We start from the raw sequence: 57344 nt of genomic DNA, 5'->3' as shown, positions 1-57344 counted from the left end.
CGATCACCCTGTCGGTCGTCGCGATCGAGGTGGGCCGCCGGGCCGGGGTGCCGCTGGAGGGCGTCGGCATGCCCGGGCACTTCCTGGTGCGGGTGCCCGGCACCCAGCGCCTCGTCGACGCCTTCGACGGCGGCAGGCGGCTCGACCCGGCGGGCTGCGAGGAGCTCTTCCGCGCGACGACGGGCGCCGGCCCGGAGGTGCCCTTCGACCCGGGCATGCTGCCGCGGACCTCGACCCGCCAGATCCTCGCCCGGATGCTGGAGAACCTGCGTGCGACCTACGGCCGCTCCCGCGACCACGACGGCCTGGAGTGGGTGCTCCGGATGCGGCTGGGCCTGCGCCACCAGGGCCCGGAGCTCATCCGCGAGCTCGGCGAGGTGCTCGCCGCGCAGGCCCGCTGGGACGAGGCGGCCCGGCTGATGGAGTCCTGGGTGGACGGTCCGGGGCGCGGATCGCGCTCGGGCGCCGATGTGCTGGACCAGGTGCGCACCGAGGCGATGAAGCACCGGGCCCACCTCAACTAGGACGCCGGTCAGGTGTGCGGGGCCCGGGTCGGTGCGCCGGAGTCCTCGCCGAAGCGCCACGGCTGCCCGGTCGACTCCAGCACGGCCATCCACAGGTCGCCGTGCGGGTCGACCTGGTTGCGACGGCTGACGGCCAGGCTCATCGGGATGTGCACGAACCGGCGCCGCACCCGTCCGACCACCATCGCGGTGCGCCCGGACATGGCGGCGTGCACCGCGGCCTGGGACAGCCGGACGGTGTAGACGCTGTCGTAGGGGTTCGCAGGGACGCTGCGGATGATGTAGCTCGGGTCGACGTAGCGGACGGTGGTCTCCATCCCGGCGTCGGCGAAGGAGTCGGCGATGCGCTCCTTGAGCCAGGGGCCGACGTCGGAGAGCTTCGCGTTGCCGGAGGCGTCGGTGCGCCCGACCGGCGGCAGCATCTCCTGCCCCGCCCCCTCCGCGACGACGACGACCGCGTGCCCGCGCTGGGACACCCGTCGTCGCAGGTGGTTCAGCAGACCGGTCTCGCCGTCCAGCTCGAAGGGCACCTCGGGGATCAGGACGGCGTCGGCGTCGGACCGCACGAGCGAGGCGTAGCAGGCGATGAAGCCGGAGTGCCGGCCCATCAGCTTGACCAGGCCGACGCCGCCGGGGGTGGACTTGGCCTCCACCGTGACCGACCGGATGGCCTCGCTGGCCTGGGAGAACGCCGTCTGGAAGCCGAAGGACTGGTCGATGAACGGGATGTCGTTGTCGATCGTCTTCGGGATCCCGACGACGGCGATCCGCAGCCCCCGCTCCCCCACCACCCTGGCGATCTCCATCGCGCCGCGCATGGTGCCGTCGCCGCCGATCACGAACAGCACGTTGAGGTGCATCTGCTCGAGGCAGTCGACGATCTCCTCGGGGTCCTGCGGACCGCGCGAGGTGCCGAGGAAGGTGCCGCCGTCGACCGGGATGTCGCGCACCGACTCCGGGCTCAGCTCGACGACGTCGTGGCCGTAGGAGGAGACGAAGCCGCGGTAGCCGTTGCGGAACCCGACGACCCGGCGCACGCCGTAGTGGTAGGTCAGGGTGCGGACCAGGCCGGAGATGACGTCGTTGAGCCCCGGGCACAGTCCGCCGCAGGTGACGATCCCGGCGCGGGTCTTCGACGGGTCGAAGTAGATCTGCCGGCGCGGCCCGCACGGCTCCAGGCCCGGCAGCTCCTCCGGTTCGACGCCGCGGGCGCGGATCCCGGCGGCGGTGTCGTCGAGCAGGACCCGGTCACCGGCGTCGACGTAGTGCTCGGTGGTGCGGCGGGCGTCGAGCAGCGGCGCCAGCGGCGAGGTGATGCGGGCCGGGCCGAGCGTGTCGATGGCCAGGTCCCCGGGCGTGATGCTGCTGTACTCCGAGGTGGTCACGCGCACACTCCGTCTGGATCGATTCGCCCGGGGGCCGGGCGATCATCGTGACGCACACCGGGCGAATCGTCGATCCGACCCCCCGGAGACGACGCCGCGGGACCACCCGCGGGTGCGCCGGGTCCCGCCGATCGGACCATCGTCGTCGCCGGTGCGTCACCGGCCGGCCGGCGGACCGCCCCGCGTCCCCGCGGTGTGCATCGCCGGGCGTCACCGATTTCGCCCACCCTGTCGCACACGCGCTGTGAACGAAACGAGCACCCGGGGTGAACACCGCAGGTCGCGTAGGGCAATATTCGTCCATGCGGAGCATCGACCCCCGTCACACCTGGTCCACCGGATTCGCCCGCACCATCGCCGAGGAGTTGCGCCACGGCGTCGCGACCGGCGCGGTCACCTGGAGCGAGGCCGACGAGCTGCTCAACCGTCTGCGTACGGTGATCGACCAGGCGCTGGACGTGCATCCGCAGCCGCTGTGACCGCGTCCTCGACGGGGACGCCGCGGTAGGCCCGTCCGACCCACACCAGGGGTCGGCCGCGACGGCGCAGCCCGAGCAGCTCGACGACCTCGGCCGCGATCAGCAGCGACGCGCCGACCTCGGTGACCGACAGGACCCGGCAGCGCAGCGCGGTGCCCACGTCGACCAGCCACGGCTCCCCGGTCGGCAGGGCCATCCACCGGACACCGGCTCCGAACCGTTCCGCGCCCGGGACCGCGAACGCCGTTGCGAGACCGGTGTCGGTGTCGTCGAGCAGGTGCACGACGACCGTCCCGCCCCCGGCGAGCGCACCGGCCAGCCGCGAGTCACGGGCGGTCGAGAACGACACCGCGGGCGGGTCCACCCCGACCGAGGCGACCGACGACGCCGTCATCCCGACCGGCCCGTCGGGCCCGGTCGCGGTGAGCACGGCGACCCCGGCGGGGTGCCCGCGGAACGCCGTCCGCAGGCCCCCGGCCGGATCGGCGACCGTCACGCCCGCGCCCGGGCGAACCGCTCGGCGGCGTCGGCCCAGTTGACGACGTTCCACCAGGCCTTGACGTAGTCGGGCTTGACGTTCTTGTACTGCAGGTAGAAGGCGTGCTCCCACATGTCGAGCATGACGATGGGGGTCTGGCCGGCGGGGAGCTGGGACTGCTGGTCGTAGAGCTGGTGGATGAGCAGGCGGTCGCCGAGCCGGTCGTGGCCGAGGACGGCCCAGCCGGAGCCCTGGATGGTGGTGGCGGCGGCGGTGAAGTGGGCCCGGAACGCGTCGAAGGACCCGAAGTCCTTCTCGATCGCGGCGGCCAGGTCGCCGGTGGGCTTGTCGCCGCCGTCGGGGGAGAGGTTGTTCCAGAAGGCGGAGTGGTTGACGTGGCCGCCGAGGTTGAAGGCGAGGGTCTTCTCCAGGCCGACGATCGCGCCGAAGTCGTCGCGGTCGCGGGCGTCGGCGAGCTTGTCGAGGGTGGTGTTGAGGCCCTGGACGTAGGTGTTGTGGTGCTGGGAGTGGTGCAGCTCCATGATCTCGGGCGCGATGTGCGGGGCGAGCGCGGAGTAGTCGTAGGGCAGATCCGGAAGCGTGTACTCGGCCATGCCCGCAGCCTGATAGCTGAACCGGACTTCAGGTCAAGTGTGACGGCGGCCGCACGGCCGACCTCAGTGGTCGTCGCGCCCGGTGAGCGCGTGCTCCAGCTCGTCGGCGAGGTGGACGACCTGGCGGAACGGGAACTCGAACCCGTCCAGCGCGGCCGGCCCGAGCGGGATCGAGTGCCGGAACACCACGACGCCCTCCTCCGCGGCCAGCCCACCGACCACCGACGGCCCCGCGAGCTCCAGGGCGCGGCCGAGGTCGACCTCGCCGAGCCGCGCGACCGGGGACTCGATCTGCACCCACTCCTGGTCCGGGTCGGCGACCGCGGCCGCCGCGTCGGTGACCTCGACGCCGGGGCGGCCCGCACCCTCCCGCACCCGCTTCACGACGACGAGCTGGTCCCGGTCCTCGGTCGTCGGCAGCCGGAACCGCAGCTCGTCCGCACCCTGGCGGACGATCTCGTACCGGACCACGACGTAGGCCTTCAGGTCCTCCCAGGTCGCCACGCCCGTCTCCCCCTCGATCGTCCGACGGGGCCCACCGGACCCCGTCACCGACCCTAGCGTGGTCCGGACCCCGCGCGGCCGGGCCTCGCCTCCCGGTGCGCCCGCCTCCCGCGAGGCAACGTCCCGGGCCGTCCGCGCCCGGACCGGAGTCGCCGAGATGCAGCTCAGCGGGCGCCGGAGATCCACAATTCCCGCTGAGCTGCATCTCGGCGCAGCGGGCCGCCGGGCGGGACGGGTCAGGACGGGGCGCGGAGGGGGCGGCGCCCTACCCCGTCAGACCGGTGGTGATCAGCTGGTCCACCGGGGCGCGGTCGTCGGTCAGGACCGGGGTCCCCGCGGTGAACGCGGCGGTGCGGGCCGGGTCGAGGACCGTGCCGGCCGGCTCGGAACGGGCGACGGCGGCACCGAGGGCGGCCGGGTCGAGCGGCCGGTCCGAGGCGACGACCACGACGTTCCCGCCCCCGCCGGGGGCGAACTCGTCGGGGAGGGCGAGGAGCATCGTCGTCGCGAACCGGGACTCGACGGTCGCGGTGGCGGCCTTCACCAGGTCGAGCGGGTACCGGTCGATCACGTTGAGGACGTAGAGCCCGCCCGGGCGCAGCACCCGCGCCACCTCGTCGAGGAACTCCGCGGTGGACAGGTGCCAGGGTACCGAGCGGGCACCGAAGGCGTCGCCGACGACCAGGTCGGCGGAGTCGTCGGGCAGCGCGGCGAGGTTCACCCGGGCGTCGCCGGTGCGCACGGTGGTGCCGGGGATCCCGCCCGCGTCCAGGGAGCGGACGCCGAGGTCGATCACGCCCTGGTCCAGCTCCAGCACGGTCGAGGTGCTGCCGGGGCGGGTCGCGGCGAGCCAGCGCGGCATGGTCAGCGCGCCGCCACCGACGTGCACCGCGTCGACCGGGCGCCCCTGCCCGAACGCGGTGTCGACGGCCGCGGCGAACCGCGTGGTGTAGGCGAACTCCAGGTGCGCGGGGTCGCCGAGGCGGACGTAGGAGTGGCGCAGGTCGTCGAGCACCAGATAACGACCGGCCGGGTCCGCGGGGTCGGTCCGGACGGCGGCGCAGTAGTAGGTGGTGTCGGCGTCGCAACGCCCCGGCAGCGCGACGAGCGCGACGGCCAGCAGCAGTGCCGCGGCACCACCCTTCGCGATGTCCGAGCGCCGGCGCCGGGGCGCCAGGACGAGCCCGAGCACGAGGCAGGCGGCCGCGGTGACCAGCAGGATCGCGCTCACCGGCAGCAGCGCGACCAGCACGAACCCGGTGAGGAAGGTCCCGGCGAGCGACCCGAGGGTGCCTGCCGCGGACAGCCCGCCGACGACCTCGCCGGAGCGGTCCAGCCCGGTCAGCCGGGCCTTGGTGACGGCCGGGGTGACCGCGGCGAGCGCCGTCACCGAGACCAGGGTGGACGCGGCGACGAGCACCACGGCGGCGTACGGCCCGGCCCCGAGCAGCGGCCCGAGCAGCCGGACCACCGGCCGCACGGCCAGCGTGCCCAGCCCGCCGACGACCATCATCAGCGCGGCGACCGCCACCGGGTCGCGCTCGTCGGCCCACCGCCCACCCAGCGAGGCGCCCGCCGCGATCCCGGCGAGGGCCACCCCGATCACGGCGGTGGTCGACTCGAGCGTCAGTCCGACGTAGGGCGCGACGAGCCGGGTCGCGAGGGTCTCGACGACGAGGATCGCCGCCCCCGAGACGACGACGGCGGTCCGGGCCATGGCGAGGCGCACCCCGCCATGGTGCCCTCCGGGGTCAGGCCCGGTTCAGCCGGAGCACGAGCTTGCCGGTGTTCTCGCCGCGGAAGAGCTTGAGGAAGACCTCCGGGAAGTCCGCGACGGTGCCGTCGACGACGTCCTCACGGCTGCGCAGGCGGCCCTCGGCGAGCCAGCCGGCGAGCTCCGTGCCCGCCTCGCCCCAGCGGGGGAGGTAGTCGCCGACCAGGAAACCCTCCATGCGGGCCCGGTTGACCAGCAGGTTCATGTAGTTCTTCGGGCCGGTCATGCCGCCCTCGGCGTTGTACTGGCTGATCGCACCGCAGATGACGACGCGGGCGTGCATCGCGAGCCTGCCGAGCACGGCGTCGAGGATGTCCCCGCCGACGTTGTCGAAGTACACGTCCACGCCCTCGGGGGCGAGCTCCTTCAGGCGCTGCGACACGTTCTCGGACCGGTAGTCGATCGCGGCGTCGAACCCGAGCTCGCCGGTGATCCACGCGCACTTCTCGGGGCCGCCCGCGATGCCGACGACCCGGGCGCCCCTGACCTTCGCGAGCTGCCCGACCACCGACCCGACGGCCCCGGCCGCACCGGAGACGACGACCGTGTCGCCCTCCTTCAGCGCACCGACGTCGAACAGCCCGAAGTAGGCGGTCATGCCGGTCATGCCGAGCAGCGCGAGGTAGCGCTCCGGCGGCACGTCCGCGGTCGGGGAGACCTTCTGCAGGCCGCGGCCGTCGCTCTCCACGTACTCCTGCACGCCGAGCACACCGGTGACGGTGTCGCCGACGGCGAAGTCCGTGTTCCTGGAGGCGACGACCTCACCGAGGCCGAGCGCGCGCATCACCTCGCCGATCCCGACCGGGGGCGCGTACGAACGCCCCTCGTTCATCCAGCCGCGCATCGCCGGGTCCAGCGAGATGTGGCTGACCCGGACGACGATGCGGCCCTCGCCGGGCTCGGGCACCGGCTCGGTGGTGTGCTCCCACACCTCCGGGCCGGGGGTGCCCTGCGGGCGTGCGGCGAGCCGTACCTGGTGGTTGACCTCGTTGCTCATGACACCGGTCTACCCCCGTCACGCGCGCGGCACCGCATCACGGTCGTCACGCGCGTGACGGGAATGTCGTTCGGGGACCGAACGGATCGTCGCTACAGGCCCAGGTGCCGCGCGATCAGCATCTTCTGCACCTCGGAGGTGCCCTCGCCGACCTCGAGGATCTTGGCGTCGCGGTAGAACCGCCCGACCGGGTACTCGTTCATGAAGCCGTAGCCGCCGAAGATCTGGGTGGCGTCGCGCGCGTTGTCCATCGCGGCGTTCGACGAGACGAGCTTGGCGATCGCCGCCTCCTTCTTGAACGGCTCCCCCGCGACGAGCAGCCGCGCGGCGTGCTGCCAGGCCAGCCGCGCGGTGTGCGCGCGGGCCTCCATGTCGGCGATCTTGAACTGGATCGCCTGGTAGCTGCCGATGGTGTTCCCGAACGCCTCACGCTCACCGGCGTAGCGGACGGACTCGTCGACGCAGCCCTGGGCCAGCCCGGTCGCCAGCGCCGCGATCGCGACCCGGCCCTCGTCCAGGATGGACAGGAACTGGGCGTAGCCGCGGCCGCGCTCGCCGAGCAGGTTCGCCTCGGGGACGCGGACGTCGTCGAAGAAGAGCTCGCGGGTGTCGGAGCAGTTCCAGCCGACCTTGGAGTACTTCTCGCTCACCGTGAACCCGGGCGTGCCCGCCGGGACGAGGATCGCCGAGATCTCCTTGCGACCGTCGGGCTTCTCGCCCGTCACGGCGGTGACGGTGACGACCGAGGTGATGTCGGTGCCGGAGTTGGTGATGAAGCACTTCGACCCGTTGATCACCCACTCGTCGCCGTCGAGCCGGGCGGTGGTGCGGGTGGCGCCGGCGTCGGAGCCACCGCCGGGCTCGGTGAGGCCGAACGCGCCGAGCGTGCGGCCCGCGGCCAGGTCGGGCAGCCAGCGCGCCTTCTGCTCGTCGGTGCCGAAGCGCAGGATCGGCATGGCACCCAGCCCGACGCCGGCCTCCACGGTGATCGCGACCGAGGAGTCGACCCGGGCGAGCTCCTCCAGGGCCAGGCAGAGGGCGTGGTAGTCGCCGCCCATGCCGCCGTAGGACTCGGGGACGGGCAGGCCGAACAACCCCATCTCGCCCATCTTGGCGGTGATGTCGTAGGGGAACTCCTCGCGGATGTAGAGGTCGCCGATGACGGGCGCGACCTCCTTGCGCGCGAACTCCTCGACCGAGGCGCGCAGCGCCTCGTACTCCTCGGCGGTGGTGACGTCCTGGGCGGTGGTCATGCCTGCTCCTCCTGCGTGGCGGGCTCGACCACGAGCAGCACCGCGTCCTTCGCGACGGTGGCTCCGGCCCGGGCCCTCAGCTCGCGCACCGTCCCGTCGACGGGGGCGGTGAGCACGTGTTCCATCTTCATGGCCTCGACGACGACCAGCTTCTGACCTGCGACGACGGCGTCCCCGTCGGCGACCTCGACGACCGTCACCGTCCCCGGCATCGGCGAGACGACCGGCCCGCCCGCACCGCCGGCGGCCGCGGCGGCCTCCGTCGGCGCCTGCTCGCGCACGCCCCAGGCCTGCCCGTCACGGCCGATCCAGACGACCCCGTCGGCACCCTCGGCGACGGCGAACCGGCGGGTGCGGCCGTCCTGGGTGTGCTCCACGACCCCCGGCGCGACGGCGGCGGTGCGGCACCGGACGACGGCCGCGGCGGGTGTCGCCGACGCCGGGACGGCGGTGTCCCCCGCGTCCCCGTCCGCCGCTCCACCGGCGGCGGGCAGCGCCAGGTCGAACCCGGCCGCCCGGCCGCGGGCCCGAACCTCCACGGCGCCGTCGGCGCCACCGGTGACCAGGCGGCTCACCGCCCAGGCGGGCTCGCCGACCCGCCAGCCACCGGGGACGTCGAAGGGGTCCACCACGGGCCCGGCCGGCTCCCGGCGCAGCAGCCCGAGACCCGCGACCGCACCGAGGACGTCGGCGGGCACCGCGTCGTCGACGAGCGCGGCACCGCGCCGGGCGATCAGCCCGGTGTCGAGATCACCGGCGCGGACGTCGTCGTCGGCGAGCAGGGCCCGGAGGAACCCGATGTTGGAGTCGAGCCCGAGCAGCACCGTGTCGCGCAGCGCGGCGTCGAGCCGGCGCAGCGCCTCGTCGCGGGTCGCGCCGTGGGCGATGACCTTGGCCAGCATCGGGTCGTAGTCGGACCCGACGACGGTGCCGGTCTCGATCCCGGCGTCGACCCGCACTCCGGGCGGCGGCGTCCAGTCCAGCACCGGCCCGCCGGAGGGGAGGAAGGTGAGCGCGTCGCCGGACACCGCGGTGGCCTCGGCGTACACGCGGGCCTCCATCGCGTGCCCGGTGAGCACCACGTCGTCCTGGGTGAGCGGCAGCGGCTCCCCCGCGGCGACGCGCAGCTGCAGCTCGACCAGGTCCAGGCCGGTGACCTCCTCGGTGACCGGGTGCTCGACCTGCAGGCGGGTGTTCATCTCGAGGAAGAAGAACTCGTCGGGACGGTCCGAGCTCACGATGAACTCGACGGTCCCGGCGCCGGTGTAACCGACGCTGCGGGCGGCCTCGCAGGCGGCACGGCCCATCTCGTCGCGCTGCGCGGGGGTGAGCAGAGCCGACGGCGCCTCCTCGATGATCTTCTGGTGGCGGCGCTGCAACGAGCACTCGCGCTCGCCGAGGTGCACGACGGCGCCGTGCGCGTCGGCCATCACCTGGATCTCGATGTGCCGCGGCGTGGTGACCAGCCGCTCGACGAGCAGGGTGTCGTCGCCGAAGGAGCCGCGGGCCTCGCGGCGCGCACCGGCGATCGCGTCGGCCAGCTGCTCCGGGGAGTGCACCTCGCGCATGCCCTTGCCCCCGCCGCCCGCGGACGGCTTGAGCAGCACCGGGTAGCCGATGTCGGCGACGACGGAGGCCAGGTCGTCGTCGGTGAGGCCGGAGCCGTCGGAGCCGGGCACGACCGGGACCCCGGCCTTGGCGACGGTCTGCTTGGCGCGGATCTTGTCGCCCATCGCCTCGATCGCCGACGACGGCGGCCCGACGAAGGCGATCCCCGCCTGTTCGCAGGCGGCGGCGAACGCGGTGTTCTCGGACAGGAAGCCGTAGCCGGGGTGGATCGCCTGCGCACCGGTCGCCCGGGCGGCGGCGATCACGTTCTCCACCGACAGGTAGGACTCGCCGGCGGCCGCCGGGCCGATCCGGACGGCCTCGTCGGCGGCGCGGACGTGCGGGGCCGCGGCGTCGGCGTCGGAGTACACGGCGACCGACCGGACGCCCAGCGAGCGCAGGGTGCGGATGACGCGGACCGCGATCTCGCCGCGGTTCGCGACCAGGACGGTGTCGAACAGTGCCGATCCCATGGGGGCCCTCACATCCGGAAGACGCCGAAGGCCGGGTCGGCCAGGGGCGCGTTGGCGGCGACGGACAGGGACAGCCCGAGGACGGTGCGGGTGTCGGCGGGGTCGATGACGCCGTCGTCCCACAGCCGGGCGGTGGAGTAGAGGGGGTGTCCCTGCTCCTCGTACTGGGCGCGGATCGCGTCCGGGTCGGCGTTGCCGACGGTGCCGAGCACGGTGGCCGCCTGCTCGCCGCCCATGACCGAGATGCGGGCATTGGGCCACATGAACAGGAACCGGGGCGAGTACGCCCGCCCGCACATGGCGTAGTTGCCGGCGCCGAAGGAGCCGCCGATGACGACGGTCAGCTTCGGTACCCGGGTGGAGGCGACGGCGGTGACCATCTTCGCGCCGTTGCGGGCGATGCCGCCCGCCTCGTACTCGCGGCCGACCATGAACCCGGAGATGTTCTGCAGGAACACCAGCGGGATGCCGCGCTGGTCGCACAGCTCGACGAAGTGCGCGCCCTTGGTCGCGGACTCGGAGAACAGGATCCCGTTGTTGGCGACGATCCCGACCGGGTGGCCGTGGATCCGGGCGAACCCGGTGACCAGGGTGGTGCCGTACTCGGACTTGAACTCGGCGAACCGCGAGCCGTCGACGACGCGGGCGATGACCTCACGCACGTCGTAGGGGGTGCGGGTGTCGGTGGGCACCGCGGCGTAGAGCCCGGCGGGGTCGACGGCGGGCTCCTCGGTGGGGCGCACCTCCCACGGCCGCGGGGCACGCGGGCCGAGCGTCGCGACGATCGCGCGGACCCGGGCGAGCGCGTCCGCGTCGTCGACGGCGAGGTGGTCGGTGACGCCGGAGACCTTCGCGTGCAGGTCCCCGCCGCCCAGTTCCTCGGCGGTGACGACCTCGCCGGTCGCGGCCTTCACCAGCGGCGGGCCGCCCAGGAAGATCGTGCCCTGGTTGCGGACGATGACGGCCTCGTCGCTCATCGCGGGGACGTAGGCGCCACCCGCGGTGCAGGAGCCGAGGACGGCGGCGATCTGCGGGATGCCCTGCCCGGACATCTGCGCCTGGTTGTAGAAGATCCGGCCGAAGTGCTCGCGGTCGGGGAACACGTCGTCCTGCTCGGGCAGGTACGCACCCCCGGAGTCCACCAGGTACACGCACGGCAGCCGGTTGTGCAGCGCCACCTCCTGCGCGCGCAGGTGCTTCTTGACCGTCATCGGGTAGTAGGTGCCGCCCTTGACGGTCGCGTCGTTGGCCACGACCACGACCTCCCGGCCGGCGACCCGCCCGACCCCGGTGATCATCCCGGCGCCGGGGGCCTGGTCGTCGTACATGCCGTTCGCGGCCAGCGGGGACAGCTCCAGGAACGGCGACGACGGGTCCACCAGCGCATCCACCCGGTCGCGCGGCAGCAGCTTCCCGCGCTCGACGTGCCGGGCCCGCGAACGCTCCGGCCCGCCGAGCCGGGTCCGCTCCAGCCGGTCGCGCAGGTCGGCGACCAGGGCGCGGTGCGCGGCGTCGTTCTCCGCGGCGCGCGGGTCGGCCGGATCCACCGCCGTGCCGAGCCGCGGGGCCTCCGGGGCCGGCGCGGGTGGGGCCTGCGGTGCCGTCATCGGACCTCCCGGGTAACGCTGTCTGTTAATGACCGTTAACAGGTTAGCGGTTGTTAACACGTGGCGTCCAGAGCGGGCATCCCGCGGACTACGCTGGGGTGCGTGCGCCTGCTACTGGTCGAGGACGAGAAGCCGCTCGCCGAGCTGGTCCGCCGCGGCCTCGCCGGGGAGGGGCACGAGGTGGAGATCGCACACGACGGACCCACCGGGCTGCAGCTCGCGCTGACCGGCCGGCACGACGTGGTCATCCTCGACATCATGCTGCCGGGCCTGTCGGGCTACCGGATCCTGCAGCACCTGCGCGACCGCGGCGTGTGGACGCCGGTGCTCATGCTGACCGCCAAGGACGGCGAGTACGACGAGGCCGACGCCTTCGACCTCGGCGCGGACGACTACCTGACCAAGCCGTTCTCGTTCGTCGTGCTGCAGGCGCGGCTGCGTGCGCTGCTGCGCCGGGCCGGGGAGGCCGCACCGACCGTGCTGCGGGTCGGGGACCTCAGCCTCGACCCGGGCACGCACCGGGTGCACCGCGGCGAGACCGAGATCCCGCTGACCCCGCGCGAGTTCGGCGTGCTCGAGCACCTGATGCAGAACACCGGGCAGGTCGTGACCAAGACCGACATCCTGCGCTCGGTCTGGGACGCCCACTACGACGGCGAGGTCAACGTCGTCGAGGTCTACGTCGGCTACCTGCGCCGCAAGATCGACGCGCCGTTCGGGACGCACAGCATCGAGACGCTGCGCGGCGTCGGCTACCGGATGTCCGAGCCCGCGCCCGCGCCGCCCCGCTGACCTGCGGGGACCCGCTCAGCGACGACGGTCGAACGGCCGCCGCGGCGACGGCGCCCCGACCGGCTCCCGCTCGGCCCGGACGGGCTCGCGCCCGGTGTCCCGGGTGTCGCGGGACGTCTCCCGGCTGGCGACGGCGGTGCCGCCACGTCCCCGCTGCCCACGCGGCGTGACGACCGGCAACGGCCGGGTGGCGTTCTCGTCGAACGGGCTGCCGACGGTGTTCGGCCGGATCGGCAGCGGGCCGGTCGGCGGGTCGAGGCGACTGTGGGCGGGTGGTGCGGACACGTCGTCCTCCGGGTCGGGCGGGGTCGTCACCGGACCGCTGTCCGGGGTCCGACCGTCCGTGCCCGCGCCGTGGGTGACGGCCGGGTCACCGGGCGTGCGCATCATGCCATCCGGAGCGGCGGTCCCGCGCGCCGACGCGCCCGCCCCCACGGGGCCCGCGGGCACCGGGCGGGCCGGGGCCTCGGGAGGGACCGCGGAGCCCATGACCGGGCGGACCGGAGCGGTGCCGCCCGACGCCGTGCCGTTCTGCGCCGTGCCGTTCTGCGCCGTGCCGTTCTGCGCCGTGCCGTTCTGCGGTGTCCCGTGGTCGGCGCCGCCCTGCCCCAGCCATGCGTCCGGGCCGAAGTCGGCGGGCTCCTCGGCCCGTGCCCACGGCGACCGCGTGGTCACCCGCGGGATCGGGCCGGAGGGCCGGTCGTCGCACAGCTCCGCGGCCGGCTCGCCGTCGAGCCCGGCCCCGGCGTGGTCGGCGTCCACCGGTCCGGAGCCCTCCTCCTCGGGCAGCGGCGCCGTCACGGCGGGCACGGTGACCCGGAACCGGGCCCCGCCCAGCGCGGGCGACGAGGCCGCCTCCACGGTCCCGCCGTGCGCCGCGACCAGCTCGGCGACGATCGCCAGGCCGAGCCCGGAGCCGCCGTCGCCGCGGGAACGGGCCTCGTCGAGCCGCACGAAGCGCTCGAAGACCCGGGCGCGGTCGGCCTCGGGGACACCGTTGCCGTCGTCGTCGACCTCGATCACCGCGAGGTCGCCCTCGGCCCGGACCGACACCGCGACCGTCGACGACGCGTGCCGCTTGGCGTTGTCGACCAGGTTGCGCAGCACCCGGACGAGCTGGCCGCGGTCGCCGACCACCCGGACGGGCTCACTGGTCACCCGGACCGCGACGGCGGTCTCGGCCGACGGCCGCTCCCGCTCGGCGTCGGCGATCTCGTCGAGGTCGACCTCCTCGCGGCGCGGCGCGATGCCGCGCTCGTCGGCACGGGCGAGGAACAGCAGGTTCTCGACCAGCCCGGTCAGCCGGGAGGCCTCCCCGCGCAGGACGTCGACGGTGGCCCGGTCCGCGGACGCCTCCGGCATGCCCGCGCCGAGCAGCTCCAGACCGGTCGACACGGTCGCGAGCGGGCTGCGCAGCTCGTGGCTGGCGTCGGCGACGAAGCGGCGCTGGGTCGCCTGGGAGGACTCGATCCGCCCGAGCATCTGGTTCATGGTGCGAGCGAGACGGCCGACCTCGTCGCGGGCGACCGGCTCGTCGACGCGCTGGGAGAGGTCCTTGTCCCCCATCCCGGCGACCCGGGACCGCATGTCCTCCACCGGGCGCAGCGCGCGGCCGGCGAACAGGTAGGTGAAGCCGCCCGCGACCAGCACCAGCAGCGGGACCCCGCCCGCGACGAGCCAGGTGACGAGGTCGACGGCGCTGTGCATCTGGTCCGTCGGCTGGGCGGAGTAGATCGTGATCGGCCGGTCGAAGGCCCGCACGCCGAGCCCGACGACCATCATGTTCTCGGTCTCGAGCGGGCCGGGCTCCGGCTCCGGGCCGCCCGCGTCGTGGAAGGTGACCGGCACGTCCATCTGGGAGCGCGTCTCGTGCGGGGCGAGGACCCAGTCCACCAGCTTCGGCTGCCCGTCCAGCGGCTCGGACGAGGCGAACACCTCGATGTTGCGGCCCTCGCCGTTCGACCCGACCCGGTCGTCCGGCGCTCCGGTCCGGTCGCTCCAGGCCGTGACGACCTGCACCAGGTCGGTGCGGCGGGCTGTGGTCACCACCGCGTTCTCCTTGGCCGGGTCGCCGGGGCGGTAGTCGGCGAAGTTGGCCTGGATGCGCTCGGCCACCTGCTGGGCGTTGGCCAGGAGCGCCTCCTCGGTGTTGCGCTTCAGCTGGCTCTCCAGGACCAGCACCAGCGACACACCGGCGACGACGAGCACCATCGCGACCGCCGTCGCCGCCGCGAGGGCGGACGCGGCGCGCACGCCGAGACGCTCGCGCATCCGGCGCAGGGTCCTCATCACGCCCACGAGGGTATCGCCGCCGACCTGTGCGGAGCCTGAGACGGACCGCACGGCGCGTTAACAACCGTTAACCGACGACGCTACGATCGTCCGATGGTCGCAGCAGGCCCCTCCCCCGCGGACGGCGCGGGCGCGCGCACGGAGGCCCCGTCGCGGCGCGAGCAGATCCTCACCGAGGCGGCCCGGCTGTTCGCCCGGCACGGCTTCCACGGGGTGAGCATCGCCGACCTGGGCGCCGCGGTCGGCGTCAGCGGCCCCGCCCTCTACCGGCACTTCCCCGGCAAGGAGGCGCTGCTCGCCGAGCTGCTCATCGACATCTCCGAGCGCCTGCTCGACGGCGGCCGCGCCCGCGTCCACCACGACGACCCCCGTGCCGCGCTGGCCGACCTCGTCGACTTCCACGTCGCGTTCGCGACCCGCGAGCCGGAGCTGATCGTCGTGCAGGACCGGGACCTGGCGAACCTGCCCGAGGAGCCGCGCCGCACCGTGCGGCGGCTGCAGCGCACCTACGTCGAGCTGTGGGTGGACACGCTGCGCCGGGCGCACCCCGACGTCGCCCCGGCCGAGGCCCGCACCGTCGCCCACGGGGTGTTCGGCCTGCTCAACTCCACGCCGTACGCACCGCGGGCCGAGCAGCCGTCCCCGCGCGGGGCGGACGCCCGGGCCGCGGTGCTGCGCCGGATGGCGCTGGCCGCGCTGGCGGTCGCCCCGGCCTGAGCAGCACCGGCCGGAGCACCCGTCAGGCCCCGACGCGCTCCCGTTCGGGATCCACGGCGACCGGCGCGACGGCGGCCCGGGCCCGCCGGTCCTCCCGGCGCGCGACGACGAGCAGCCGCAGCCCGTTCAGGCACACCAGCACCGTGGACAGCTCGTGCCCGGCGACGCCGACGACCAGCGGCAACGTCCCGATCAGGTCCCACCCGACCAGGACCACGATCACCGTGGCGGCGAAGGCCAGGTTCGCCCGCGCGATCCGCCGAGCCCGCCGGGCCAGCACGACCAGCGGGGCCAGCGAGCCGAGCGGGTCACGGGTGAGCACGCCGTCGGCGGCCTCCAGGGACAGCGCCCCCGCCCCCTCGGAGACCACGAGGCCGACGTCGGCCGACGCGAGCAGCGGCGCGTCGTTGATGCCGTCGCCCGCGGCGAGCACCCGGCGGCCCCGGGCCTGCTCGGCGCGGACGACCTCGACCTTGCCGTCGGGCAGCAGCCCGGCCCGCACCCGGGTCAGGCCGAGCCGGTCGGCGAGCACCCGGGCCGGGCGCTCGGCGTCGCCGGTGAGGACCTGCGGGTCGCCGCCGACCTCGCGGCGCAGCGCGGCGAGCGCGGTCGCGGCACCCGGACGCGGCTCGTCGGACAGCCCGACCACCCCGGCGGGCTCGCCGTCCACCAGCACGACGACGGCGGTCCGCCCCGCCTCCTGCAGCGCGGCGACCCCGGGGACCTCCACGTCACCGGCGAGCTCCGGGCGCCCGACGGCGACGGTCCGCCCGCCGACGACCGCCCGCACACCCTCGCCCGGGACCGCGGTGAACCCCTCGGCGTGGGGCAGGTGCAGGCCGCGCTCCAGGGCGTGCGCGCGCACCGCCCGGCCCAGTACGTGCTCGCTGCCGGCCTCGGCGGCCCCGGCCAGGGCGAGCAGCTCGTCGGCGCGACGGGACCCGAGCGGGGTCACCGACACCACCTGCGGCCGGCCGGAGGTCAGCGTGCCGGTCTTGTCGAGCACCACGGTGTCGACCTCGGCGAGCGCCTCCAGCACGGTGACGTCCTTGACCAGCGTCCCGCGCCGGCCGGACACCGCGACCGCGGCGAGCAGCGGCGGCATCGTCGCGAGCACGATCGCGCACGGCGAGGCCACGATCATGAAGACGATCGCGCGCAGCAGCGTCTCGGTGAACGGGGCACCGAGCAGCAGCGGTACCGCGAGCAGCAGCACCGTCCCCGCGACGACCAGCACCGAGTAGCGCTGCTCGACGCGCTCGATGAACAGCTGGCGGCCCGCCTTGGTCTCGGCGGCCCGCTCGACCTGCGCGGCGACCCCCGCGACGACGGTGTCCGCGGCGTCGCGCGAGACCCGGACCCGCAGCACCCCGGTGCCGTTGACGGTGCCCGCGAGGACCGGGTCGCCCGGCCCGGTACGGGCCGGGACCGGCTCGCCGGTCAGCGCGGAGGTGTCGACCTCCGAGACCCCGCCGAGCACGGTGCCGTCGCCGGGGACCCGCTCGCCCGGACGCACCAGCACCGCCTGTCCCGCGACGAGCCCGGCGGCGGGGACGACACGCTCGGTGCCGTCCTCGTCGACGACGGTGGCGGTCTCCGGGGCGAGGTCCAGCAGGGCGTCGATGCTGGCCCGGGTGCGGGCGGTCATGACCGATTCCAACGCCCCGGAGGTCGCGAAGATGACGATGAGCAGGCCGCCGTCGAACCACTGCCCGATCGCGGCCGCGGCCACCGCGGCGACGATCATCAGCAGGTCGACGTCGAGCCGCTTCTCCCCGAGCGCACGCAGGCCCTCGAGCGCGGGCTCCCAGCCGCCGAGGACGTAGCAGGCCAGGTACAGGCCGACGACCACCGCGGACGGCGCGCCGAGCAGGTCGGCCCCGAGCGCCGCCAGGAAGGCCAGCAGGGAGGCCCCGGCCCAGCGGACCTCGGGCAGGGTCAGAGCGGATCGCATGCGTGGAACCGTACCTGCGCATTCACGAAGATACGCAGTCAGCCATCCACATGGTGAGACGGTGGACCATCCGCGCAGTCACGCAGGTATCCTCGGCGTCGTGCACGAGTCCATCCACGGCTTCGCGATGCCGCCCGAGGACGAGGTCCGCCGGGTGGCGGACGCGATGCGCATGCTCTCCGACCCGACCCGGGTCAAGATCCTCTGGGCACTGCTGCAGGGCGAGTCCTCGGTGGCGTGCCTCGCCGACCTGGTCGGCGCCGCCCCCACCGCGGTGAGCCAGCACCTGTCGAAGCTGCGACTGTCGGGCCTGGTCGAGAACCGGCGCGAGGGGACCTACGTGTACTACACCGTGGAGGACGCGGCCGTCCGCGCCGTGCTGGAGCGGATGCTCGGGCAGGGCACGGTCGTCGACGGGTAGGTTCGCGGCGGGGCGGGTACGCGGATCGGGAGGACACAACCGATCTTCCCGGAGGAGTGCACCCCCATGCCCCAGCTCAGCATCGGTACCGAGAACGGCAGCCCGGTCGAGCTGCACTACACCGACCAGGGCTCCGGCGCCCCCGTCGTGCTGATCCACGGCTGGCCGCTGTCGGGGAGGTCCTGGGAGAAGCAGGTCCCCGCGCTGGTCGACGCCGGCCACCGGGTCGTGACCTACGACCGTCGCGGCTTCGGTCAGTCCTCCCAGCCCTGGGACGGCTACGACTACGACACCTTCGCGGACGACCTGCACGCCCTGCTCGTGCACCTCGACCTGCGCGAGGCCACCCTCGTCGGGTTCTCGATGGGCGGCGGCGAGGTCGTCCGCTACATCGCGAAGCACGGCACCGACCGGGTCGCCCGCGCCGTGCTGGCCGCCGCCGTGCCGCCGTACCTCTACCGGTCCGACGACAACCCCGACGGCGGTCTCGACGACGCCACCATCGAGCAGTTCCAGGGCGGCGTCACCGGTGACCGGATCGCCTTCCTGGAGGAGTTCACGTCGAACTTCTTCGCCGCGGGCGACCGGACCGACCTGATCAGCGAGCCGAACCGTGCCTACCACCGCGCGATCGCCGAGTTCGCGTCGCCGAAGGGCACCCTGGACTGCATCACCGCGTTCGGACGCACCGACTTCCGCGACGACGTGCAGAAGGTCTCCGACGCCGGCGTCCCGACCCTGGTCGTCCACGGCGACGCCGACGCCATCGTCCCGTTCGAGGTCTCCGGCAAGCGCTCGCACGAGGCGATCGAGGGCGCTCAGCTCGTGCTGATCGAGGGCGGCCCGCACGGCCTCAACGCCACCCACCCCGACGAGTTCAACGCCGCGCTGCTCGACTTCCTGAAGGCCTGAGCGCCCGCCCCGGGTTCCGCTGTGGGCGGAACCCGGGGACCGCGGCCCCCGCCGGGCCCTACCGTGCCCCCATGAGCGAACCCCTCTGGCGGCACGCACTCGGTCGTGAGCTGCGACGACGGCGGCACGCCCGCGGTGAGACCCTGCACGCGACGGCCGGGCGCGCCGGGGTGTCCCCGCAGTACCTCTCGGAGGTGGAGCGGGGCCGCAAGGAGCCCTCCAGCGAGATGATCGCCGCCGTCGCCGGGGCGCTCGGGACCGACCTGGCCGCGCTGACCCGTGGCGTCGCCGACGGTCTCGCGACGGCGCCGCGGGCACGCGGGCCGCAGTGCGCCTACGCGCTGGCGGCCTGACCCGGCGCCGCTCAGCGACGCTCGCGGGTGCGCGGCGGCTGCGGTTCGAGCACGGTGTCGAGCAGGCCGTAGTCCCGGGCCGCGGACGCGGTGAACACGCGGTCGTGGTCGGTGTCGGCGCGCAACCGCTCGACCGTCTGCCCGGTGTGCCGGGCCAGGATCTCCTCGATGTCGGCGCGGATCCGGACCAGTTCGTCGGCCTGCAGGATCAGGTCCGGGATGGACCCGCGGCCCTGCGCCGCCGGCTGGTGCAGCACGACCCGGGCGTGCGGCAGCGCGCCGCGACGGCCCTCGGTCCCGGCGGCGAGCAGCACCGCACCCACCGAGACGGCCTGGCCGACACACGTCGTCGCGACCGGGCAGCGGACGTGGCGCAGGGTGTCGTAGATGCCGAGCATCGCGCTGGGGTCGCCGCCCCCGCAGTTGACGTAGAGCTGCACCTCGCGGTCGGGGTCGTCGGCCTCCAGGAACAGCAGCTGGGCGATCAACGCGTTCGCCACGCCCGCGTCGATCTCGGTGCCCAGGTAGACGACCCGCTCGGTGAGCAGGTGGGAGTAGACGTCGAGGACCCGCTCGCCGCCCGGGGTGCGGGCGATGACGTTCGGGATCGTGTAGGTGCTCACCGCCGTCACCGCCCCACGCCGAAGCCGGTCGGGACGGCACCGCGGCGCGGCACCACCTGGTCGAACCGGTCGACGACGGCGTCGACGAAGCCGTAGTCGAGCGCCTCGGCCGCGGAGTACCAGCGGTCGTGCAGCGAGTCGGTGAAGATCCGGTCCACCGGCTGCCCGGTGTCCCGGGCGATGAGGCCGAGCACGGTGTCGCGGGTGTGGCGCAGGTCGTCGGCCTGCAGCTCGATGTCGACGGCCGTCCCGCCGATCCCCGACGAGCCCTGGTGCATCAGCACCCGCGAGTGCGGCAGCGCGCGGCGCTTGCCCGGGGTGCCCGCCGAGAGCAGGAACTGCCCCGCGCTGTAGGCGATGCCGAGCACGAGCGTCGAGACGTCGCAGGGCACCAGCCGGAACAGGTCCCGCAGCGCCAGCATCGCCGGCACCGACCCGCCGGGCGAGTGGATCCAGAAGGCGATGTCGGCGTCCGGGTCACGGGCGGCCAGTGCCACGACCTGGGTGGCGAGCAGGGTGCCGTTGTCGTCGTCGAGGGGGCCGTCGAGCACCACGACGCGCTGGTCGTAGAGGTCGCGGCGGGCGCGGTCGTCGAAGCGCGGGGTGCGCGGTGAGTCGCTCATGACCCCACCGTGGCCGGGGGACGGCCCGGTCCGCGCCCGGTTCTGCCCAGGGCAGCTCCGCCCAGGGCGAACGCGCCGGTCAGCCGGGGTGACCGCCGTTGTCGCGGTGCCGGTCGGCGAACACGTCGTAGTCGGCACCCCGGTCGCCCTGGACCAGGCGGCGCAGCGCCTCCTGCGCCGCGGCCCGCGGGTCGGCGGCCGCCTCACCGGTGACCGGCTGCGGGCCGGTCGAGGACGCGTCGAGGTAGGGCCGGGGCCGCGACGGCGGCGGGGCCGGCGCGGGCCGCGGCGGCGGGGCGTGCGCGTCGGGCGGGGGCGCGACCGGGTCGTCCATCCCGCCGCCGTTCGCGGCCGGGCGCGGGCGCGGTGCGACGTCGTCGGGACCGCGGTGCCGGGCCGCGGCCGACGGCTCCGGGGACGGCCGCGGCCCGACGCCCTCCCGCCCGGTCGCGGCGACGACGATGCGGTCCCCGGCCGGGTTCCGGCCGGCGTCGACCGGGCCGGCGTCGCCCGGCTCCTCGGGCAGGTGGGCCAGCGCCGCGCGCAGGTCCGCCAGCGGCAGCGGCCGGGTCCTCGTGACCGCGAACGCGACCCGCCCGGCCAGCGCGATGCCCGGCCAGCCCTGCGAGGCCAGCGCCAGGCGCTCGCCGACCCGGTCGCAGAGCCCGGCCAGATGCCGGTCCGAGGCACCGGGCACGACCAGCGCGAACTCGCGCTCGGACAGCCGCAGGGCCGCGTCGACCGGGCCGAGCGGCTGGGTCATCGCCGCCGCGACCTGGTGGGCGGCGAACCAGGCGGCGCGGTCGTCGTCGTGCACGACGGAGCCGTCGAGGCCGGGCAGGTCGAACAGCGCGACGCCGACGGGCAGCGTCTCCGGCCCCGCCGGACCGGCGAAGCGGTCCAGGGCCTCGGCGGTGGGCAGACCGCTCGCCGGGTCGACCGCGGCGGCGGCACGGGCGGCCGCGGCACGCTGGGCGTCGGCCAGCTGGGACCGCAGCTCACGGGTGCCGGCCCGGGCCGACAGCAGCCGGTCGATCATGTGGTTGAGCGAGGTCGTCGCCCAGGCCTCGCCGGTGGTGCCCGCCGAGGCCGCCGGGTCCCCGCCGGTCGGCATCGAGGAGCCGAGCAGCTCGTCGACCGTGCGCCGTACCGAGGCCGGCAGCCGGTCCCCCAGCGCGAACCGCAGCCGCGCGAGCTCGGTCCCGGCCTGGGCGCGGGCGTAGCCCCAGCGGCCGAGGAACACCCGCCCGGCCTCGCCCCGCTCCCGCGGGTCGCGGGCGTACTGGTCGGTCGCGACCAGGAACGCACCCGCCCCGGACCCGAGCGCGACCACGCTCCACTCCGACGCCAGCGGCTCGTCCGGGTCCAGCACCACGAGGTGGACGCCGTCCGGCACGTCGTGCACCCCGCCGTCGGCGAACGCGACGACGACGTGCATCCCGGCCTGGGCCATCCGCGCGTAGACCTCGCGCTCGCGGTCGAAGAAGCGCAGCTGCTGGAACAGCGCGACGACGACCGTCGGGTCCTCCCGCGGCCCGGACATCACCGCGCGCTCGATGGAGTGCGACAGGTGCACGAGCAGCCGCTTCGACGCCGGCTCCGGGCGCGCGCCCGAGGCCCGCTCCCAGGCCTCGCGGCGGCCCTCGGACAGCCCGTCGACGTAGGCCTGCTCCGAGGCCACCCGGACGGCGTGGGCAAGCGGTCCCTCGGACATGGGTGACCTCCGGTCGTCGGACGGCGCCCGGTTCGCGACACGGGATCACGCCGTGTGTCGACCCAACAACCGCGGGTCGCCGAGGGCAACCGGTGGCCGGGTACGTCCGGTGGGGCCACAGGTCACTGCGACCAGCGGTGTGACGATCGCCGGTCCGCCCACCGCGCAGCCGAGCGGGAGGACGAACGCGACGAACGGCGATCAGCCGTCGAGAGCGGCGACCGCGCGGCGGGCCGCGATCGGGTCGGCCGCGGCGCAGGCCGCGCGGGCCCGCTCCCGGCACTGCTCCACCGTCAGCCCGGCCAGGTTCGCCCCGACCGCGGCGAGCGCACCCGAGCCCATCGACAGGCTCGCGACGCCGAGCCCCACCAGCACCGCGGCGAGCCCCGGGTCGGCCGCGGCCTCACCGCACACCCCGACCGGGGTGCCGGTGCGCGCCGACGCCTCGCCGAGCAGCCCGATCAGCCGCAGCAGCGCCGGCTGCCACGGGTCGTTGAGCGCGGCCACCGGCCCGGACTGGCGGTCCGCGGCGAACAGGTACTGGGCCAGGTCGTTGGTGCCGACCGAGACGAAGTCGACCTCGGCCATGATCTCGTCGGCGGTGAGCACCGCGGCCGGGATCTCGATCATCACGCCGGCCTGGGAGATGCCGTGCGCCCGGCAACGCTGCACGAACCAGCGCGCCTCCTCGGCGGTGGCGACCATCGGCGCCATCACCTTGAGCGCGACGCCGGTCTCCTTCGCCGCGGCGGCGAGCGCGGCGAGCTGGCGCTCCAGCACGCCGTCGCCGTTGCCGGGGACGCGGGCGATCCGCAGGCCGCGTACGCCCAGCGCCGGGTTGGGCTCGCCGTCGAGCGACAGGAACGGCAGCGGCTTGTCCGCGCCGGCGTCGAGGGTGCGGGCGGTGACCGGCTTGCCGCCGAACGCGGACAGCACCGCGGTGTAGACCTCGCGCTGGGCGGCCTCGGTCGGCTCCTCGGCCGCGGAGAGGAACGCGAGCTCGGTGCGGAACAGGCCGACCCCCTCGGCCCGGGCCTCCGCGGCCTTCGCCGCGCCGGGGCCGTCGCCGACATTGGCCAGGACCGGCACGACACGGCCGTCGGCGGTGCGGCCGACGCCGTCCCACTCGGCGGTGACCGAGGCGGCGGCGGCGAACGCGGTGGCCTCGTCGAGGGTGGCGACCTCGACGACCTCACCGGTGCCGCCGTCGACGGTCAGCGCGGCGCCCTCGGCGATCCGGGTCGCGCCCGCGCAGCCGACGACCGCGGGGATCCCCAGCGAACGCGCGAGGATCGCGGTGTGGCTGGTCGGGCCGCCCTGCTCGGTGACCAGGGCGAGCGCGACGCCCGGCTTCAGCCCGGCGGTGTCGGCCGGGGCCAGGTCGGTCGCGACGAGCACGGCGGGCGCGTCCAGGTCGGCGACGCCCGGCGCGGGCAGCCCCAGCAGCTCCGCGACGATCCGGTCGCGCACGTCGTGGATGTCGCGGGCGCGCTCGGCCATGTAGCCGCCCATCGACGACAGCATCTCGGCGAAGGAGTTCGCGGCCTCCCACACCGCGCGCGCGGCGGGCCGCCCCTGCTCGGTGACCAGCGCCTGCGCGCTCTCCAGCAGCGCCGGGTCGCCGACCATCGTCACGGTCGCCTCCAGCACCTCGCGCGCGTCGCCGGTGACGGTCGCGGCGCGCGCGGTCAGGCGCTGCGACACCAGCTCGACGGCCGGCGCGATCCGGGCGGCCTCGGCGGCGGCGTCGGCCGGGGCGGGGCCGGCGGCCGGCTCGCCCGGCGGCTCGGCGACGCGGACGACGCGGCCGCCGGCGCGGCCGGGGCTGGCGGGGATTCCGGTGAGGGCGGTCGTGCTCGGCATGAGTGGCTCCCGGGGTTACTTCGACGTGACCCGTTGACAAACACAGTAAAACCCACATACTCAGACACAATCAAGCATCGAAGCGGGAGCGAACAAAGATGTACGCAGCGGAGCGTCAGCAGTGGCTGCTCGACCGGACCCGGGACCGGGGCCGGGTCGACGTGGCCGCTGTCGCCGAGGAGCTCGATGTCACCCCCGAGACCATCCGCCGGGACCTCGGGGCCCTGGAGCGCCAGGCCCTCGTCCGGCGGGTGCACGGCGGGGCGATCCCGTCGGACCTGCTGAACTTCGAGCCCGGGGTCGGCCAGCGCGACAGCCAGTTCGGCGCGGAGAAGGAGCGGATCGCCAAGGCCGCCCTCGCCGAGCTGGGCACCGCCGCGACCGTCCTGCTCGACGCCGGGACCACGACCTCCCGGCTCGCGAGCACCCTGCCCCGCGAGCGCGACGTCACCGTCGTCACCAACTCGCTGCCGATCGCGTCCTCGCTGGCCGGGCGCCCGAACGTGGACCTGCGGCTGCTCGGCGGCCGGGTCCGCGGGACGACGCTGGCCACCGTCGACGACTGGGGCACCGAGGTGCTGGCCGGTCTCACGATCGACGTCGCCTTCGTCGGGACCAACGGCTTCTCCGTGACGCGCGGCCTCACCACCCCGGACACCGGCGAGGGCGCGACCAAGCGGGCGATGCTGCGCGCCGCCCGCCGCACCGTCGTCCTCGCCGACGCCAGCAAGTTCGGCTCCGACCAGTTCGTCCGCTTCGGCACGCTGGCCGAGGTCGACACGCTGATCACCGACACCGGCCTCGACCCGGCGGACGCCGCCGGGTTGGAGGCCGCCGGCCCGAAGGTGGTACGCGCATGACCCCCCGCACGCTCCCGACCCCGCCCATGTTCGTGACGGTCACCCCGAACCCGAGCCTGGACCGGACGATCGCGCTGCCGCACCTGGTGCGCGGCGAGGTGCACCGCGCCGGGTCCGTCCGGGTCGACCCCGGCGGCAAGGGCGTCAACGTCGCCCGTGCGCTGGCCTCGGCCGGGCACCGGGCGGTGGCCCTGATGCCGTCGGGCGCCACCCCCGGTGAGCGCCTCGCGGCGCTGCTGGAGCCGACCGACGTCACGACCGTCGCCGTCCCCGTCGCCGAGGCCACCCGGGTCAACATCACCCTGGTCGAGCCGGACGGCGTCACCACCAAAATCAACGAGCCGGGCCCGCGGCTGTCCGCCGACGAGGTCGAGGCGTTGTTCCAGCGCGCCTGCGCCCTCGGCGCGGGCGCCACCTGGCTGGTCAGCTGCGGGTCGCTCCCCCCGGGGGTCGGCGACGACTTCCACGCCGAGCTGACCCGGCGCTGCCGCCGTCCCGGCCTGAAGGTCGCGATCGACACCTCGGACGCGCCGCTGCACCACGCCGTCGCGGCGGCCCCCGACCTCGTGAAGCCCAACCACGCCGAGCTGGCCGAGCTCGTCGGGCGCCCCCTGGGCAGCCTCGGCGACGTGCTGCTGGCCGCCCGCGAGCTGCGTGCCCGCGGGATCGGTGCGGTCCTGGTCAGCCTGGGTGCCGGTGGCGCCCTGCTGGTCGACCGGTCCGGCGAGTACCACGCCCGGACCCCTCCGATCACCGTGCTCAGCACGGTGGGCGCCGGTGACTCCACCCTGGCCGGGTTCCTGGCCGCGGGTGGGGAGGGACCCGACGCCCTGCGGCAGGCCGTGGCCTACGGCGCCGCCGCCTGCCGACTGCCCGGCTCCGCCACGCCGGGTCCGGCCGACATCCGAATCGACGACGTCGAACTGGCCCCCACGCCGGACGTCACCCTCGCCCTCACCGGAGATGCCGCATGACTGCCCTGATCACCGCTGATCTGGTCGACCTCGACGTGCCGTCGGCCGACCGGAAGACCGCCGTCACCGCGCTCGCCGAGCGCCTGGTGAAGGCCGGCCGGGTCACCGATCTCGACCGGTTCCTCGCCGACATCGAGGCCCGCGAGGCCCAGATGCCGACCGGCCTGGAGGGCGGCATCGGCATCCCGCACTGCCGTTCCGCGGCCGTCACCGAGCCGACCCTGGCCTTCGGCCGGGCGCCGTCGGGTGTCGACTTCGGTGCCGAGGACGGCCCCGCCGACCTCATCTTCATGATCGCCGCCCCCGAGGGCGGGAACACCGACCACATGACGGTGCTCGCTGCGCTGGCCCGTCGCCTGGTCCGTGCCTCGTTCAAGAACGAGCTCCGCAACGCCACCGACCCGGCCGCCGTCGCGACCTTCATCCAGCAGGAGGTGGGAGCATGAAGCTCCTCGCCGTCACCGCATGCCCGACGGGCATCGCCCACACCTACATGGCCGCCGAGGCCCTCGAGGTCGCCGCCGAGGAGGCGGGTCACGAGATCGTCGTCGAGACCCAGGGCTCCGCGGGCTCGACGCCCTTCACCCAGGCCCAGCTCGACGAGGCCGAGGCGATCATCCTCGCCGCCGACGTCGAGGTGCGGGACAAGGAGCGCTTCGCGCACCTGCCGACCGTCACCTCCCCGGTCAAGAAGGCCATCGGCGGCGCGCCGGGCCTGATCGAGCAGGCCGTCGCCAAGGCGACCGCGCAGCCCAAGGGCAGCGCGGTCGTCCCGGCCCAGCGGGCCGACGGCGAGCCGGAGATGGCCACCAAGAACTTCGGAGCCGGCTTCGGCTCGAAGCTGCGCGGCTGGCTGATGACCGGCGTCTCCTACGTCATCCCGTTCGTCGCCGCGGGCGGTCTGCTGATCGCGCTGGGCTTCGCGCTCGGCGGCTACCAGATCACCGAGGCCCCCGACATCGTGTCGTTCGACGACAACGGCGTCGCCTCCGTCGCGTTCGACCCGGGCGCGCTGCAGTCCTGGGCGGCGCTGCTGTTCCAGACAGGCGCGCTCGCGTTCGGCTTCCTGGTGCCGGTGCTGGCCGGCTTCATCGCCTACGCCATCGCCGACCGCCCGGCCCTGGTGCCCGGCTTCGTCGGCGGCATGATCGCCGTCAACACCCACGCCGGGTTCCTCGGCGGCCTGGTCGCCGGCCTGCTCGCCGGTGCGGTCATCTACGGTCTGAAGCTGTGGCAGCCGCCGCGCGCCCTGGCCGGGATCATGCCGGTGCTGGTGCTGCCGCTGATCGGTACGGCCGTCGTCGGCTTCATCATGTTCGTGCTGGTCGGCACCCCGCTGGCCGCCGCGACGACCGGCCTCACCAACTGGCTCAACGGCCTCTCGGGCACCAACGCGATCCTGCTCGGCGCGCTGCTCGGCCTGATGATGGCCTTCGACATGGGCGGCCCGGTCAACAAGGCCGCCTACGCCTTCGCCGTCGCCGGGCTGTCCACCGGCTCCGAGACCGCGCTGATGATCATGGCCGCGGTCATGGCCGCCGGCATGACCCCGCCGCTGGCGCTGGCCCTGGCCACCGCCGTCCGCAAGAACCTGTTCACCAAGGCCGAGCAGGAGAACGGGCGCGCCGCCTGGCTGCTGGGCGCCTCGTTCATCACCGAGGGCGCGATCCCGTTCGCCGCGGCCGACCCGCTGCGGGTCATCCCGTCGCTGATGGCCGGGTCCGCGGTCGCCGGCTCGCTGTCGATGGCCTTCGGCGCGACCCTGCGGGCCCCGCACGGCGGCATCTTCGTGGTCCCGCTGATCGGCAACCCGTTCGCCTACCTGCTGGCGATCATCGCGGGCACCCTGGTCTCCGCCGCCCTGGTCGTCGGCCTGAAGTCGGCCCGCCGCACCCCGGCTCCGGCCGCCGCCGAGCAGACCGCCACCGCCCCGGTCGCCGCGCCGGTCGCGGGCTGACCCACCCGAGAGAAGGAGCACCCACCATGGCCGAGCGCCGTGTGAAGGTCGGTTCGTCGGTCGGGCTGCACGCCCGCCCCGCCAACCTGTTCGTGACCGCCGCCAAGGAGCAGGGGGTCAAGGTGAGGATCGGGACCGCCGACGGCGAGCGTGGTCCGGTCGACGCCGCCTCGATCCTGTCGGTGATGGGCCTGGGAGTGAAGTCCGGCGAGGAGGTCGTGCTGACCTCCTCCGACGACGAGCAGGGCGAGGCCGCCGTCGCGGCCCTGGCGGAGCTGCTGGAGCAGGACCTCGACGCGAGCTGACCCCGCGTCACCCGGTACGACCCCGACGCCCCGCCGCGCCTCCCGCGCGGCGGGGCGTCCGGCCGTCCGCACCCCGATCCCGCCGCCGCTGCCGAGATCCCGCAGCTCAGTCCCGCAGGACGGCCACCCCGCGCGGGGGCAGGGTGCCTGCCGGGCCGGCGAGCACCTCCGCCGCGCCGAGCGGCCCCAGGTCGACGGGGACGTCGGTCCGGTTGACGACGAACCGGAAGCCGTCGCGGCGGACCAGCTCCACCCGGCCCACCAGCTCGCCGGGCAGCTCGGGGGCGATCCCGGCGGCGGCCAGCAGGCGTCGCAGCAGCGGGGCGCGGTCGGCGAGGCGGGTCGGGACGTAGGTCGCCGATCCGTCCCCGACCGGGCGGCGGGTCACCGCGGGCAGCCCGGCGAGGTCCCCCGCGGCCGGGTCGGTACCGCCGCCGGTCCAGCGGGCGAGCACCTCGACGGCCGGGTCCACCACCTGCACGGCCTCGCTCCACAGGTCACCGGTGGAGCCGTCGTCGAGCTCGACGACGGCGCCCGGGTCGAGCGGCGCGAACTCCTCGACCCGGATGCCCAGCAGGTCGCGCAGCGCGCCCGGGTAGCCGCCGAGGACGGCGTGCGCGTCGTCGTCGACGGTGCCGGAGAAGTAGGTGGTGACCAGGTGCCCACCGGCCCCGACGTAGGCGGTCAGCGCGGCCGCCCGGTCCGGGCCGACCACGTGCAGCACCGGGGCGACGACCAGCCCGTAGCCGGACAGGTCCGCGTCGGCGGACGTGACGTCGGCCCGCACCCCGGCGTCGAGGAACGCCCGGTACCAGCCGAGTGCCTCGGCCTTGTAGCGCAGCTCGGTGGTCGGGGTGAACGGCTGCTCGGCCGCCCACCACGACGGCCAGTCCCACAGCACCGCGGCCGGCGCGGGGACCCGTCGCGCCCCGGCGACCGGGGCCAGGTCGCGCAGGGTCGCCCCGAGCGCGGTGACGTCGCGGAACAGCGCCGAGGCCGGCCCGGCGTGCGGCACCATCGCCGAGTGGAACTTCTCCGCGCCCGCCGCGGACTGGCGCCACTGGAAGAAGCAGAGCGCGTCGGCCCCGTGCGCGAGGTGGGTGAGCGCGTCGCGGGCGAGCTCCCCGGGGCGCTTGGCGCGGTTGACCGGCTGCCAGTTCACCGCCGACGTCGAGTGCTCCATCAGCCACCACGGGTGCCCGCCGGCGAGGTTGCCGGTGAGGTTGGCCGAGAACGACAGCTCGTCGCGGGCGTCCGGGCCGGGGAACACGTAGTGGTCGTTGGCGACGACGTCGACCTCGGGCGCCCAGGTCGCGTAGTCCATGCCGCTGGTCTCGCCCATCACCATGAAGTTGGTGGTCACGGGCACGTCCGGGGTGAGCGCGTGAAGCAGGTCCCGCTCCGCGCGCAGGTGGTCGAGCAGGGCGTCGGAGGAGAAGCGGGCGAAGTCGAGCTGCTGGGTCGGGTTCGGGTGGGTGCCCGGGCCGGTGCGGCGCGGGGTGCCGATCTCGTCCCAGTCGCCGTAGTGCTGGGACCAGAACGCGGTGCCCCAGGCGTGGTTGAGCCGGTCGAGGTCGCCGTAGCGGCGCTGCAGCCAGGCGCGGAACGCGACCTGGGCGTCGTCGGAGTGGTCGTGGACGTCGTGGCAGCCCAGCTCGTTGGACACGTGCCAGGCGGCGAGCGCGGGGTGGTCGCCGTACCGGCGGGCGAGCCGCTCGACCAGGGCGAGGGCGTGGCGGCGGAACACCGGGGAGGTCGGGCGGTGGTGCTGGCGCCCGCCCGGCGCCAGGGTCCGGCCGTCGGCGTCGACGGCGAGGATCTCCGGGTGCCGGTGATGCAGCCACGGCGGGGGTGACGCCGTGCCCGTCGCGAGGTCGACGGCGATCCCGCCCGCGTGCAGCAGGTCCAGCACGTCGTCGAGCCACCCGAGGTCCCAGCGGTCCGGCGCGGGCTGGAGCAGCGCCCAGGAGAAGACGCCGACGGTCGCGACCGTCACGCCTGCCTCGCGCATGAGCGCCACGTCGGACTCCCACACCGCGCGGGGCCACTGCTCGGGGTTGTAGTCGGCCCCGAACTCGATGCGGGGACGGGAGGCACCGGGGGTGCGACGCAGCCAGCGGGTCATGCGCCCAGTGTGGCCCGCGATGATGTGCGATGTCGTGCGGATGTGTCCGAGTTCGTGCGGATCAGGTTTCCCCGGGGTTACGGGCGGCGCCAGCGATGGCCCCGCCCCGCGCCGGCGGGGGACGATGCCGCTGCCCGAAACCCCGTTCCCGACGACGCGAGCGGCCCGTCCCGACCCGCGCCACCGCGCGGAGAACCGGAGAGCCTGCGTGAGCCCCTCGGAGACCACCGCACTCGCCCCCGACTCGCTGACCGCGCACTCGGGCGTCGTCAGCGAGAGCGAGCAGAAGGCGCTGCGCGCCGACATCCGGCGGTTGTCGACGATGCTCGGGCGGACGCTGTCCGACGAGTCCGGTCCCGAGGTCCTGGAGCTGGTCGAGCAGGTGCGCCGGGCGGCCCGGGACTCGGCGCGCGGCGAGGCCGGACCGGACGTCGTCGCGGCCCTGCTCGACGGGATCGACACCGGCACCGCGGTACTGCTGGCGCGGGCGTTCTCCCAGTACTTCCAGCTGGCCAACGTCGCCGAGCAGCTGCACCGGTCCCGTGAGCTGCGGGAACTACGCCCGGTCGACGCACGACCGCTGCGGACGGTGCTGCGCCGCCTGGCCACCGAGGCCGACCCGGACGAGGTCGCCGACGTGCTGGCCCGGGCCGAGCTGCGCCCGGTGTTCACCGCGCACCCGACCGAGTCGACCCGGCAGTCGGTGCTGGGCATCCTGCGCCGGATCGTCGACGCCCTCGACGACCGGGCGCCCGACGAGGAGCTCGCCGCGCTGGTCGACCTGCTCTGGCAGACCGACGACATCCGCCCCGGCAAGCCGATGGTGATCGACGAGGCCCGCAACGTCGCCTGGTTCGCGGCCCGGCTCGGCGAGCGGACCGTCCCCGACCTGCTGGGCGAGTTCGCCCGGGAGGCCGCCGAGGCCGGGCTGGAGATCCCCGACGACGCGCGTCCGCTCGTACTGGGGTCGTGGGTCGGCGGCGACCGCGACGGCAACCCCAACGTCACCCCCGCGGTGACCCGCGAGGTGCTGGAGCTCAACGCCGACCGGGCGATCCGGATCCACACCGCGCTGGTCGAGAAGCTGGTCTTCGAGCTGTCGGTGTCGACGCGGGTGATGGGGGTGTCGGAGGAGCTGCGCGGCTCGCTGGCCCGGGACCGCCGCGCACTGCCCGCGGTGCACGACCGCTACATCCGGCTCAACGCGCACGAGCCGTACCGGCTCAAGCTGTCCTACGTCGCGGCCCGGCTGGAGAACACCCGCCGGCGGATCGCGGCCGGCGCCGCGCACGAGCCGGGCGTCGACTACCTGGGGTCGGCCGGCTACCTGGAGGACCTGCTGGTCGTCGACCGGTCGCTGCGCGGCCACCACGGCGCCCGGATCGCCGGCGGCACCCTGGCCCGGGCGATCCGCTCGGCCCGCGCGCTGGGCCTGCACCTGGTCGAGATGGACGTGCGCGAGCACTCGCAGAAGCACCACGACGCGCTCGGCGCGGTGTTCGACGGGCTCGGCGAGCTGGAGAAGCCCTACGCCGAGCTGACCCGCGACGAGCGCCGGGAGCTGCTCTCGGCGGAGCTGCGCAGCAAGCGGCCGCTGTTCCGCCGCCACTACGGCGTGCCCGAGGCCGCCGCGCCGGTGCTGGACCTGTTCGACACGGTGCACGCGCTGCAGCACGAGTTCGGCGACGAGGTCGTGCGGACCTACATCGTCTCGATGGCCCGCGACGTCGACGACCTGCTCGCCGTCGCCGTGCTGGCCCGCGAGGCGTACATGGTCGAGATCGGCGACGACCCGCGCTCCTCGATCGACCTCGTGCCGCTGTTCGAGACCGTGGAGGAGCTGTCCCGGGCCGGGGAGCTGCTGGAGGGGCTGTTGTCGGACCCGGGGTACCGGCAGCAGGTCCGCAACCGCGGTGACCTGCAGGAGATCATGCTGGGGTACTCCGACTCCAACAAGGGCGCGGGGATCACCGCGTCGCAGTGGCAGATCCACCGGGCGCAGCGCCAGCTGCGCGACGTGGCCGCCGAGCACGGGGTGCGGCTGCGGCTGTTCCACGGTCGCGGCGGGTCGGTCGGGCGCGGTGGCGGCCCGGCCGGTGAGGCCATCGCGTCGGCCCCGTTCGGGTCGGTCGACGCCACGATGAAGCTCACCGAGCAGGGCGAGGTCATCTCCGACAAGTACTCGCTGCCCAGCCTGGCGCACGACAACCTGGAGATCCTGCTGGCGTCGATGCTGGACGCGTCGCTGCTGCACCAGGCGTCGCGCTGGCCGGCCGAGACCCTGAAGCGGTGGGACGAGGTCATGGACTGTGTGTCCGAGGCGGCCACCGCGACCTACCGGACGCTCGTCGACGACCCGGGCCTGCCGCTGTTCTTCACCGCGGCGACGCCGGTGGAGGAGCTGGGGCGGCTCAACGTCGGGTCGCGGCCGTCGAAGCGACCGGGGCAGGGCGAGCCGACGCTCGACGACCTGCGGGCGATCCCGTGGGTGTTCGGCTGGACGCAGACCCGGATGGTCGTGCCCGGCTGGTACGGCCTGGGCTCGGGGCTGAAGGCCGCCCGCGAGGCCGGCTACGCCGACGAGCTCGCCGAGATGCGGGAGTGGGCGTTCTTCCGGAACCTGATCGGCAACGTCGAGATGACGCTGGCGAAGACCGACCTGCGGATCGCGTCGAACTACGTCGCGACCCTGGTGGAGCCGGAGCAGCAGGGACTGTTCGCGCAGATCCGGGCCGAGCACGAGCTGACCCGCCGCGAGCTGCTCGCGGTGACCGGGGAGGACCAGCTGCTCGCCCGGCACCCGGTGCTGCGGGGCACGCTGTCGGTGCGCGACACCTACCTCGAGCCGCTGCACCACCTGCAGGTCGAGCTGCTCGCCCAGCGCCGGGCCGCGGGCGACGACCCGGACCCCGACCTCGAGCGCGCCCTGCTGCTGACGATCAACGGGATCGCGGCCGGGATGAAGAACACCGGCTGAGCCCCGGCGCCCGGGCCGGGCCGGACGCGGGCCCGGACCCGGGGCGGCACCGCCGCCGCGCCCGACCGGTACGTTCCGGACATGGAGCACGATCGGAACACACCCGGCCCGGAGGGCCCCGCGACCCGCCGGGTGGTCGCCTGGGTGCTGATCATCGCGCTGGCCGGGCTCCCGCTCAGCTACCTGGCCGGGACCGCGGGCCCGCAGATCGTCGGCGCGCTGGTGGTCGTCGCGCTGCTGGTCGGCGGCGTGGCGTTCTGGCTGCACCGCCGCACCCGCTGACCGGCCACCCGCCGGAACCGGTGCGCGCGCGGGCTGCTGGACTGCCCGGGTGCAGTACCGCCACGCCCCGGCCGCGAACCACGCGGCGCTCGATGCGGTGCTGGCGTCGGCGCCGGGCCGCCCGACCCTCCCGGTGCGACTGACCGTCGAGCTCGCCGGCCGCGCCCGCGTCCACCTGCCCGCCGACGCCCCGCTCACCGTGTGGGACCCGTGCTGCGGCGCCGGGGCGACGCTCACCGTGCTGGGCCTGCTCGTGCCCGGCCTCGCGCGGGTGGTGGGCACCGACGCCGACCCCGGGCCGCTCGACCTGGCCCGGCGCAACCTCGCCCTGCTCGACCCGGGCGGCCTCACCGCCCGCGCCGCGGACCTCGAGGCCCTCGCGGCCCGGCACGACAAGCCGTCCTACGCCGAGGCCGCGACCGCCGCCCGGACCCTGGTCCCGGCGGGTACCCCGGCCTGGTCGGTCACCCTCGCCGACGCCCGCGACACCGCCGCCGTCCGCAGCGCACTGGCCGGGGCGGGTCCGCACGGGACCGGCCCGGACCTGGTCCTGGCCGACCTGCCGCACGGGCACCGGACGACCTGGGCCGCCTCCCCCACCCGGACCGGCGGCGTGGCCGGCACCCCGGCCCCCGACGCCGGGCCCGTCCGCGCCGCCGCCGACGACCGGGACCCCGGGGTCGAGTTCCTGCGCGCGGTCGCGACCGCGCTGCGCCCGGACGCCGTGGTCGTGGCCGTCGGGCGCGGGCGGACGGTGCCGCTGCCGGGCGGGGCCCGGCCCCTCGAACGGGTCCGCGTGGGGCACCGGGCCGCCGTCCTGGTGCGGGCGGGGGCGTTGCAGGAGGGCTGACGGGGCAGGGCTGCCCGCCGCCCTCGCGCCGGGGCAGGGCCGGTCGGTCCCCGTCCGTGCCTCGCCCCGGCTCCCTCGGTTCCGCGGAGGCCCGACGTCCGCAGAACCGTTCCCGGGACGCACTGTTCCTCGCAGGACAGGATGCCGATGAGGCGACGCGCCTCCACGCCGGCAGGAACCGGCCCCCGGACACCCCTGTTCTCCGAATCCGCTTACCGGGTAAGCGAGTTCGGAGAACCAGCACCCTCCCGTGCCCCCGGGCCCGGGCGAGATGGCCCGATCCCGGGCCGCCGGGCCCAGGAGCTCCGATCTCCGAGCGAGCCGACACCGGTCACACTGGGCCCCGGACCGACACGGACTCCGACGCAGACACCGAGGACACGCCCGTGAGCACGATCGACCTGAACGCCGACCTCGGTGAGTCCTGGGGCCGGTGGACCCTCGGCGACGACGAGGCGATGCTCGGGCTCGTCACCTCGGCGAACGTCGCGTGCGGGTTCCACGCCGGGGACCCCTCGACGCTGCGGGTCACGACCACCGGGGCGGCCGGGGCGGAGGTCGTCGTCGGGGCGCAGGTGTCGTACCCGGACCTGCGCGGGTTCGGGCGCCGGTTCCTCGACATCGAGCCCGACGCGCTGACCGACGACGTGCTCTACCAGATCGGCGGCCTCGAGGCCCTGTGCCGGGCCGCGGGTACCCGGGTCCGCTACGTCAAGCCGCACGGCGCGCTCTACAACGCCACACGGACGCACACCGCACAGGCGCGCGCGGTGGTCCGGGCGGTGCGGGCGTACGACCCGTCGCTGCCGGTGCTCGGGCTGCCCGGGTCCGAGCTGCTCGCGGAGGCCGAGCGGGCCGGGCTGCGCGCGGTGGGCGAGTTCTTCGTCGACCGCGGCTACACCGGTGCGGGCGGGCTCGTGCCGCGCGGCGAACCGGGTGCGCTGCTCGACGACCCCGCGGAGGCGGCCGAACGGCTCGTCCGTGTGGTCGGGACGGGGACGGTGCGCGCGGTCGACGGCAGCGACGTCGCGGTCCGTGCCGAGTCCGCCTGCCTGCACGGCGACTCCTCCGGCGCCGTCGCGACCGCCCGGCGGGTCCGTGACGAGCTCGCCCGGGCCGGGATCACCGTCGCACCGTTCGTGTGAGCGATGATCGGGTCATGACGAACGACCCGCACGCCTGGCTCGAGGACGTCACCGGCACCGAGGCCCTGGAATGGGTGTCGCAGCGCAACGCCCGCACCGAGGCGCGGCTGACCGGCACCCCGCTGTTCGCCGAGCTGGAGTCGGGGATCCGCGAGGTCCTCGACTCCCGCGACCGGATCCCGTTCGTCACCGCCCGCGGCGGGCACTACTACAACTTCTGGACCGACGAGCAGCACCCGCGTGGCCTGTGGCGGCGCACCACGCCGGAGTCCTATCGCAGCGCCGACACCGAGTGGGAGGTGCTGCTCGACGTCGACGCGCTCAACGCCGCCGAGGGCGAGAACTGGGTCTGGCACGGTGCCCGGTTCCTGCGCCCGGACCTCGACCGCGCGCTGGTCGACCTGTCCCGCGGCGGCGCCGACGCCGACGTCACGCGCGAGTTCGACATCCCGAGCCGCAGCTTCGTCGACGGCGGGTTCTCCCGGCCCGAGGCGAAGGGTGGGATGAGCTGGATCGACCGCGACACCGTCTACCTGTCCACCGACCTCGGCCCGGGCACCATGACCACGTCGGGCTACCCGCGCACGGTGCGGCGGCTGCGCCGCGGCGAGGCCCTGGAGTCCGCCGAGCTGGTCTACGCCGGCGAGGAGACCGACCTCAGCATCTCGGCGTTCCGCGACCACACCCCGGGCTTCGAGCGGGACTTCCTGCGGCGCGCGCTCGCCTTCTACGCCGACGAGCTGTACCTCATCGGCGCGGACGGGACCCTCACCAAGATCGACGTCCCGGACTCCGCGATGACCGACGTGCACCGCGAGTGGTGCACCGTCGAGCTGCGCGAGGACTGGGGCTCGTTCACCGCGGGCTCCCTGCTCGCCGCCCGTTTCGACGACGTCCTGGGCGGCACCCCCTCGTGGGAGGTGCTGTTCGAGCCCACCGACTCCTCCTCGCTCGCCGGGTACGCCTGGACCCGCCACCACCTCGTGCTCGACGTGCTGGAACACGTCGTCGACCGGCTCGTCGTGCTCACCCCGGGCGAGCAGGGCTGGACCCGCGCGCCGTTCACCGGGGCACCGGAGTTCGGCAGCGTCACCGTCGCCGCGGTCGACGCCGACGAGAGCGACGACGTCTGGCTGATCGTCACCGACTACCTGACCCCGTCGACGCTGTCGATCGCGACGGTCGGCGAACAGCCCCGTCCGCTGCGCAGCGCGCCCGCGTTCTTCGACGCGTCCCGCCACGTCATCGAGCAGCACTTCGTGACCAGCGACGACGGCACCCGGGTCCCGTACTTCCTGGTCCGGCGCGACGACCTGCCCTTCGACGGCTCCGCCCCCACCCTGCTCTACGGCTACGGCGGCTTCGAGATCCCCATGACCCCCGGCTACTCCGGTGGCACGGGCCGGTCCTGGCTGGAGCGCGGCGGGGTGTACGCGGTCGCGAACCTGCGCGGCGGCGGCGAGTACGGGCCGCGCTGGCACCGGGCGGCGCTGCGCGAGAAGCGGCCGCGGGCCTACGAGGACATGGCCGCCGTCGCCCGGGACCTGATCGACCGCGGCATCACCTCACGGGCACACCTCGCCGTGCAGGGCGGCAGCAACGGCGGCCTGATGGCCGGGAACATGCTGGTCCGCTACCCGGAGCTGTTCGGCGCGGTGGTCATCCAGGTGCCGCTGCTGGACATGAAGCGCTACAGCCACCTGCTCGCCGGCGCCTCCTGGATGGCCGAGTACGGCGACCCGGACACCGACGACTGGGAGTTCATCCGGACGTTCTCGCCGTACCACCTGATCGACGACGCGGCCGACTACCCGCCGACGATCCTGCTGACCTCCACCCGCGACGACCGGGTGCACCCCGGCCACGCCCGCAAGTTCACCGCCGCGCTGGAGGCCGCCGGCCACGACGTGACCTACTACGAGAACATCGAGGGCGGGCACGGCGGCGCCGCGGACAACGCGCAGGCCGCCAGGATGGCCGCACTGGCCTACGGATTCCTGTGGGAGAAGCTGGCATGAGCGACGTCGTGATCAGGGTGCGGGGCGAGCACGAGCGGCAGGTGCCGGCCGAGCGCGGCACCGCGCTCGTCGTCGTCCAGGCGCAGGGCCCCGAGGCCGCCCCGGTGCGGGCGGAGGTCGAGCGCGGCACCGCGGCGCTCGTCGCCGACGTGCGCGGCCTGCACGACCCCGACGCCGGGCCGGTCCGGCGCTACGTCGTCGACCAGGCCCGCAGCTGGGTCGAACAGCCCTCCTTCGAGGGGCGCCCGCAGCCGCCGGTGCACCACGCGTCGGTGTCGGTGTCGGTGGAGTTCGACGACGTCGCCCGGCTCGGCGCGTGGCTGTCCGGTGTGGACCGGTTCACCGGTGCGCAGGTCCAGGGGATCACCTGGGACCTGGCCCGCGACCACCGCCGCGAGGTCGAGCGCGCGGCCCGGCAGGACGCGCTGCGCCAGGCCGTCGAACGCGCCCAGGACTACGCCGACGCCCTGGACCTGGGCACCGTCGCCCCGCGCTCGGTCGCCGACACCGGGATGCTCGGCGGCCGGGCGGTCGCGATGAGCGCCCGGGCCGTCGGCGCGCCCGGCAGCTGGGGCGCCGAGTCCGCCGACGGCGGGCTCGGGACGCTGCTCGCCCCGGACGACATCACCGTCCGGGCCGAGGTGGAGGCCGAGTTCGTGGTCCGGCCGGGCTGCTGACGCCCGGGACGGGCTCAGCCCTCCCGGGCGGCGATGTCGCCGTGCTCGGTGCGCAGCTCCCGCTTGAGGATCTTACCGCTGGGGTTCTTGGGGAGGGCGTCGGCGAACACGACGTACTTGGGCCGCTTGTAGCCGGCGAGCTTGTCCCTCGCGTGCGCGTCGACCTGCTCGCGGGTCAGCGTCACCCCCTGCTTCGGGACGACGACCGCTGTGACGGCCTCGATCCAGTGCGGGTGGCTGACGCCGAACACGGCGACCTCGGCGACGCCGTCGAGCAGGTAGAGCGCCTCCTCCACCTCGCGGGACGCCACGTTCTCCCCACCGGTCTTGATCATGTCCTTCTTGCGGTCGACGACGGACAGGTACCCATCGGCCGTCATCACGCCCAGGTCGCCGGAGTGGAACCAGCCGCCGGCGAACGCCTCGGCGGTCTTCTCCTCGTTCTCGTAGTACCCCAGTGTCACGTGCGGGCTGCGGTGCACGATCTCGCCGACCTCACCCGGCGGGACCTCGTTCCCGGCGTCGTCGACGACGCGCGTCTCGACGTTCAGCGACGCCCGCCCGGCCGACCCGGCGTGGCTGAGCTGCTCGTCCGGGCCCAGCAGGGTCGCCAGCGGCGAGGTCTCGGTCTGGCCGTAGAAGTTCCACAGCCGCACGTCGGGCAGCCGCCGGGACAGCTCCTGCAGCACCTCGACCGGCATGGCCGCGGCGCCGTAGTAGCCCTTGCGCAGACTCGACAGGTCCCGGGTGTCGAAGTCCGGGTGGCGCAGCAGCGAGATCCACACCGTCGGCGGGCAGAAGAGCTTGGTGACCTTCTCCCGCTCGATGGTCTCCAGCAGCCGGGCCGGGTCCGGCGCCGGGAGGATGATGCTGGTCGCGCCCAGGTAGACGTCGACGGACAGGAAGCAGTCCAGCTGCGCGCAGTGGTAGAGCGGCAGCGAGTGCAGCTCGACGTCGTCGTGCTCCATTCCGCCGTCGACGACGCACGACACGTACTGGGTGATCAGCGACCGGCTCGGCAGCATGACGCCCTTGGGCCGCGACTCGGTGCCGGAGGTGTACATGAGGCGCAGCGGGTCGTCGTCGGCGATGTGCACGTCGGGCTCACCGGGGTCGCCGTCGCCGTCGATCCAGGCGTCCAGGTCGGCCCAGTCGCCGGTCGGTGCCTGCCCGGACAGCCCGATCCAGGCCCGGACCGACGCCGGCTCCGACGACTGCGCGAGCGCCTTCTCCCCGGCGGCGGCCAGCGCGTCCTCGACGACGAAGGCCGTCGCCCCGGAGTGGTCGAGGATGAACGCGATCTCCTCGGCGTTCAGCATGAAGTTGATCGGCACGAGCACGACGCCGAGCCGCGCGGTGGCGTAGACGAGCACCGCGAACTGGCGGCAGTTGTGCGAGAGCAGCGCGAGCCGGTCGCCCTTGGCCAGCCCCTGCTCCGCCAGGGCGGCGGCGCACCGGTTCACCGCCGCGTCGAACTCGGCGAACGTCCAGCGGGTGTCGCCGTCGACGACCGCGGTCTTGCCCGGGTACCGGACGGCCGTGCGGTGCAGGAGGTCCCCGAGCGAGTGCCGTCGCACCCGCTGGATCGCCGCGGCGGTCTGCTCACTGAACCCGGTAGCGCCGTTGCCCATGGCGGCATCCTGCCCGAGGACACCCCGACAGTCACGTACGACTGTTCTCCCCGGATCCGACGGACGCGGCGGTGTCCTGGGCGTGCTCGGCCGGCACGCAGACCCCGGTCGGCTCGTCCCGTCCGCGCAGCGTCACCGACTCCCCGGCCCGCCACCGCGCGGCCTCCGCACCGGCGGCGTCGACGGCCCGCGCGGACGCGACGACCATCCCCGGCACGGACTTCGCCAGCTCGGTGAGCCGGGCGGCCTCGTTCACCGGGTCGCCGATCACGGTGTACTCGTAGCGGCGCGGGTCCCCGATGTTGCCGGCCACGGCGTCGCCCGCGGACACGCCGATCCCGGCCTCGACCTCGGGCATCTCCTCGGCCAGGCGGGCGCCCAGGCAGCGGGCGGCGCTCAGCGCGGCGCCGGGGGCGTCGTCGAGGTCGAGCGGGGCACCGAAGACCGCGAGCGCGGCGTCGCCCTCGAACTTGTTGATCCACCCGCCGGCCTGCTCGACGCACTCGACGACCACCCCGAAGAAGCGGTTCAGCACCGCCACGACCTCCTCGGGCGGGCGGCGGGCGGCCATCGTCGTCGAGCCGACGAGGTCGACGAACAGCACGGCGACCGGGCGCACCTCGCCGCCGAGCCGGATGCCGTCGCCGCGCGCCGAGGCGGCCTCGGCGACGTCGCGACCGACGTGGCGGCCGAACAGGTCGCGGATCCGCTCCCGCTCGCGCAGGCCCTCGACCATGCTGTTCGTCCCGGCCTGGAGCTGGCCGAGCTCGGTGTTGTCGTAGACGGGCAGGCTCACGTCGAGATCGCCGTCCTGCACCCGGGCCAGCGCGCGGCGCACGGCCAGCACGGGGTCGGCGATGGCGCGGGCGGCCCCGAGCGTCGTGATCAGCCCGACCCCGATCGCGGTGCCGCCCAGCGCGAGCATGGTGACCGCGAGCTGGGTGGGTGAGGAGTCGCCGAACACCAGCGCGACGAGCCCGGCCAGCATGATCCCGGAGATCGGGACCGCGGTGCCGAGCGCCCAGAACCCGACCGAGCGCAGCATGACCCCGGTGACCAGGCGACGCCGCTTCGGCGGCCGTCCGGACAGCACCCGGGCCGCGGCACGGCGCAGCATCCGCTCGACCAGCAGGTAGGACAGCGACGACGTGGTCACGCCGCCGATCAGCACGGTGGCGGTGACCGAGAAGCCCAGCCGGCCGGAGTAGCGCAGGTTCAGGAAGCAGAACAGGACCGCGGCCACCATCCACAGCAGCGCGACCATCGACGAGATACGGGCGGGCGCCCGCAGGACCAGCGCTCGCTCGTCGGCCTGCGGGTCGCGTGAGGAGCGGCGCAGGGTCAGCTTCCGGCGGCCGAACCAGATCCCGACCGGAACCGCGACGAGCAGGTAGATCCCGAACACGACGAGGTTGACCAGCCGGATCTCGACGGCGTCGAGCAGCTGCTCGCGGGGCAGGACGAAGGCCGCGATGACCAGCACCACGCCGCCGCCGATGACGTTCGCCGACGCCACGACGAGGGCGAGCAGGGCCCGTACCGACAGCCCGACGACCTGGCGGCCCGGCCGCGTCGCGGGTCGCTGCGCATCCATGGGCCGGAGTCTAGGCCGATCGAGTGAGCTGGGCCGCCGGAGATCGGGACCGGGTGCCGGCCCCGTCCCGCGCTCCGGCCCGCCGGGTCGGGGAACCGACGCCACCACCGTGCTGCGCAGGGGGATGGCCGCCCACCCTGCGCGCTCGGCCGCCTGGGCCGAACACGCGACGGCGGCTCCCCGTTCGCGTGTTCCCGTCGCCGCGACGTTGTGAGACCCAGCTCACGGGTACTGGGCCCGGGTAGGTCACACATCGGGACGGGCCGGCTCCGGCGGGGCCCGTCACACAGAGGGGACGACCAGATGACCAGCACGTACGGCACTACCGGGCGCGGCGCCGTCGCAGGCGGACCGGCGGAGCACGTGGGCGCGGTGGCGCCCGGGCGCGCCGATCCCGTGCACGCCGACCACCGGCACGCCGAGCACGCCGTCACCGACCGCAGCACGGTGGACCACCGGTCGGGCACCGCGCACCACCCGGGCGGGGTACCGGTCGCGGGCGGCCCGCGGCTGGACCGCATCCGCTGGGGCGCGGTGTGGATCGGCGCACTGACCACGTTCGCGACCAACATCGTGCTGCAGCTGCTGTTCTTCGCCTTCGGCTGGCTGGCCCTCGGCGGTCCCGGCACGACGACGGCGGCCGTGGTGTCGGTGGTCATCGGCCTGCTGGCGTTCTTCCTCGGTGGCATGGCGACCGGGTCGTCGACGCTGTGGGACAGCCCCGGCGACGGCGTGGTCAACGCACTGGCGATGTGGGTCCTGACCACGATGCTGCTGGTCGCGCTCGCCCTCGCGGGTGGCGGCGCGCTCGCCGGCTACGCGGGCTCGGCGTTCGCCGGCGTGAACGGCGCGGGCGTCGTCGGTCTCGCGCGCGAGGCCGCGGGCTGGTCGGTCCTCGGAATGGGTGTCACCGCCGCGGCCGCGGCGATCGGTGGTGCCGTCGGTGCCCGCCTGTGGCCGGGTGCCGCGCAGCGGACCGCCCGGATCTGACCGCGCCCGGCGCCGTCCGGGCGCCGCGACGGCACACGACCGCCCCCGCCACCGTCGCCACAGCGACGGGACGGGGGCGTCGCCGTGTCCGGGCCGGTGGGTGGAGAGCCGATCTCCACCCGGGGTCGGTCCCCGGGTGGATCCGGGAGGGGGTCCGCGCGCGGGACCGTCGTCGGGTCCGATCCGCCGTACTCCGGAGGCACCGATGACCCCGACCACCACACCGACGGCCACCCCGGCGGCCACCGCCCCCGCGGGCCGCGGCGCCGTGCTGCGGCAGACCGTGGGCTCGCTGCTGGTGGACGCGGCGCTGCCCTACCTCGTCTACGTCGTGCTGACCGGGCAGGGCATGTCCGACGTCGCGGCGCTGGCCTGGTCCGCGCTGCCGCCCGCGCTGAACGTGCTGGTGCAGGCGGTGCGGCACCGCAGGCTCAACCCGGTCGGGATGATCGTGCTGGTCACCATCGCCGCCGGGCTGGCGACCTCGCTGCTCAGCGGCGACGCCCGCTTCGCCGTGGCCCGCGACGCGATCCAGAGCGTCGCGTTCGGGCTGCTGCTCGCCGGGTCGCTGGTGGTCGGGCGCCGGCCGCTGGTGTTCCACGTGTGCCGGTTCTTCGGCAGTGCCCAGCGCCCCGACCTGCCGGAGCTGATGGAGCGCCAGTGGGCGGCCAACCCGGTGTTCCGGCGGACGCTGCGCCGCGCGACGGGCGTCGCGGCGCTGGTGATGGCGCTGGAGGCGGCGCTGCGGATCACCCTGGCCTACACGCTGGCCCCGGTGGTGGCGCTGCCGATCCTGTCGGTGCAGTCGATCGTGGTGTGGGGGGCGATGTCGGCGCTGCTGGTCGTCAGTGTCAAGCGGGCGGCGCGGGCGGGTCACTGACCAGCAGGGCACGCAGCCGCTCCAGGTCCGCGAGGACGGCGGCGACGTCCGCGGCGTGGTCGGCGTCCGGTGTCCCGGGGGTGCGCCGGACGCCGAACACCACCTCGGCGCCGTCCGGGTGTTCGACGACCCGCACCGGATTGTGGAAACGCCGCCCGTCGGCGGTCAGCACCTCGTGGTCCAGGACGCCCCACGGGTTGTCCGCGGCGAACCGGATCTCGATCTCACCGAGCGGGCCGCCGGGCACGACCCAGCGGCCGCCGCGCTCCTCGACCCGGTCCCCGACGCCGGCCGCCCACCGGGGGAGGTTGCGCGGGTCGCGGGCGAACACGTGGACCCGCTCCGGGTCGGCGCCGACGACGACCGACACCCAGCTCGCGCCCGGGCCCGGCACCGCGGTCACGCCCGCAGTCCCGCGAGCCGCCCGGCCGCCTTCTCCAGCACGTCGTCACGCTTGCAGAACGCGAACCGCACGAACGGCCGGTACGCCCGCGCCGCCTCGGGCGACGGGCAGAACACCGACACCGGGACGGCGGCGACCCCGCACAGCCCGGGCAGCTTCCAGGCCAGGTCGACGCCGTCGTCGAACCCGAGGGGGCGCGGGTCGGCGACCACGAAGTACGTCCCGCGCGGGGTGAGCACGTCGAACCCGGCCGCCCGCAGCCCGGCGGACAGCAGGTCCCGCTTGCGGGCCAGGTCCGCGGTGAGGCCGGTGTAGAAGTCGTCGCCCAGGGCCAGCGCGTGCGCGACGGCGGGCTGCAGCGGGGCGCCGCCGTGGAAGGTGAGGAACTGCTTGACCGCCCGCGGCGCGGCGACGAGCTCCGGCGGGCCGTGCACCCAGCCGACCTTCCAGCCGGTCACCGAGAACGTCTTGCCCGCCGAGGAGATCGTGAGGGTGCGGTCGGCGAGTCCGGGCAGCGACGCCATCGGCACGTGCCGGGCGTCGTCGAAGACCATGTGCTCGTACACCTCGTCGGTGACGACGACGGCGTCGTGCGCGACGGCGAGCTCGCCGACCCGGGTCAGCTGGTCGCGGGTGAGCACGGCGCCGGTCGGGTTGTGCGGGGTGTTGACCAGCACCACCCGGGTGCGGTCGGAGAACGCGCCGGCCAGCGCGTCGTCGTCGAAGCCGAAGTCGGGCGGGAGCAGCGGCACGGTCCGCAGCGTGGCGCCGGCCAGCGCGACGGCGGCGGCGTAGGAGTCGTAGGCGGGCTCGAAGGCGACGACCTCGTCGCCGGGGCCGCAGAGGCCGAGCAGGGTCGCGGCGATCGCCTCGGTCGCCCCCGTGGTGACGACGACGTCGGCCGGGTCGACGTCGAGGCCGTACCAGCGCTGCTGGTGCGCGGCGACGGCCTCGCGCAGCGCGGGTACACCCGGGCCGGGCGGGTACTGGTTCAGGCCGCGCTCGGTGATGTTGGCGGCGGCGTCAGCGAGCAGGGAGGCCGGACCGTCGGTGTCCGGGAAGCCCTGGCCGAGGTTGATCGCACCGGTCTCGACCGCGAGGCGGGAGATCTCGGTGAAGATCGTCGAGGTGAACGGGCGCATGCGCTCGACCAGCATGGGCCCGACACTATCCGGGTGGGCGGGTGGCGCAGCTCCTGATCGAGGGTCTGCGCGAACCCGTGCCGGTCCGCGGACGCCGGTGGGTTCCACCGCGCCGGGACGAGCTCCTCCGCCCGACCTAGTCGAGTCCGCGGACGATGTGGGACTCGTCGTCGTGCTGCTCGTCGGTCTCGATCGAGATGTCCTCGTTCATCGCATGGCCTCCTCACGGATGTCGGATGACGAATGATGGACACAGAGGAAGACGTCCGTCATCGGGAAAACGTTGCTGTACCGGCCTGTGGACCGATCCAGAATCACCCGACCGGGTGAGCAGACCTGCCCACCCGGTCGGGGTCGTTCCTCGTCCATGCGCCTGGTCTACCCGCCGATGCGGCCGACCAGGTGGAGCTTTTGCGCGTCCTTGGCGCTGCGCAGGGCCAGTCCCCACGCCCCGCCTGCGGCCTGCTCGGTCACGAGCTCGACCTTCGCCGGGAGCAGCACCGGCTTGCGGAACACGACCTCGTAGGTGCAGGCGTCGGGGACCCGGCCCTCCAGCGCCGCGGCGGCGTGCGCCGCGGTCCACATGCCGTGCGCGATCGCCCGCGGGAAGCCCATCGCCTTCGCGGTGAGCGGATGCAGGTGGATCGGGTTCACGTCGCCGGAGACGGCCGCGTAGCGGCGCCCGATGTCGCCCGGGACCCGCCACAGCGCGTTCGCCGGACCGGTGGGCACCGGCGGCTCGGCGATGTCGGCCGTGCCGTCGCCGCCCACCGGGCCGTCCGGGGCCGTCGCCCCGCGGGCCAGGTAGGTGCTGCGACCCTCCCAGACGGTCTCCCCGCCCGCGGAGACCTCGCCGATCAGATCCACCTGCGCGCCCTTGGGGTGGCGGGTGAACCGCTCGGCCCACACCCGGACATCGAGCGTCTCGGTCGGGGCGATCGCCCGGTGCACGGTGATCCGGTTGGCGATGTGCACCAGTCCGGGCAGCGGCAGCGGGAACGACCGGCCGGCCATCAGCACGACCTGCAGCCCGAAGGTGAGCATGTGCGGGTAGGTCACCGGCAGGGCGTTGCCGACCCGGAACCCGCAGACCCGGGCGTAGTCGGCGAGGTGCCCCTGCTCGACGGTGACGCCGCGGCGGACCAGCTCGGTCGCGGGGAGCGACCGGCCGGAGCCGCCGGGCAGCGCCGCCCGGGCGGCCGCGGAGGCGTAGTACTGCCCCAGCGACGGCGGGCCGGGCAGCTCGGTGACCTTCCGGTCCTCGGCCACGGTCATCAGGCCCCCAGCATCGACTGGCCGCAGACCCGCACGACCTGCCCGTTGAGCCCGCCGGACTCGGCACGGCCGAACCAGCCGATGGCCTCGGCGACGTCGACCGGCAGCCCGCCCTGCTTGAGCGAGTTGATCCGGCGGCCGCCCTCGCGGGTGGCGACGGGCATCGTCGCGGTCATGTCGGTCTCGATGAACCCGGGCGCGACGGCGTTGATCGTCGCGCCACGCTCGGCGAACCGCGGGGCGAGCGCGCGGACCATCCCGATCACACCGGCCTTCGAGGCGGCGTAGTTGGTCTGGCCGCGGTTGCCCGCGATGCCCGACTGCGACGACACGCAGACCACGCGGCCGGCCTCGTGCAGCGGGGAGCCCTTCGCCAGCAGCGCCTCGTTGATCGTCAGCTGGGCGCCCAGGTTGACCCCGAGCACCGAGTTCCACCGGTCCTCGGTCATGTTCGCGAGCAGCTTGTCGCGGGTGATGCCCGCGTTGTGCACCACGATGTCGACGCCGTCGTGCCGGTCGGCGAGGTGCGAGAGCAGCCGGTCCGCCGCGTCCGACGCGGTGATGTCCAGCTGCAGCGCGGTGCCGCCGGTGCGGTTCGCGGTGCGGGCCAGGCCCTCGCCGGCCGCCGGGATGTCGACGGCGACGATCGTCGCGCCGTCGCGGGCCAGGGTGTCGGCGATGGCCGCGCCGATACCCCGGGCCGCCCCGGTGACCACCGCGATGCGCCCGGCGAGCGGCTGCTCCTCGGCGCGCGGGTCGTCGACCTCGGCCGGCTCCCGCGGGGTCCCGACCGGGGCGGCGACGTGCGCGACCTGGCCGTCGACGTAGGCGGAGCGGGCCGACAGGAAGAACCGGACCGACGAGTCGATCGCCGCGGGGGTCACGTCGGAGGTCACCACGAGCAGGTTCGCCGTCGCGCCGAACCGCAGCTCCTTGCCGATCGAGCGGACCAGGCCGTCGAGCGACTGGGCGACGGCGGCCGCCTCGGCCCCGGACGCCTCGGCGGGCTCGGCGCCGATCAGCAGCACCCGGCCCGAGGGCCCGAGCCGCTTCACCGCGGGGGTGAGGATCTGCTGGGCGGCGGCGAGGTCGGCCAGCGTCCGCGCTCCCGACAGATCGACGACGACGCCGTGCAGCCGGTCCTCACCGACCGCCGTGAGCGCGGGGACACCCTGCTCCTCGACGAACGCGGTGACGGCCTCGGCGAAGCGCGACTCGCCGACCGACGCCACGAGCACCGGGCCGGCCAGCAGCGGGTCCCCGGGGCGGTGCCGGCGCAGCGTCGGCACCGTGGGCAGCCCCAGCTGCTTGGCGATGCCGGTGTTGGACAGGGTCGCGAGCAGGTCGCTCATGCCTTCTTCGCCTCCAGGATCGCGACGACGCCCTGGCCGCCCGCGGCGCAGATCGAGATCAGGCCGCGCTGGTCCTTCTTCTCCGTGTCGGCCTTCTCCCGCAGGAGCTTGGCCAGGGTGGCGACGATCCGCCCGCCGGTCGCGGCGAACGGGTGCCCCGCGGCGAGCGAGGAGCCCGCGACGTTGAGCTTCGCGTCGTCGACGGCGCCCAGCGGCGCGTCGAGGCCCAGGCGCTCCTTGCAGAAGCGCGGGTCCTCCCAGGCCTTGCGCTGCACGAGCACGACCGAGGCGAACGCCTCGTGGATCTCGTACAGGTCGAAGTCCTGCAGGGACAGGCCGTTGCGCTCGAGCATCCGCGGGACGGCGAACACCGGCGCGGTGAGCAGCCCGTCCGGGCCGTGCACGTAGTCCACGGCCGAGGTCTCGGCGTCGACGACGTGGGCCAGCACCGGCAGCTTGTGCTCGGCGGCCCACTCGTCGGAACCGAGCAGGACGAGCGCGGCGCCGTCGGTCAGCGGGGTCGAGTTGCCCGCCGTCATCGTGGCGTCCGGGCCCTTCCCGAAGACCGGCTTGAGCTTCGCGAGCTTCTCCACCGAGGAGTCCGCGCGCAGGTTGTTGTCGCGCGTCAGCTTCAGGTAGGGCGTGACGAGGTCGTCGAAGAAGCCGCGGTCGTAGGCGGCCGCCAGGTTGTGGTGGCTGCGCGCGGTCAGCTCGTCCTGCTCGGTGCGGCCGATGCCCCACTCCAGCGCGGTGCGCGCCGCGTGCTCGCCCATCGACAGGCCGGTGCGCGGCTCGGAGTTCTCCGGGATGTCCGGGACGATCTGGCCCGGCCGCAGCTGCCCGACCAGCTTGAGCCGGTCCACCGCCGTCTTCGCGGCGTTGAGCCTGACCAGCACGCGACGCAGGTCGTCATTCAGCGCGATCGGGGCGTCGGACGCGGTGTCCACACCGCCGGCGACGCCGGACTCGATCTGGCCGAGCGCGATCTTGTTGGCGACGGCGATCGTCGCCTCCAGACCGGTGCCGCAGGCCTGCTGCACGTCGTAGGCCGCGGTGGCGGGGTTCAGCCGGGAGCCGAGGACCGCCTCGCGGGTCAGGTTGAAGTCGCGGGAGTGCTTGAGCACGGCGCCGGCGACGACCTCACCCAGGCGCTCGCCGGCCAGCCCGAAGCGGGCCACCAGACCGTCGAGCGTCGTGGTGAGCATGTCGAGGTTCGAGGCGGAGGCGTAGGCACCGTTGGCCCGCGCGAACGGGATGCGGTTGCCGCCGATGACGGCGGCGCGCCGGGTGCTGGCTGGCATGGGGGTCGTCCCTCCTGGATCGGGTCCCGCCCCACCCGATCGGGTCGCCGCGCTGCACGCGGCTCCGGGCGGGCGGAGCATCAGCTCGTGGTTCGTCGTTACCACGGGGTAGCCGGTACTCAAGGTACACGGTACTATGGGTTTCGTGAAGGCCGGACGGGACAGACGCGACAGCCGATGGGACGCCCACCGCGAGCAGCGGCGGGTGGCACTCGTCGGGTCCGCGATCGGGGCCATCCGCCGGCACGGCGCCGGCATCGGGATGGACGAGATCGCCGCGTCCGCCGAGACCAGCAAGACCGTGATCTACCGGCACTTCGGCGACCGGGCCGGCCTCTACACCGCGATCTGCGAGTCGGTGGCCGGCGTCCTGCTGGCCGAGGTCCGGCGGGCCACCGCCGAGGCCCTGTCCGACGCGGGCCGCGGGCCGCGGGCGGCCGTCGCGGCCGGCATCGACGCCTACCTCAGGCTGATCGAGATCGACCCGGAGCTGTACCGGTTCGTGGTACAGCGACCGCTGCTCACCCAGGGCACCACCCGGCGCGCCCCCACCGCCGACACCGGCCGTACCGAGACGAGCGACCCGGTCAACGACCTCGTGACCGTGATCGGCGACGAGGTGGCCGTGGTCATCGCCGGCAACCTCGGCACCGCGGCGGGGACCGGCACCGACCCGCGGGCCGCCGCCCGCATCTGGGGCCACGCGATCGTCGGCCTCGTCCGGGGGGCGGCCGACGACTGGCTCGCCCGCCCCGACGGCACCCCCCGCGAGCGGATCGCCGCCCATCTCACCGACCTGGCCTGGTCCGGACTGTCCGGCCTGGCATCGCACGTGCAGCAGGAGGTTCAGTCATGACCCGCAGCACCCTTCCGAGCCCCGACGCCGTCCCCGCCGAGGCGCTCCGCACCGTCGTCGACGGGCGCTGGGCCCGGGCCCGGCAGGAGACCCGCGAACAGCTGGCGGCCAACGCCGAGATGCGCGCGGACCCCGACCTGAGCTCGGCGCAGTACCGCGAGTGGATCACCGACTCGCTGAAGTTCCTGACCTCCTCGGGCCGCCCGCACACCGGGTTCGACCCGTCGGTCGGCGGCCAGGGCGACGTCGGCGGGGTCGTCGCCGCGTTCGCGATGCTGGCCTACGGAGACCTGTCGCTGCTGGTCAAGGCCGGCGTGCAGTGGGGCCTGTTCGGCGGCGCGGTCCAGGTACTCGGCACCGAGCGGCACCACGAGCAGTACCTCCGCAAGATCATCGACGGCGAGCTGCTCGGCTGCTTCGCGATGACCGAGACCGGGCACGGCTCCGACGTGCAGCACCTGCACACCACCGCGACCTACGACCGGGAGGCGGGCGAGTTCGTCGTCCACACCCCGTACCCGCAGGCCCGCAAGGAGTACATCGGCAACGCCGCGCGGGACGGCCGGATGGCGGTCGTGTTCGCCCAGCTGATCACCGGCGACGAGAAGCCCGGCGTGCACGCCTTCCTCGTGCCGCTGCGTGACAGCGACGGCAAGGCCCTGCCCGGCGTGCAGATCGGCGACGACGGCCGCAAGGCCGGCCTCAACGGCGTCGACAACGGACGGCTGGCCTTCGACCACGTCCGCATCCCGCGCGAGAACCTCCTCAACCGCTTCGCCGACGTCGCCCCGGACGGGACGTACTCGTCGTCGATCGAGAACGAGACGGCGCGGTTCTTCTCCATGCTCGGCACGCTGGTCCGCGGCCGCATCTCGGTGGCGGGCGGTGCCGGCGCGGCGACCGAGAAGGCGCTCACCCTGGCCGTGCGCTTCGGCGAGCGCCGTCGCCAGTTCGCCAACCCGGCGACCGGCGAGGAGATCGCCGTCCTCGACTACCTCGCCCACCAGCAGAAGCTGCTGCCCGCGCTGGCGACGACGTTCGCCCTGCACTTCACCCAGGACGACCTGGTCCAGCGGATGCACGACATCCAGGCCCCGGGCGCCGGACCGGTCGGCGCACGCGAGCAGCGCACGCTGGAGCAGTCCGCCGCCGGGATCAAGGCGATCGCGACCTGGCACGCCACGCACACCATCCAGACCTGCCGGGAGGCCTGCGGCGGCGCGGGCTACCTGGAGGAGAACCTGCTGCCCGCCCTCAAGGCGGACACCGACGTGTTCACCACGTTCGAGGGCGACAACACGGTCCTGCTCCAGCTGCTGGCCAAGGAGCTGCTGTCGGACTACGGCCGCACGATCAAGAAGGGCAACCCGCTCGAGATCGCGCCGCTGCTCGGCCGTCAGCTCGCCGGGGTACTGGCCGAGCGGACCGGGGCCGCGTCGCTGACCCGGCGGCTCCCGTTCCGCGGGATCGACCTGACCGACCGCACGCGCCGCCGGGAGCTGCTGGCCGTCCGTCGCGAGGACACCCTGGCCGCGGCGATCCGCAACCTGGCTCCGGCCATGCGCAAGGGCAACGACGAGTTCGCCGTCTTCAACTCCGCCCAGGACCTGCTGCTCACCGCGGCCCGCGCGCACGTGGACACGCTGGTGGAGGCGTCGTTCGCGGACAAGCTCGTGACCGTCGACGACCCGGCGGTGCGCGCGCTGCTGGAGCGGGTCTACGACCTGCACGTGCTCACCGTGATCGACCGCGAGCGGGCCTGGTACCTGGAGACCGGCCGGCTCACCGCGGCCGAGTCCCGCTCGATCCGGCCGCTGGTCAACGGGCTGTGCGCCGAGCTGCGTCCGCACGCCCGGACCCTGGTCGACGGCTTCGGCGTCCCGGACGAGTGGCTGGCCTGCCCGATGCTCGACGACGAGGCGTGGGCCCCGGCCCCCGGCCGTCCGGCCGAGCCGCTCACCGACCAGGTCGAGACCGGCTGAGCCGCGACCACCCCGCACGACCGACGGCCGGCCCCGGAGCTCCCGGGGCCGGCCGTCGATCGTCTGCCTCAGGGGCGGGTCAGGCCTCGAACCCCAGCGCGTCGACCACGGCGCCGATCGTCGACGAGAGGTCGGCGACGGTGTCGTCCACGTACTCGGCGATCGGCGTGATCTCCGCGGCGTTGGCGGTGCCGGTGGCACCCAGCATCACGAGCGGTGCGGCGACGGCGGCAGCGGCCAGACCGGCGATACGGCGCTTGTCCATGACGGTTCCTTCCTTCGGGGGAGCTTTCGTACGCCCCGAGAGTGGAAGACCGGAGCGTCCGATTTCCAGGTTCCGGCAGTACCTGTAACCGACCGCTTACATCGATGCGTTTGCCGTCATCTGTCGGACACATCGACGGAGACGGTGATCACCCGCAAAACCTGGACAACGGATATCCTGGATATGTAGTGTCCAGTTCATGCGGATGGGACAGGGCGTCGAGTGGGCGCTGCACTGCTGCCTGAACCTGGCCTGGGTCGGCGACGCCGTCCCCGGCGCCCGGCTCGCCGGGTTCTACGACCTCCCGCCCGCGTACCTCAACAAGCAGCTCCAGGCCCTGGTCCGGGCCGGGGTGTGCGAGTCCGTGCCCGGCCCACGGGGCGGGTTCCGGCTCGCCCGGCCCGCGGACGAGGTGTCCCTGCTCGACGTCGTCGTCGCGGTCGAGGGGCCGGAGGACGCGTTCCGCTGCACCTCGATCCTCGGTGCGGCGCCGGGCGGGGACCCGTCGCTCGACTACTCCGGCCACTGCGCGATCTCGCTGTCCATGCGCTCGGCCGAGCTCGCCTGGCGACGCGAGCTGGCCGGCCGCTCGCTCGCCGAGGTCGCCGAGGACGTCGTCCGCACCGCCCCGGACGCGCCGCAGCGCGTCCGGGCCGCACTCGCACCGTGATCACACCACCCACGACACCGTCCACGAACGCCACCGACCCGAAGGGCACCGTCATGGAACCGCGCATCACCCGGCCCTACCGCCACGTCCCGGACGGCTACCGCGCGCTGCTCGCGCTGGAGGCCTCCACCCGCGACGACGCCGTCCTCCCCCGCGCCGTGCAGGAGCTCGTACGACTGCGCGCCTCGCAGGTCAACGGCTGCGGGTTCTGCGTGGACATGCACTCCCACGACGCGCTGGAGGCCGGGGAGAGCATCGAGCGCCTGCTCGCCGTGTCCGCCTGGCGGGAGGCCCCGTGGTTCACCCGCTCCGAGCGCGCCGCGCTCGCGTTGACCGAGGAGCTCACCCGGCTCGCCGACCGGACCGACGCGGTGCCGGACCCGGTGTGGGACGAGGCCGCCGCCGTCTTCGACGAGAAGGCGCTGATGCAGCTCGTCCTCACCGTCGCGACCATCAACGCCTGGAACCGGGTCAGCGTCGCCACCCGGCAGGTCGCGGGGAGCCACCGGCGCGCCGCGGCCGCGGGACGTCCGTGACCTTCCCCGCGCATCCGCGGACCGGCTGGGCACGGCGTCCCACGCTGGGGCAACATCGTTTCCGTGCCCCGCCCGCGTGGGTAATCCGCCCCGTTCCGCCGTCGTCGTGTTCCAGATGAGGTGCCCGTGTCTCCCACCCCGGTCAACAGCGCCCCGATCCACCCCCCGGTCGACACCGAGGAGTCCGATCTGCGCGTCTCGGAGCGGAAGACCTCCGCCGCCGGGGCGAAGGCCGTTGCGATCTCCATGAAGCGCTCCCTCGCCGAACAGGGCGTGGTGAAGACCGCCAAGAACCTGCTCACGATGAACCAGGTCGACGGCTTCGACTGCATGAGCTGTGCCTGGCCGGACCCGGCCCCGGGCGAGCGGCACACCGCCGAGTTCTGCGAGAACGGCGCGAAGGCCGTGTCCTGGGAGGGCGACCGCCGCCGGGTCACCCCGGAGTTCTTCGCCGAGCACTCCATCGCCGACCTGCGGGACCGCAGCGCGCACTGGCTGGAGAGCCAGGGCAGGCTCACCCACCCGATGGTCCGCCGGGCCGGCGGCACGCACTACGAGCCCATCTCGTGGGACGACGCGTTCGACCTGGTCGGGACCCACCTGCGCGCCCTGTCGAGCCCGGACGAGGCGCTGTTCTACACCTCCGGCCGGGCGTCGAACGAGGCCGCGTTCGTCTACCAGCTGTTCGCCCGCGCCTACGGCACGAACAACCTGCCCGACTGCTCCAACATGTGCCACGAGTCGACCTCGGTCGGCCTGGCCGAGGCGATCGGCGTCGGCAAGGGCTCGGTCTCGCTGCAGGACCTGCACGACGCCGACCTGATCGTCATCTCCGGACAGAACCCGGGCACCAACCACCCGCGCATGCTGTCGGCGCTGGAGACGGCCAAGAAGAACGGCGCGCGGATCCTCGCGGTCAACCCGCTGCCCGAGGCCGGGCTGTTCAAGTTCGACAACCCGCAGACCCCGCGCGGCATGTCCGGCATCGGCACCCACCTGGCCGACGAGTTCCTGCAGATCCGCAGCAACGGCGACCTCGCGCTGTGGCAGGCGTTCGGGCACCTGCTGCTCGCCGCCGAGGACCGCAACCCGGGCAGCGTGCTGGACCGCGACTTCATCGAGCGGCACACGAACGGCTTCGAGGCCTACGCCGCGCACGTGAAGGACCTGGACCGCGACGCCGTCGTCGCCGCGACCGGGCTCACCTGGGGCGAGATCGAGAAGGCCGCGGAGATGCTCGCGACCTCGAAGCGGATCGTGAACTGCTGGGCGATGGGCATCACCCAGCACCGCAACGCCGTCGCCACCATCAAGGAGATGGTGAACGTCGCCCTGCTCCAGGGCATGATCGGCAAGCCGGGCGCGGGCCTGTGCCCGGTCCGGGGCCACTCGAACGTGCAGGGCGACCGCACGATGGGCATCTGGGAGCGGGTCGCGGACAGCTTCCTCGACGCGATCCGCGACGAGTTCGGCTTCGAGCCGCCCCGCGAGCACGGCCACGACTCGGTCGCGGCCGTGCAGGCGATGGCCGACGGGCGGGCGAGCGTGTTCGTCGGCCTGGGCGGCAACTTCTCCCAGGCGATGTCGGACACCGGCGTCACCGAGCCGGCGCTGGAGCGCTGCGCGCTGACCGTGCAGATCTCGACCAAGCTGAACCGGTCGCACGTCGTCGCCGGGACCGACGCGCTGATCCTGCCCGCGCTGGGCCGCACCGAGAAGGACCTGACCGGCGGCCGGGCGCAGCGGGTCACCGTCGAGGACTCGATGTCGGCGGTGCACGCCTCGCACGGCCGCTCCGAGCCGGCCGGTGAGCTGCTGCGTTCCGAGGTCGACATCCTGTGCGGGATCGCGCGGGCCACCCTCGGCGCGGACCACCTCGTCCCGTGGGCCGAGTTCGCGGCCGACTACGACCGCATCCGCGACCGGATCGGCCGGGTCGTCCCGGGCTGCGAGGCCTACACCGAGAAGGTCGCCCGCTCCGGCGGCTTCACCCTCGCCCACCCGCCGCGGGACAGCCGCACCTTCCCGACGGCGTCGGGCAAGGCGGAGTTCACCGTCAGCCCGCTGGAGGTGCTGACGCTCCCCGAGGGCCGGCTGGTCCTGCAGAGCCTGCGCAGCCACGACCAGTTCAACACCACGATCTACGGCCTGGACGACCGCTACCGCGGCATCCACTCCGGCCGCCGGGTCGTGTTCATCTCCGACGCCGACCTGCGCGAACTGGGCTTCGCCGACGGCGACCGGGTGAACCTGGTCAGCGAGTGGACCGACGGCAGCGAGCGGCGCGCGGACGACTTCCGGCTGGTGTCGTACTCGACGCCGAAGGGCTGCATCGCCGCGTACTACCCGGAGACGAACCCGCTGATCCCGCTCGAGTCGTACGCGGAGTCCTCGCGCTGCCCGACCTCGAAGTGGGTGCAGGTCCGGCTGGAGCCCGCCACCCGGTGATCGACGTGTGAGCGTGCTCACCCGTCCGGTGATGTCCGGGCGGAATCGGCGTCACCCCTCGTGAGGTTGCACCGTTCGGCCACACGAGGGGGGACGTCCGAGTGACCACCACTGCAGTCACCGCGCCGAGCCGGCTACGGATCGCGCTGATCCTGGGCGCGCTGATCGCGCTCGGTCCACTGACGATCGACACCTACCTGCCCGCGCTGCCGGACGTCGGGCGCGACCTCGTCGCGTCCGAGCCGGTCGTGCAGCTGACGCTGACCGGCACACTCGCCGGTCTCGCGCTCGGCCAGCTGGTGATCGGCCCGCTGTCCGACGCCTACGGCCGTCGCAGGCTCCTGCTCGCCGGGACCGCCGTGCACGTGCTGGCCTCCGCGCTGGTCGCGGTCGCCCCGAGCATCGAGGTGCTGGCGGTGCTGCGGGTGCTGCAGGGCGTCGGCGCCGCGGCGGGCGCGGTGATCGGCCTCGCCGTGGTCCGCGACCTGTTCACCGGCCGGGCCGCGGCGACCATGCTCTCGCGGCTGATCCTGGTGATGGGCGCCTTCCCGGTGCTCGCCCCGACCCTCGGCGCCGCCCTGCTCAACTGGGTCTCCTGGCGCGGGGTCTTCCTGTTCCTGGCCGGCTACGGCCTGGTCATGCTGGCCGTGGTCACCTCGGGGCTGCCCGAGACCCTCCCCGTCTCCCGACGCCGGTCGGCCCGGTTCGGCCCCACCCTGCGGACCTACGGCGGGCTGCTGCGCGACCGGACCTTCGTCGGCCTGGTGCTCGTCGCCGGGCTCGCGATGGGCGCGCTGTTCAGCTACGTCTCCGGCGCCGCGTACGTCTACCAGCAGCAGTTCGGGATGGACCAGCAGACGTTCGGCATCGCCTTCGGCGCCGGCGCGATCTGGCTGGTCGTCGGCACCCAGCTCAACCCGGTGGTGCTGCGCCGCTTCGAGCCCCGCCAGGTGATGTCGACCGCCGTCGCCGCCGGGGTGCTCGTCGGGCTCGTGCTGGCCGTGCTCACCGCGACCGGCACCGGCGGCCTGCCCGCCGTGCTCGCCGGGGTGTGGGCACTGCTGCTGGCCTGTGGCTTCGTCCTGCCGAACGCGCCCGCGCTGGCCCTGGCCCGGCACGGCGAGTCCGCCGGGACGGCGTCGGCGCTGCTGGGGTCGCTGCAGTTCGGGATCGGCGCCGCGACCTCGCCCGTGGTCGGGCTGCTCGGCAACGACGCGGCCGCGATGGGCACCGCCATGTTCGGCGCGATCGCGCTCGCCGGGATCGCGCTGGTCGCCGTCGCACGGCCGTGGACGCTGCCGGACCTGAACGACGAGCCCGAGCTCGCGGCCGCATGAGGACGCACGTTTGACCTGAAGTCAGCTTCACGTCCTAGCGTCGCCCACCATGGACGCGAGCACCTGGACGGCACTGCGCAACGCGAGCACCGAGCCCGGCAGGCGCACCCGCCCGGCCGGGGAGACGGCCCACCGGATTCTGGCCTTCGCCCGGCCGCACCGGCGGCGGATCGCGGCGTTCCTCGCCGTGAGCACCGTCGCCGCGGTGCTGACGGTGGCGGTGCCGCTGCTGGCCGGGCGGGCCACCGACGCGGTGACCCGCGGCGAGCGGCTGTCGGTGCTCGCGGTGCTGGCCGGGCTGATGGCCGCCGTCGCGCTGGTCGAGGCGGCGCTGTCGATGCTGACCCGCTGGTACTCGGCGAACCTCGGCGAGAGCCTGATCCACCAGCTCCGGACCACCGTGTTCGACCACGTGCAGCGGATGCCGGTCGCGTTCTTCACCCGCACCCGCACCGGCGCCCTGGTGTCGCGGCTGAACTCCGACGTGCTCGGGGCGCAGCGGGCGTTCTCCGACACCCTCGCCGGAGTGGTGTCCAACGTCGTCGTACTGGT

At 74.4% G+C, this 57344-nt stretch carries 51 protein-coding genes (2 of these 51 running past the window's edge); 27 read left to right on the top strand and 24 right to left on the bottom strand.

Annotated elements, in window-relative coordinates; all coding sequences use genetic code 11:
- Positions 1-524 carry the 3' portion of a transglutaminase-like domain-containing protein gene (locus ND486_RS08635; RefSeq protein ID WP_224401229.1) on the top strand. The gene continues 304 nt to the left of window position 1, outside the view, so the window shows 524 of its 828 coding nt (coding positions 305-828); its start codon lies off the left edge, out of view; the stop codon is at positions 522-524.
- 8 nt (positions 525-532) lie between these two features.
- Here the strand turns inward: ND486_RS08635 and ND486_RS08630 are convergent, their stop codons facing one another.
- Entirely contained in the window at positions 533-1909 is a 1377-nt protein-coding gene (locus ND486_RS08630) for an ATP-dependent 6-phosphofructokinase (RefSeq protein ID WP_224401228.1), read from the bottom strand.
- A gap of 302 nt (positions 1910-2211) precedes the next feature.
- On the opposite strand from ND486_RS08630, the gene ND486_RS08625 reads away from it, so the two are divergent.
- Positions 2212-2388 (top strand): hypothetical protein, encoded by a 177-nt coding sequence (locus ND486_RS08625; RefSeq protein WP_168172146.1) that lies wholly within the window; start codon positions 2212-2214, stop codon positions 2386-2388.
- Here ND486_RS08625 and ND486_RS08620 read toward each other — a convergent pair.
- The 8 genes from ND486_RS08620 to ND486_RS08585 form a co-directional block, all read right to left on the bottom strand.
- The gene (locus ND486_RS08620) at positions 2330-2884 is read right to left on the bottom strand and encodes a flavin reductase family protein (RefSeq protein WP_251783571.1); all 555 of its coding nucleotides are present in this window, start codon (positions 2882-2884) and stop codon (positions 2330-2332) included. The two genes, ND486_RS08625 and ND486_RS08620, sit on opposite strands and share 59 nt — an antisense overlap.
- Entirely contained in the window at positions 2881-3480 is a 600-nt protein-coding gene (locus ND486_RS08615) for a superoxide dismutase (protein WP_251783569.1), read from the bottom strand. The genes ND486_RS08620 and ND486_RS08615 overlap by 4 nt, the downstream gene beginning before the upstream one ends.
- Before the next feature lie 63 nt (positions 3481-3543).
- Complete coding sequence (locus ND486_RS08610; RefSeq protein ID WP_020627019.1) at positions 3544-3984, bottom strand: hypothetical protein; 441 nt, start codon at positions 3982-3984, stop codon at positions 3544-3546.
- A gap of 265 nt (positions 3985-4249) precedes the next feature.
- Positions 4250-5713 carry a fused MFS/spermidine synthase gene (locus tag ND486_RS08605; protein WP_251783561.1) on the bottom strand — a complete coding sequence of 488 codons (1464 nt, stop codon included), beginning with the start codon at positions 5711-5713 and terminating at the stop codon, positions 4250-4252.
- Positions 5714-5735: 22 nt separating this feature from the next.
- Positions 5736-6755 carry an NADP-dependent oxidoreductase gene (locus ND486_RS08600; RefSeq protein ID WP_251783559.1) on the bottom strand — a complete coding sequence of 340 codons (1020 nt, stop codon included), beginning with the start codon at positions 6753-6755 and terminating at the stop codon, positions 5736-5738.
- A gap of 92 nt (positions 6756-6847) precedes the next feature.
- Positions 6848-8008, bottom strand: coding sequence for an acyl-CoA dehydrogenase family protein (locus ND486_RS08595; RefSeq protein WP_208821621.1), 1161 nt, complete (start codon positions 8006-8008; stop codon positions 6848-6850).
- On the bottom strand, positions 8005-10089 hold the full coding sequence (locus tag ND486_RS08590; RefSeq protein WP_251783557.1) for a biotin carboxylase N-terminal domain-containing protein: 2085 nt from the start codon (positions 10087-10089) through the stop codon (positions 8005-8007). The genes ND486_RS08595 and ND486_RS08590 overlap by 4 nt, the downstream gene beginning before the upstream one ends.
- A gap of 8 nt (positions 10090-10097) precedes the next feature.
- Positions 10098-11696, bottom strand: coding sequence for a carboxyl transferase domain-containing protein (locus ND486_RS08585; protein ID WP_226367877.1), 1599 nt, complete (start codon positions 11694-11696; stop codon positions 10098-10100).
- A 102-nt stretch (positions 11697-11798) separates the two neighbouring features.
- Between ND486_RS08585 and ND486_RS08580 the strand changes: the two genes are divergently transcribed.
- A complete protein-coding gene (locus tag ND486_RS08580) occupies positions 11799-12488 on the top strand; it encodes a response regulator transcription factor (RefSeq protein ID WP_062398497.1) in 690 nt (229 codons plus the stop codon).
- A 15-nt stretch (positions 12489-12503) separates the two neighbouring features.
- Here ND486_RS08580 and ND486_RS08575 read toward each other — a convergent pair whose 3' ends face one another.
- Positions 12504-14777, bottom strand: a complete 2274-nt coding sequence (locus tag ND486_RS08575) for an ATP-binding protein (protein ID WP_251783722.1) — start codon at positions 14775-14777, stop codon at positions 12504-12506.
- Positions 14778-14873: 96 nt separating this feature from the next.
- Here ND486_RS08575 and ND486_RS08570 point away from each other — a divergent pair, with 96 nt between their 5' ends.
- The gene (locus tag ND486_RS08570) at positions 14874-15497 is read left to right on the top strand and encodes a TetR/AcrR family transcriptional regulator (RefSeq protein ID WP_208821612.1); all 624 of its coding nucleotides are present in this window, start codon (positions 14874-14876) and stop codon (positions 15495-15497) included.
- Between the two features lie 22 nt (positions 15498-15519).
- Here ND486_RS08570 and ND486_RS08565 read toward each other — a convergent pair whose 3' ends face one another.
- A complete protein-coding gene (locus tag ND486_RS08565; RefSeq protein ID WP_251783556.1) occupies positions 15520-17451 on the bottom strand; it encodes a heavy metal translocating P-type ATPase in 1932 nt (643 codons plus the stop codon).
- A gap of 100 nt (positions 17452-17551) precedes the next feature.
- On the opposite strand from ND486_RS08565, the gene ND486_RS08560 reads away from it, so the two are divergent.
- The 3 genes from ND486_RS08560 to ND486_RS08550 all read left to right on the top strand — a co-directional run bounded on the left by ND486_RS08560 (position 17552) and on the right by ND486_RS08550 (position 19137).
- Entirely contained in the window at positions 17552-17872 is a 321-nt protein-coding gene (locus tag ND486_RS08560; protein ID WP_251783554.1) for a metalloregulator ArsR/SmtB family transcription factor, read from the top strand.
- A 66-nt stretch (positions 17873-17938) separates the two neighbouring features.
- Entirely contained in the window at positions 17939-18784 is an 846-nt protein-coding gene (locus tag ND486_RS08555) for an alpha/beta fold hydrolase (protein ID WP_251783552.1), read from the top strand.
- A gap of 71 nt (positions 18785-18855) precedes the next feature.
- Positions 18856-19137 carry a helix-turn-helix domain-containing protein gene (locus ND486_RS08550; RefSeq protein ID WP_100878933.1) on the top strand — a complete coding sequence of 94 codons (282 nt, stop codon included), beginning with the start codon at positions 18856-18858 and terminating at the stop codon, positions 19135-19137.
- Between the two features lie 11 nt (positions 19138-19148).
- On the opposite strand, the gene ND486_RS08545 is transcribed toward ND486_RS08550, so the two are convergent.
- The 4 genes from ND486_RS08545 to ptsP all read right to left on the bottom strand — a co-directional run bounded on the left by ND486_RS08545 (position 19149) and on the right by ptsP (position 23960).
- Entirely contained in the window at positions 19149-19760 is a 612-nt protein-coding gene (locus ND486_RS08545; protein WP_062403890.1) for a ClpP family protease, read from the bottom strand.
- A 5-nt stretch (positions 19761-19765) separates the two neighbouring features.
- Positions 19766-20383, bottom strand: coding sequence for a ClpP family protease (locus tag ND486_RS08540; RefSeq protein ID WP_251783550.1), 618 nt, complete (start codon positions 20381-20383; stop codon positions 19766-19768).
- A gap of 79 nt (positions 20384-20462) precedes the next feature.
- Positions 20463-22097, bottom strand: a complete 1635-nt coding sequence (locus ND486_RS08535; RefSeq protein WP_251783548.1) for a DICT sensory domain-containing protein — start codon at positions 22095-22097, stop codon at positions 20463-20465.
- A 201-nt stretch (positions 22098-22298) separates the two neighbouring features.
- On the bottom strand, positions 22299-23960 hold the full coding sequence (ptsP, locus tag ND486_RS08530) for a phosphoenolpyruvate--protein phosphotransferase (RefSeq protein ID WP_251783546.1): 1662 nt from the start codon (positions 23958-23960) through the stop codon (positions 22299-22301).
- Positions 23961-24058: 98 nt separating this feature from the next.
- Between ptsP and ND486_RS08525 the strand changes: the two genes are divergently transcribed.
- The 5 genes from ND486_RS08525 to ND486_RS08505 are packed head-to-tail and all read left to right on the top strand — an operon-like array spanning position 24059 to position 28056.
- Positions 24059-24820: a DeoR/GlpR family DNA-binding transcription regulator gene (locus ND486_RS08525; RefSeq protein ID WP_251783544.1), complete on the top strand. Its 762-nt coding sequence runs from the start codon at positions 24059-24061 to the stop codon at positions 24818-24820.
- Positions 24821-24846: 26 nt separating this feature from the next.
- Positions 24847-25794, top strand: coding sequence for a 1-phosphofructokinase (gene pfkB / locus ND486_RS08520; RefSeq protein WP_073576934.1), 948 nt, complete (start codon positions 24847-24849; stop codon positions 25792-25794).
- A complete protein-coding gene (locus tag ND486_RS08515; protein WP_062398515.1) occupies positions 25791-26240 on the top strand; it encodes a PTS sugar transporter subunit IIA in 450 nt (149 codons plus the stop codon). Before pfkB ends, ND486_RS08515 begins: the two co-directional genes overlap by 4 nt.
- Positions 26237-27751: a PTS fructose transporter subunit IIC gene (locus tag ND486_RS08510; RefSeq protein WP_251783542.1), complete on the top strand. Its 1515-nt coding sequence runs from the start codon at positions 26237-26239 to the stop codon at positions 27749-27751. Before ND486_RS08515 ends, ND486_RS08510 begins: the two co-directional genes overlap by 4 nt.
- Positions 27752-27777: 26 nt before the next feature.
- On the top strand, positions 27778-28056 hold the full coding sequence (locus ND486_RS08505) for an HPr family phosphocarrier protein (protein ID WP_062398519.1): 279 nt from the start codon (positions 27778-27780) through the stop codon (positions 28054-28056).
- Between the two features lie 106 nt (positions 28057-28162).
- On the opposite strand, the gene ND486_RS08500 is transcribed toward ND486_RS08505, so the two are convergent.
- Positions 28163-30181, bottom strand: a complete 2019-nt coding sequence (locus tag ND486_RS08500) for a beta-galactosidase (protein ID WP_251783540.1) — start codon at positions 30179-30181, stop codon at positions 28163-28165.
- 208 nt (positions 30182-30389) lie between these two features.
- Between ND486_RS08500 and ppc the strand changes: the two genes are divergently transcribed.
- The 6 genes from ppc (at position 30390) to ND486_RS08470 (ending at position 38130) form a co-directional block, all read left to right on the top strand.
- Positions 30390-33158, top strand: a complete 2769-nt coding sequence (gene ppc / locus ND486_RS08495) for a phosphoenolpyruvate carboxylase (protein WP_083658824.1) — start codon at positions 30390-30392, stop codon at positions 33156-33158.
- 81 nt (positions 33159-33239) lie between these two features.
- Positions 33240-33440, top strand: a complete 201-nt coding sequence (locus ND486_RS08490) for a hypothetical protein (RefSeq protein WP_062398523.1) — start codon at positions 33240-33242, stop codon at positions 33438-33440.
- Positions 33441-33489: 49 nt separating this feature from the next.
- Positions 33490-34290: an rRNA methyltransferase gene (locus ND486_RS28955; RefSeq protein ID WP_308215824.1), complete on the top strand. Its 801-nt coding sequence runs from the start codon at positions 33490-33492 to the stop codon at positions 34288-34290.
- Between the two features lie 386 nt (positions 34291-34676).
- Positions 34677-35435, top strand: coding sequence for a LamB/YcsF family protein (locus tag ND486_RS08480; RefSeq protein WP_062398526.1), 759 nt, complete (start codon positions 34677-34679; stop codon positions 35433-35435).
- A gap of 14 nt (positions 35436-35449) precedes the next feature.
- Positions 35450-37453 (top strand): prolyl oligopeptidase family protein, encoded by a 2004-nt coding sequence (locus tag ND486_RS08475; protein WP_251783539.1) that lies wholly within the window; start codon positions 35450-35452, stop codon positions 37451-37453.
- Positions 37450-38130, top strand: a complete 681-nt coding sequence (locus ND486_RS08470) for an SIMPL domain-containing protein (protein ID WP_251783537.1) — start codon at positions 37450-37452, stop codon at positions 38128-38130. The genes ND486_RS08475 and ND486_RS08470 overlap by 4 nt, the downstream gene beginning before the upstream one ends.
- Positions 38131-38144: 14 nt before the next feature.
- Here ND486_RS08470 and ND486_RS08465 read toward each other — a convergent pair whose 3' ends face one another.
- Both ND486_RS08465 and ND486_RS08460 read right to left on the bottom strand, forming a co-directional pair.
- Positions 38145-39761 (bottom strand): acyl-CoA synthetase, encoded by a 1617-nt coding sequence (locus tag ND486_RS08465; RefSeq protein ID WP_251783535.1) that lies wholly within the window; start codon positions 39759-39761, stop codon positions 38145-38147.
- 31 nt (positions 39762-39792) lie between these two features.
- Entirely contained in the window at positions 39793-41355 is a 1563-nt protein-coding gene (locus ND486_RS08460) for a mononucleotidyl cyclase (protein ID WP_251783533.1), read from the bottom strand.
- A gap of 303 nt (positions 41356-41658) precedes the next feature.
- Between ND486_RS08460 and ND486_RS08455 the strand changes: the two genes are divergently transcribed.
- Complete coding sequence (locus ND486_RS08455; protein WP_251783531.1) at positions 41659-42345, top strand: hypothetical protein; 687 nt, start codon at positions 41659-41661, stop codon at positions 42343-42345.
- Between the two features lie 205 nt (positions 42346-42550).
- The gene (locus ND486_RS08450) at positions 42551-43225 is read left to right on the top strand and encodes a VC0807 family protein (protein WP_251783529.1); all 675 of its coding nucleotides are present in this window, start codon (positions 42551-42553) and stop codon (positions 43223-43225) included.
- On the opposite strand, the gene ND486_RS08445 is transcribed toward ND486_RS08450, so the two are convergent.
- The 5 genes from ND486_RS08445 to ND486_RS08425 form a co-directional block, all read right to left on the bottom strand.
- On the bottom strand, positions 43197-43628 hold the full coding sequence (locus ND486_RS08445; RefSeq protein ID WP_251783527.1) for an SRPBCC family protein: 432 nt from the start codon (positions 43626-43628) through the stop codon (positions 43197-43199). The genes ND486_RS08450 and ND486_RS08445 overlap by 29 nt on opposite strands.
- A complete protein-coding gene (locus tag ND486_RS08440; protein ID WP_251783525.1) occupies positions 43625-44785 on the bottom strand; it encodes a pyridoxal phosphate-dependent aminotransferase in 1161 nt (386 codons plus the stop codon). The genes ND486_RS08445 and ND486_RS08440 overlap by 4 nt, the downstream gene beginning before the upstream one ends.
- A gap of 363 nt (positions 44786-45148) precedes the next feature.
- Entirely contained in the window at positions 45149-46045 is an 897-nt protein-coding gene (locus ND486_RS08435; RefSeq protein WP_251783523.1) for a MaoC family dehydratase, read from the bottom strand.
- Complete coding sequence (locus ND486_RS08430; RefSeq protein ID WP_251783521.1) at positions 46045-47397, bottom strand: 3-oxoacyl-ACP reductase; 1353 nt, start codon at positions 47395-47397, stop codon at positions 46045-46047. Before ND486_RS08430 ends, ND486_RS08435 begins: the two co-directional genes overlap by 1 nt.
- Positions 47394-48698, bottom strand: coding sequence for an acetyl-CoA C-acetyltransferase (locus ND486_RS08425; protein ID WP_062398538.1), 1305 nt, complete (start codon positions 48696-48698; stop codon positions 47394-47396). The genes ND486_RS08430 and ND486_RS08425 overlap by 4 nt, the downstream gene beginning before the upstream one ends.
- Before the next feature lie 136 nt (positions 48699-48834).
- Between ND486_RS08425 and ND486_RS08420 the strand changes: the two genes are divergently transcribed.
- The gene (locus ND486_RS08420; RefSeq protein WP_251783519.1) at positions 48835-49554 is read left to right on the top strand and encodes a TetR family transcriptional regulator; all 720 of its coding nucleotides are present in this window, start codon (positions 48835-48837) and stop codon (positions 49552-49554) included.
- Entirely contained in the window at positions 49551-51536 is a 1986-nt protein-coding gene (locus tag ND486_RS08415; RefSeq protein WP_251783517.1) for an acyl-CoA dehydrogenase, read from the top strand. The genes ND486_RS08420 and ND486_RS08415 overlap by 4 nt, the downstream gene beginning before the upstream one ends.
- Positions 51537-51615: 79 nt before the next feature.
- On the opposite strand, the gene ND486_RS08410 is transcribed toward ND486_RS08415, so the two are convergent.
- Positions 51616-51801, bottom strand: coding sequence for a hypothetical protein (locus ND486_RS08410; RefSeq protein WP_208821541.1), 186 nt, complete (start codon positions 51799-51801; stop codon positions 51616-51618).
- Between the two features lie 199 nt (positions 51802-52000).
- Between ND486_RS08410 and ND486_RS08405 the strand changes: the two genes are divergently transcribed.
- The 5 genes from ND486_RS08405 to ND486_RS08385 all read left to right on the top strand — a co-directional run.
- Positions 52001-52471, top strand: a complete 471-nt coding sequence (locus ND486_RS08405; protein WP_251783515.1) for an Rrf2 family transcriptional regulator — start codon at positions 52001-52003, stop codon at positions 52469-52471.
- A 53-nt stretch (positions 52472-52524) separates the two neighbouring features.
- Complete coding sequence (locus tag ND486_RS08400) at positions 52525-53007, top strand: carboxymuconolactone decarboxylase family protein (protein ID WP_251783714.1); 483 nt, start codon at positions 52525-52527, stop codon at positions 53005-53007.
- Between the two features lie 126 nt (positions 53008-53133).
- Positions 53134-55455 carry an FdhF/YdeP family oxidoreductase gene (locus ND486_RS08395; RefSeq protein WP_251783513.1) on the top strand — a complete coding sequence of 774 codons (2322 nt, stop codon included), beginning with the start codon at positions 53134-53136 and terminating at the stop codon, positions 55453-55455.
- A 101-nt stretch (positions 55456-55556) separates the two neighbouring features.
- Entirely contained in the window at positions 55557-56792 is a 1236-nt protein-coding gene (locus ND486_RS08390; RefSeq protein WP_251783511.1) for a multidrug effflux MFS transporter, read from the top strand.
- Positions 56793-56841: 49 nt separating this feature from the next.
- On the top strand, positions 56842-57344 hold the 5' portion of the coding sequence (locus ND486_RS08385) for an ABC transporter ATP-binding protein (RefSeq protein WP_251783510.1). 1354 nt of this gene lie beyond the right edge of the window; only the first 503 of its 1857 coding nucleotides appear in the window; it begins with the start codon at positions 56842-56844; the stop codon falls past the right edge of the window.

Origin of the sequence: Pseudonocardia sp. DR1-2, from assembly GCF_023717215.1 — a bacterium.
GTDB classification, from domain to species: Bacteria; Actinomycetota; Actinomycetes; order Mycobacteriales; family Pseudonocardiaceae; genus Pseudonocardia; species Pseudonocardia alni.
The sequence above is the reverse complement of the archived record's forward strand: the minus strand, read 5'-3'. Positions and strand labels throughout refer to the sequence as shown.

Bases quoted from the DNA above. Each gene is read 5' to 3' on its own strand.
- ND486_RS08455 (WP_251783531.1), top strand. From the start codon at position 41,659: ATGACCAGCACGTACGGCACTACCGGGCGCGGCGCCGTCGCAGGCGGA.
- ND486_RS08415 (WP_251783517.1), top strand. From the start codon at position 49,551: ATGACCCGCAGCACCCTTCCGAGCCCCGACGCCGTCCCCGCCGAGGCG.
- ND486_RS08500 (WP_251783540.1), bottom strand. From the start codon at position 30,181: ATGACCCGCTGGCTGCGTCGCACCCCCGGTGCCTCCCGTCCCCGCATC.
- ND486_RS08535 (WP_251783548.1), bottom strand. From the start codon at position 22,097: ATGTCCGAGGGACCGCTTGCCCACGCCGTCCGGGTGGCCTCGGAGCAG.
- ND486_RS08405 (WP_251783515.1), top strand. From the start codon at position 52,001: ATGCGGATGGGACAGGGCGTCGAGTGGGCGCTGCACTGCTGCCTGAAC.
- ND486_RS08550 (WP_100878933.1), top strand. From the start codon at position 18,856: ATGAGCGAACCCCTCTGGCGGCACGCACTCGGTCGTGAGCTGCGACGA.
- ND486_RS08430 (WP_251783521.1), bottom strand. From the start codon at position 47,397: ATGAGCGACCTGCTCGCGACCCTGTCCAACACCGGCATCGCCAAGCAG.
- ND486_RS08575 (WP_251783722.1), bottom strand. From the start codon at position 14,777: ATGAGGACCCTGCGCCGGATGCGCGAGCGTCTCGGCGTGCGCGCCGCG.
- ND486_RS08510 (WP_251783542.1), top strand. From the start codon at position 26,237: ATGAAGCTCCTCGCCGTCACCGCATGCCCGACGGGCATCGCCCACACC.
- ND486_RS08525 (WP_251783544.1), top strand. From the start codon at position 24,059: ATGTACGCAGCGGAGCGTCAGCAGTGGCTGCTCGACCGGACCCGGGAC.
- ND486_RS08475 (WP_251783539.1), top strand. From the start codon at position 35,450: ATGACGAACGACCCGCACGCCTGGCTCGAGGACGTCACCGGCACCGAG.
- pfkB (WP_073576934.1), top strand. From the start codon at position 24,847: ATGTTCGTGACGGTCACCCCGAACCCGAGCCTGGACCGGACGATCGCG.
- ND486_RS08585 (WP_226367877.1), bottom strand. From the start codon at position 11,696: ATGACGGCACCGCAGGCCCCACCCGCGCCGGCCCCGGAGGCCCCGCGG.
- ND486_RS08515 (WP_062398515.1), top strand. From the start codon at position 25,791: ATGACTGCCCTGATCACCGCTGATCTGGTCGACCTCGACGTGCCGTCG.
- ND486_RS08425 (WP_062398538.1), bottom strand. From the start codon at position 48,698: ATGCCAGCCAGCACCCGGCGCGCCGCCGTCATCGGCGGCAACCGCATC.
- ND486_RS08470 (WP_251783537.1), top strand. From the start codon at position 37,450: ATGAGCGACGTCGTGATCAGGGTGCGGGGCGAGCACGAGCGGCAGGTG.
- ND486_RS08615 (WP_251783569.1), bottom strand. From the start codon at position 3,480: ATGGCCGAGTACACGCTTCCGGATCTGCCCTACGACTACTCCGCGCTC.
- ND486_RS08410 (WP_208821541.1), bottom strand. From the start codon at position 51,801: ATGGACAAGCGCCGTATCGCCGGTCTGGCCGCTGCCGCCGTCGCCGCA.
- ND486_RS08465 (WP_251783535.1), bottom strand. From the start codon at position 39,761: ATGGGCAACGGCGCTACCGGGTTCAGTGAGCAGACCGCCGCGGCGATC.
- ND486_RS08570 (WP_208821612.1), top strand. From the start codon at position 14,874: ATGGTCGCAGCAGGCCCCTCCCCCGCGGACGGCGCGGGCGCGCGCACG.
- ptsP (WP_251783546.1), bottom strand. From the start codon at position 23,960: ATGCCGAGCACGACCGCCCTCACCGGAATCCCCGCCAGCCCCGGCCGC.
- ND486_RS08540 (WP_251783550.1), bottom strand. From the start codon at position 20,383: ATGAGCGACTCACCGCGCACCCCGCGCTTCGACGACCGCGCCCGCCGC.
- ND486_RS08400 (WP_251783714.1), top strand. From the start codon at position 52,525: ATGGAACCGCGCATCACCCGGCCCTACCGCCACGTCCCGGACGGCTAC.
- ND486_RS08590 (WP_251783557.1), bottom strand. From the start codon at position 10,089: ATGGGATCGGCACTGTTCGACACCGTCCTGGTCGCGAACCGCGGCGAG.
- ND486_RS08440 (WP_251783525.1), bottom strand. From the start codon at position 44,785: ATGCTGGTCGAGCGCATGCGCCCGTTCACCTCGACGATCTTCACCGAG.
- ND486_RS08460 (WP_251783533.1), bottom strand. From the start codon at position 41,355: ATGGATGCGCAGCGACCCGCGACGCGGCCGGGCCGCCAGGTCGTCGGG.
- ND486_RS08420 (WP_251783519.1), top strand. From the start codon at position 48,835: ATGGGTTTCGTGAAGGCCGGACGGGACAGACGCGACAGCCGATGGGAC.
- ND486_RS08505 (WP_062398519.1), top strand. From the start codon at position 27,778: ATGGCCGAGCGCCGTGTGAAGGTCGGTTCGTCGGTCGGGCTGCACGCC.
- ND486_RS08490 (WP_062398523.1), top strand. From the start codon at position 33,240: ATGGAGCACGATCGGAACACACCCGGCCCGGAGGGCCCCGCGACCCGC.
- ND486_RS08565 (WP_251783556.1), bottom strand. From the start codon at position 17,451: ATGCGATCCGCTCTGACCCTGCCCGAGGTCCGCTGGGCCGGGGCCTCC.
- ND486_RS08450 (WP_251783529.1), top strand. From the start codon at position 42,551: ATGACCCCGACCACCACACCGACGGCCACCCCGGCGGCCACCGCCCCC.
- ND486_RS08555 (WP_251783552.1), top strand. From the start codon at position 17,939: ATGCCCCAGCTCAGCATCGGTACCGAGAACGGCAGCCCGGTCGAGCTG.
- ND486_RS08595 (WP_208821621.1), bottom strand. From the start codon at position 8,008: ATGACCACCGCCCAGGACGTCACCACCGCCGAGGAGTACGAGGCGCTG.
- ND486_RS08625 (WP_168172146.1), top strand. From the start codon at position 2,212: ATGCGGAGCATCGACCCCCGTCACACCTGGTCCACCGGATTCGCCCGC.
- ND486_RS08435 (WP_251783523.1), bottom strand. From the start codon at position 46,045: ATGACCGTGGCCGAGGACCGGAAGGTCACCGAGCTGCCCGGCCCGCCG.
- ND486_RS08600 (WP_251783559.1), bottom strand. From the start codon at position 6,755: ATGAGCAACGAGGTCAACCACCAGGTACGGCTCGCCGCACGCCCGCAG.